Origin of the sequence: Leptospira wolbachii serovar Codice str. CDC (assembly GCF_000332515.2) — a bacterium.
GTDB lineage: Bacteria > Spirochaetota > Leptospiria > Leptospirales > Leptospiraceae > Leptospira_A > Leptospira_A wolbachii.
Map to the genome: position 1 here is coordinate 2,484,511 of NZ_AOGZ02000014.1, position 50,490 is coordinate 2,535,000.

The window sequence follows — 50,490 nt, forward strand, 5'->3', positions numbered from 1 at the left end:
GAGATTTTCTTACAGAGTGTAGAGGAAATCTCTGGATATGGATTAAAAGCTGAGGTGGATGGAAAGCAGTTATTAGTCGGGAATTTTAAGCTGATGGATAAATTTGCCATCGTTTACGACATTGATCCGAAGACTATTGTTTATACGGTCATTGCGGTTGCTTACGATAAAGAGTTTATCGGTTATATTACTATTGCTGATCGCATTAAAGAAGATGCTCAAATCGCAATTGATAAGTTGAATTTGCTTGGTGTAAAATCAACAATGCTAAGTGGCGATAAAAGTACGATAGTAAAATTTGTTGCAGAAAAACTAGGCATACAGAGTGCTTTTGGGGATTTGCTTCCCGAAGATAAAGTAAACAAGATAAAGGAAATCAAATCGAAAGGAGAAACCGTGGCTTTTGTCGGAGACGGGGTTAATGATGCACCTGTTGTAGCGTTAAGTGACGTGGGTATTGCGATGGGTGGTTTAGGAAGTGATGCCACAATTGAAACTGCTGATGTAGTAATACAGGACGACAAACCAAGTAAAATACCTATGGCAATCAATATCGGGAAGCAGACAAGACTGATTGTTTGGCAAAATATCATTCTAGCTTTTGTGGTAAAAGGTATTGTACTGATCTTAGGTGCAGGTGGACTGGCAACAATGTGGGAAGCTGTTTTCGCAGATGTCGGGGTTGCACTTCTCGCGATTTTAAATTCAGTCAGATTGCAGATGAAAAAATTCGCAATTAAATAGTGAATTTTATTAAGTCATTTGAAGTTTTCGTGTAATTAATAGGAGATATTTATGTTATTAGAAATCGGTTTTGTTGGAATTTTATTTATAATTTATTTAGTTTTATGGAAAACTAAAAGAATGATTCAGAAAAAAAGAACTGGAAAAGATCCAGAAGTCATCGGGAAATCGAAATCGAATTTGCAAGCCTTAATGAATATTCTTTTTAAAGCGATAACCTATTATGTAATACTGATAATCGTAATTCATGCTTTAAAACTTGATTTATATGGGTTAAATGCTCAATTCGATTTCTTGGTTGGAATCGAATGGGATATTACCGGTTTTGTTATTGGGTTGATTGGTCTTTCTTTTTGTTTGTATGCACAAATAAAAATGAAAAATTCTTGGCGAGTCGGTATAGATGAGAATTCGAAAGAGGAATTGATTACTGATGGCATCTTTAGTTTAGTAAGAAATCCTACGTATCTTGGATTGTTTCTTCTGAATTTTGGTGTTTGGATTATTTGGCCGACTCACTTAGTTTTTTATTTAAACATTGTTTTTGTTTTGTTATTTGAAATACAAGTTCGTTGTGAGGAAGATTTTCTAGAAAACTTGTATGGAGAGGACTATAAGTTATACAAAGAAAAATCATATAGATACCTTCCTTTCTTATATTAGAATCACTTTTTCGCCTTTGAAAGAGTCCGGATATTTGGGAGAATCAGAATTGTGACTGATATCCTTACAATTGTGATTCGGGCTATCTTACTGGCAGTTTAATAGTTGTTTGCTGATAGACTCACACTACCAACCGATCTCCTTCTTATCCCGAAAGAACTTTCCAGTCGGGCCACTATCAGGTAAAGTGGCCGCCCATACAATGGTTTCTGCCCCTTTCTCCACAGGCCTTGTGGCACTCGCTCCCCCCATATCGGTTTTTACCCAACCAGGACAAACAGAATTGATTTTGATGTTTTTACCTGCGGCCTCAACACTCGATAGACTTGTGAGTGCATTGATTGCTGTTTTGGAAATGCGGTAAGCGGGATACCCTCCGCCCATTTCAGACAACTGTCCCATCCCAGAACTGACATTCACAATCCGACCATAATTGTTTTGGATCATCATTGGTAGAAATGTCTGAATCAAACGAAAAGGGCCGTAGAGATTGACGAGGAGAGTTCTATGTAAGTCTTCGCTTGTGGTGTCATAAAAAGAGCCGGGATCAGCAAAGATCCCAGCATTGTTTACGAGAATGTCTAATTTACCAAAACTTCCTGTGATGGTATCGAATGCTCCACCTATACTTTGTTCTTTGGAAACATCGAGGGAAATGATTTCTCCTTTACCCACAGCCTGGACGGCTGTTAGTGTTTCCGTTGCCTCTCCAGGGTTTCTAGCACCGATGAGGACATAGATTCCTTGTTTTGCCAGATCAATGGAGACTTGTTTTCCAATCCCTCGGTTGGCCCCTGTGACAAGTGCAATGCGTTCCTTGGTTTCTTTCATGGAATCAAATCTCCTTCGGTAGAAAACTCTACCTTGCCTTCTATAGACCGTTTTTACTTCGTTTTAGAAAGTTCCGTAAGCCATTTTTCGGTTTGGGCTTCAATAAAAACTTTGTCGGTGATGACCCATTTGGACATCAGAACATGCATTCCATTTTCAACGACTACCTTTTTGTTGAGAGGGCTTGGTGTTTTGTCCAAACCAAAATTTGTATATCCTTCTAACATTTTAGGAACACTGGCCGTTGGGTCTTGTTCTTTTTCAGATTTATAGTAGTACAGAAGTAAGGTGGGAGAAGTGACTTTACGAAAGACTTCAGGAACTGCCGCATAATTTCGTAAATCATTCACGCCAACGAGGGCTGAAAAATACTGCTCAGGATACCAGTAGTTATTTCTTTCTGGTAACACTTTGGGATTGTTATTGTGTGCGGAAGCTCTCACTTTTCCTTTCAATAAATGAATGAAGGTAAGTCCACCAGGATAGTTTAAAATATTCAAACTTCCATCAACAGGAGCATAGAAGGGGTTAGCAAGAACAAGGCCATCCACTTCTTCCGGGTATTCGGATGCAAGCCAAGTGGCAAGGAGTCCTCCCATAGAACTTCCAAACACAACCACCCGGTCCCCTTGGGATTGCATCATATACAATGCTTCTCTGGATGCATCCAAATAGTTGTTAAAATTTTGATCTCTTTGGTCTTCTTTGTTGGTTCCATGACCTGGTAGGCGAAGTAAGTAAGTATTGGCTTTAAACTTCTTTGCCAACTTTTCCATAACTTCTTCACCCTCTGCACGAGAAGCACCATATCCATGGATGTATAAAAATGCGAGGGGAGTTTTTTTACCAAAACTGATATAACGTTCTTCGTTACCCGGTCTGTGGTTCTTCCGTTTACTTTCTGTTAACTTCTCTTGAAAGTAAACTTCAAAATTCGCATAACTCAAGTTTGCTTTTGGTTCGTACTTCGGTCGTCCTGAGCACGAAACAAGGACAAAGGAAACGGTGATGAGGAGGACAGCCGACAGCTGTCGAAGGTTGTGGAATAAAGAACACGATTTAGCCATACAAATGGAAAATATAACATTGTATTTGCTTTCTTGTAAAGAGAGAAAAACCCTTGGCACAGGAAGGGTCGTACGAAAAAAGGTAGTAAATACCCATTCTCAGAAGGAACATCCCGGAATGTATAGCCAATTCACAGAGCAACAACTTGAAATCAGAGATTTAGTTCGTAACTTCGTAAGAAAAGAAATCCCACATGAAGTAGCATTGCACTGGGATGAGAAGAACCAACACCCAACGGAACTCATCAATAAAATGCGTTCGGAACTAGGAATTAATGGTCTTGTCATTCCGGAAGAATACGGTGGATGGGGTCTTGGTGCGATTGAACAGTGTTTAGCCATCGAGGAACTTTCTCGTGGATGTCTGGGAATTGCTCTCGGATTTGCTTACACTGGTCTTGGAATTCTTCCAATTCTTAAAGGTGCCACTCACGAACAAAAATTAAAATGGCTTCCTGAAATTGCGGACGGAAAGTTCGGAGTTTCTTTTTGTTTGTCTGAACCAGGTGCAGGTTCCGACGTTCCTGGTATGACCACTCGTGCTGAGAAAAAAGGCGACAAATGGATCATCAACGGAGCAAAACAATGGATCACTGGTGCTTCCGATGCACAGGCCTTTACTGTATTTGCTTATACTGATAAAAACCGCGGAACACGTGGTGTGTCTTGTTTCTACGTTCCGCGTAGTGCCAAAGGTCTTACTGTTGGTAAAAAAGAAGACAAACTCGGAATCCGTGCCTCTTCCACTCACCAAGTCATTTTTGAAGATTGTGAAGTTGGTGAAGACGCACTTGTCGGAAAAGAAAACCTAGGTTTCGTTTACGCTCTTCAAACATTGAACGCTTCTCGTCCCTTCGTAGCCGTTATGGGTGTGGGTGTGGCGCAAGCAGCACTAGATCACGCAGCACGTTACGCACGTGAAAGAGAACAGTTCGGAGTTAAAATCGGAACTTTCCAAGCAGTGCAACACATGTTAGCTGATATGTCTATTAAAGTAGAAACTGCAAGAGAAATCACTTACAAAGCAGCTCGTCTTTGTGATGCAAACGATCCTAACCTTCCAAAATACTCTGCAATTGCAAAAGCTTATGCATCTGAATGTGCGGTTCAGTGTGCTACTGACGCAGTTCAAATTTTTGGTGGATACGGATATACAAAAGAGTATCCTGTTGAGAAACTAATGAGAGATTCTAAAATTCTCACTATCTTCGAAGGAACAACTCAAATCCAAAAGAACGAAATTGCAGCTTACGTAATCAAAGAAGCAGCTTCTAAAAAAGACTAATTCGAATCTTCTAATACAAGAAGATCGAAAAGTTTTTAAGGAACCCTCTGGCAGTTTGTCAGGGGGTTTTTTATTTTATGTTTTGATCTATAAGAGAAATACGATTCGGAGAAATCCTTGGGATATCTACTTGGATGCATTCAAATCATTTTTTTAAATCTTAGAATCGTTTTAAAAATAATCTTTACATGCGAATAAAATTTCGTATTTTTTAAGAATGTTCAAACAGACATTGTCTCTCGCATTCGTTCTCTTTTTTACAATGAATTGTAAAGATACTAAAAAAGAAACGGACGTCACTTCGTTAGCTCTTCTTGCGTTACTTAACAGTTCGTCTTGTACTACTACATTTGGTGCGGGAGTGCCAGAGTGGATTCAAACTAGTTTCACTTGTGTTACCGTGTCAGTCAGCGGATCCAATTATGTATTTAAGTTTAATTCGGTTCCGACTTATAAGAGTATTTATTGGGGTTCTTCCAATGCGAATTACGAATCGACTATGTATGTGAACTCAGGGCAATCGAATTCGGCAAATCCCAATTTAATCAAATCTCAAAACTATACCTTAACGGTTCCAATAAATAATCAAAATACAGTAGCAACGACTTCCGGCTTCGGAATGATCGGTGTATCAACTAATGGAATTGCCATTTATAATGACCAAGCAGCTCCAGGTGATTCCCTCTCTACAGAATATTATACTTTCGATTCTGCGCAAGGTCACCCAACCAATACCGGCGCTTACCATTATCATGTGGAACCACCTAAAATTTCAAATAACGATAGTAAGTTGGTAGGTATTGCCAAAGACGGATATTTAATTTTTGGAAAAAAACATGATGCCATAACGGCAGGATTGACCACTGGGTTTACCTTAGGTGGTGCCAATAGTAGTACAAAGTGTACGGATGCTGGATCTAGTACATCTGTCCCAACCACTTGGGTAGGAGCCGCCAATTACAATACACTAAAAACTGGTGGATCGGCTCGCCATTATCATGTGAACAATGGGACTGAGGTAAATGGGATCCTCCTTTCAGGTCGACTCATTGGAGCTGGTGGGTCTGCGAATTAAAAAAACTTTATTAGTTTCATTAAACCTGTGAATCTCAACTCAGTTTGGTTAACAATGTTTTTAGTAACCGCTTTCCTTCAATGTGGGGCGGTGGTTATGGATCAGGACCCGGACCTCAGTCTTGGTTTAGAAAGTACCTACTACTATAAGGGAAAAAAGTTCACAGGCAAAATGAAATCAGTACATCCGAATGGAACCATTCGGATGACCTCTTTTTTGAATGGTCTCGAAGACGGTCCCATGGTAGACACCTATTCCAATGGCCAAATTGGCGCTGAGTATTTTTACAAACAAGGCAAACGAACAGGCACACATAGAGGTTGGTATGAAAACGGTAAACCCAGGTTTCATTATACCTACAATGAAGATGCAGCAGTGGATGATCATTGGGAATGGCATGAAGACGGTAAAGTGTATCGTTATGCTAAGTTTGAAAATGGAATCAATGTAGGGACTAAAGTTTGGCGCAAAGATGGTAAAATCTATTCAAACTATACTTATTCTCCTGAACGATTGTACGGTGTTGTAGGCTCTAAATTATGTTTCAAACTTAAAGGTGATGAAACAAATAAAAAAACAGTTATCAACCCATGAAAAATATTCGTTCTTCAATAATATTGATAAAATATGTTATTTTAATATTTTGTTTTTTCTCTTGTGGATGGTTTGGTCGTGAAGATGGTGAAAAAGATTCAAATTTAACTTTTTTTGCTACTCCCCAAAAAGATAGGTTACCGTATTTTCGCGGTCGTGATTTGGAGGCATTCTGGGCGGAAGGTAATCAGCTACCTGCAAACGTCCGTAAGGTGGATCCGTTTACGTTCCAAAACCAACTGAACCAAAATGTTGATGAATCACATTTCATGGGAAAGATTACGATTGTATCATTTTTCTTTGCAAAGTGTCATGGCCTATGTCCCAATATCATTCGTAATTTAAAATTTGTACAATCAGAAATTACTAAAAGACAAAACATTCAGATTGTTTCGTATTCTGTGACTCCCGATTTGGATAACCCCTTAGAATTAAAAAAGTTCGCAGAAGAAAAGGGAATATATTCTCAATATTGGAATTTATTAACAGGAGATAGAGAGAAAGTTTTTGACCTGGCACGTAACACGTTTCAGGCGGATACCAATACAGTAAACAAAAATCCGCAGAAAGACTTCGTTCATTCAGAACAAATTTTTCTAATCGGTCCAGACTTACGTTTTCGAGGAATCTATAATGGAAATAGATCTGAGTCTATAAAAACAATGCTTGAAGATATCAAACTGTTAACACAGGAATTAGCTACAAACAAAGAACAATCTCCAAGTAAAATTTAAGATTTTTGGGGGACATAGTGTAAGTCCTGTTATTTTAATTAGAAAACTTGAATGTAATATTTGTTCGGGCCACCCGGGCGGGCTACTCCGGAGTCCGCGTTCGCTTCCCCCTGGTTGGCTGAATCGCCAAACCAGGGTGCCTTCGGCATCCTTCGTATCCCTGGTGGTAAAACATCCAACTTTCAAATGTTAGATTTTCTTTTTTAATTAAAAAAAAGGCTGACTCTTTTTTCTTAGTCTGACAGAATCATACTTCTGATTTTTGAGGGGTAATGATTCGTTGTGAAAAAGAAAAAAAATGACAAAATAGAATCTGCTGCATCCTCCGTTAAGGGCCAGGGAAATAAACATGAGCTAATACTCCGTCAGATGGAATCTTTGGCAAAAATTGGTCACTGGGACGTAGACTTCGTAAACCAAACTCTCCATTGGTCGGAAGGAGTGTTTCATATTCTAGAAATGGACCCTTCTTCCATGCCAGTTGACTTAGAAACTGGATTTTTGTCTGTCCATCCGGACGACCGCGAACGTGCCATGTTACACATGAAAGAAGTGTTAGAGACGGGAATCGATTACGATTTAGAATGTAGACTCATCACAACTACAGGAAAAATCAAAACGATACGTTCCCTAGCGGATGTGATTCGGAATGAAAAAAATGAACCGGTGCAAATTGTAGGAATTTTCCAAGACATCACCGAACAAAGAGAAGCTTACCATACCTTAAAACAACAAGAGTTGCGACTCAGTTCCATCCTCCAATCAGAACCAGAATGCGTGAAGGTAGTTTCACCCGAGGGAATTCTTGTGGAGATGAATCCTGCTGGTTTGCAAATGATAGAGGCAAATAATCCGGAAGAAGCCTTGGGTCAAAAGGTGGAAGATTTAGTAAATCCGCTTGATTTAAAATTTTATCAATCCATCCACAATCGTGCTCTGCAAGGAATTAAGTCGAGTACAAGGTTTCGTATCATCGGTCTGAAAGGTACAGAACGATGGATGGAAAGTACCGCCGTTCCACTCGCAAACCAAACCGGAGAAATTACATCGGTTCTTAGTGTTACTCGCGATATTTCAGACAAAGTCATCAGTGAAGAAAAACTCATTCGCATCAAACGAAACCAAGAAGCCCTTATCAATGGAACTTCCGATTTGATTTGGTCTTTAGATTCTAAGTTCTGTTTGATTGCAGCCAATAAACCATTTTTGGATGTGATGGGATTTCTCCGCGGAGCGGCTGCTAAAGAAGGTGATTCTGTTCTTATCATGAGCCAAGGAGAAGCCTTCTATGAAAAATGGAAGGGCTATTATGAAAGGGGACTTTCTGGTGAGTGTTTCAAAACGTACGAAAGGTTCATTAGTCCCATCACCCAACTGGAAGAACATCGGGAGGTATTCTTCAATCCTATTAGAAATGCTGACGGGCAAATCACGGGCCTCGCCTGTTTTTCAAAAGACATCACAGATTTAATGGCAAAAAGAATGGAGCTTGTCGCAAGTGAAAAACGTTACCGAGCTCTTGTAGAAAATGGTGTCGATGTCATTGCTATTCTCAGCACCGAAGGGAAGGCCAAATACGTATCTCCATCAATCACCAAGGTATTAGGATATACGGAATCGGATGCAATGCACATGAACTTATTCGATTTTTTGCATCCAGATGACGTTCCTAAAATTATCAAACGATTGGAAGAGGTTCGTTCCATCCCTCAAGGGAATTCATTGCCGAGCCATAATTTTAGAATCAAACACCAAGATGGTTCTTGGAGGTGGGTGGAGTCTACCATCACCAATCTAATTGAGGACGAGAATATTGGTGGGATCGTTGATAACTTTCATGATGTGACAGAACGTGTTTTTCAAATTACAGCCATCCAGACACAAAACGAAAAACTAAAGGCCATTGCTTGGACCCAGTCCCATGTGGTCCGTAACCCATTGGCAAAAATTATGGGAATTGTCGATTTGATCAAAACGGGAGCGTTGTCGCTCGAAGAAGAACGGCAAAGTTTGGATCACCTCATCGAATCGGCTAAGGAATTGGACAGTATCATTCAGGACATTGTACTAAAATCCCAACGAGTCATAGTTCCTTGAATTAATTATTTATGACCGTCTAATTTATCTTGCTTCTTCTACTAAATAAGTTCTAATTCGTAGCCATGGTTTTCTCAACTTTTCTTTCAGACTTAATTCTTTCCTTAGTTTCCCTGGCAATGGCATATCGATTTGTCGGGAAGTCTTCCATTCCTTCTCGTTCCGCATTGTATGGCTTGGCTATCATTGGGATTTCTGCTGGGCTTGGTTCGATCCATTTTTTAGGGATCAACACCCTTGATTCCATCTATCGTTTTTTTGTGGGATTGTCTGGCTGTGTGGGAGTTCCCCTTCTCGGGTTGGCCTTCTTTCATTTTACTTTCCGTTCTCTTTCGGAAAAAACTTTTTTCCTATTCATTGCAGTAGCTTTTCTTCTCTACTTAGCGTTTTCTTATCTCTATCCACTAACTATTTATCCAACAGTCGTCGGTGGATTGTCTATGTTCATCATTCTCATTAGTTCCCTAGTTCGGTTTCCTAGGAAATCAAATGCAGCAGTGATGGGAATCATAGGATCCGTTTTGTTTATTGTGGCAGGTCTTGTGATCGGAACAAAAGGATCTACGGGACCCGTTCTGAACGTTGATATCTTTCATATCTTACTTGCCATTGCTAACTATTGTTTAGCCGAGGGAATCCGAAAATTAAGTTAGATCCAATGAAACAAACAGTCTCGTAAAAAAGGATAAAAACTTCCATCCAGAATCACTTTCTCTGGATGGATCCTTTGTCTAATAAAGACAAATGAATTCTACTTCGCCTTTATTTTCTCAGTTTACCTTACCTAACGGAACCACTCTACCCAATCGTCTCGTGAAAGCAGCGATGGAAGAAAATCTTTCCAATGCTCATTTAGAACCAGACCAAGCTCTTTGGAATTTATATGAATCCTGGGCACATGGTGGTGTAGGAACAATGATTACAGGAAACGTAATGGTGGATCACAGGGCCATGACTGGACCTGGCGGTGTGGTTTTGGAGGAAGGTTCTTCGCTTGATGGATTTCGTCAATGGTCATCCAAATCAAAAGTCTCGGGAGGAAAGATTATTATGCAGATCAATCACCCCGGTAGACAAATTTTAGCAAAGTTAGGTGGCGAAGTTTGGGCCCCTTCTGCGGTACCGGTCGACATCGGAAATTTATCCAAACTTCTGGGAAAACCAAAAGCAATGACAGAACAAGAAATCTTAGAAACAATACAGAGATTTGCAAAGACTTCGCAGTTGGCTGAGGAGTCTGGTTTTGATGGAGTAGAAATTCATGCGGCCCATGGTTATCTAATCAGTCAGTTTTTATCTCCCATTGCCAATAGGAGAAATGATTTGTGGGGAGGGAGTTTAGAAAATAGATCTAGATTTTTGGTAGAAGTGATTCTCTCTGTTCGGAAAGCTGTAAAACCCGGTTTCATTGTCGCAGTGAAATTGAACTCAGCAGATTTTCAGAAAGGTGGTTTTCAATTTCAAGATGCAAAAGAAGTAATTTCCAAAATACAAACGTTAGGTGTCGATTTTATAGAATTGTCTGGTGGTAATTATGAAGCGCCCGCTATGCAAGGTGAATCTCGTGATGGTTCTACAATAGCAAGAGAAGCATACTTTTTAGAATTTGCAAGTGAAGTAGCAAAGACAGCAACAGTACCTATTCTTGTGACAGGAGGGATTCGAAGAAAACAAATTGCGGAATCTGTTTTGGAATCTGGAGTTCCCCTAGTAGGAATTGCAACAGCTTTGGCACTCAATCCCAATCTTCCCAATGATTGGAAAGAGAATAAACAAATTGATAGAGTGTTACCGGATCCTGGGTGGAAATCAAAAACTTTAAAAGGTTTGGCTAATATGGCCATGGTTCGTTACCAATTGAATCGTTTGTCGCAAGGCAAACTTCCAACAGTGAATGTTTCCCCCATCATGCGACTTCTTTTGGATCAATTTCGTTTATCAAAATTGACCAAAAGATACCAGGGTTGGATCCAAAACCTTCCTCATTGAGAAAGGTTTTTATTTCCTTTATAGAACTTGTTTCGAAATCCTATGGCAAACTTAACAAGTAGAATGAGGGCCGGCACTTCAATGAGTGGACCAATCACACCAACAAAAGCAACTCCACTTTGAATTCCAAAGACACCGATGGCTACGGCAATCGCCAATTCAAAGTTATTACCTGTGGCCGTAAAACTGACGGCTGCATTTTTTGAATAATCCACTCCCAATTTGTATCCAATCCAAAGGCTTATAAAAAACATAATTCCGAAATATAAAAGGAGAGGGATGGCTACACGAGCCACATCATCCGTTAATTCCAAAATCATTCCACCCTTCAAACTAAACATAACGATGATGGTAAATAAAAGGGCAGAGAGGGTTAAGGGTGAAATTTTGGGAAGAAATTTTGTTTCATAAAACTCTTTGGCACCAAACTTTTCAAACCCATACCGAGAAAGAAAACCTAAGAAAAAAGGAATTCCCAAATAAATCCCTACAGTTTCTGCAATATCTGAAATCTGAATCGAAACTTCTGTTCCAGCCAAACCAAAATAAGGTGGAAAAATTGTTATGAATAAATAGGCATAAAAACTATAAAAGAAAACTTGAAAGATGCTATTCAGGGCCACAAGTGCTGCCCCGTATTCTCTATCTCCCTCTGCCAAATCATTCCAAACAATCACCATAGCAATACAACGTGCCAGGCCAATCAGTATCAGTCCTGTTCTGTACTCTGGTTCGTTGGCAAGAAAGGTAATCGCAAAAAAAAACATAAGGATAGGACCAACAATCCAATTGAGAACCAGGGAAAGTGTAAGTAACTTTCCATCTTTAAATACCTTTCCCATTTCTTTATATTTCACTTTGGCAAGTGGTGGATACATCATGAGTATCAGTCCGATGGCCAAAGGAATATTGGTGGTTCCGATCGAAAGAGAAGAAAATTCAGAAACAACTGATGGTAAAAATTTTCCAATGAGTAACCCAATGGCCATAGCCCCAAAGATCCAGAGGGTTAAAAATTTATCTAAAAAAGAAAGTTGTTTCATTTAACAACATCCCGCGGGTTCATCTGCGTTTTTTGTTTTGCATTCTGTTTTTCCATCTTTTAATTGAATGAGAAGAGAGTTTTCTGTTGGTTTCATTTCCGATACAAAGTATTGTCTCATGGCCGTATCTTCGTTTCCAAATTCAATTCGTAAGGTGGCATCTTTTGGTATATCTATGGAAGATGTCACTTTTTTTAGAATGGAGTTTACTTTTGAGAGTGTCATAGACTCGGTATCTTTTTCTACTTTCGGTTCTAACACTTGTAAAATGATTTCCGACCAAGAATCGGTTTTTCCACCGCAATCCACGGATTGGATGTTCGCGAGTTTAAATTCTGTAATATGGTAATTGGGAAATATGGTTTGGTTTTTACCATATTCAAATTTCAAATGAAGTTCTGGAAATAAATCCAAGTTGGTTTTAAAGTCGTTCCATGTTAGTGTTTTCATTTTATCCTCTTTTATAGTTCATTCATTACAAAGTTTTCGCAGTAATTTCGAATCTCTTCTCTTGTTTCTGCGAATGCTTTTTTTATTTCTTCTTCTGATCCAACCTTTTTGGATGGGTCAGTAAAGTTATGGTGGAATCGTTTCGCATTTGTTGGGAAATAGGGACAGTTTTCTTTTGCGTGATCGCAAACTGTAATCAGAAAATCAAACTGGATATCTTTGTATTCATTAATATGATTGGAGGTGTGATGAGAAATATCAATGCCTGCTTCTTTCATTGTCGCTATGGCTTTCGGATTCACACCATGAGTTTCGATTCCCGCACTATAAACACTGGCTTTGTCTTTTGCAAAAAATCGCATCCAACCTTCGGCGATTTGGCTTCTACAACTATTCCCGGTGCACAGGATTAAAATATTTTTTGGATTACTCACAACAGCTCCCCGTTTTCTTAGTTTTAAATTTTTGAATGAATTCAATATGTTCCGCAAATTCGTTATAGGCCTTGGAAAAATTTTCCCAATGAATACAATAACAAGAGGATGTTCCTTCCACCTCGCCCTTTACAAGCCCTCCCTCTTTTAATTCCTTTAAGTGTTGTGAAACGGTGGACTGGGCCAGCGGTAGGATCTCTACGATCTCTCCACAAACACACGTTTGTCGACTCGCCAATACTTCTAAAATGGCAAGCCTTGCGGGGTGGGAGAGTAGTTTGGTAAAAGAAGCAATCCTTTGGACATTCTCCGGAAATTCTGTTTTTTTATTCTGGGCCATAGTTTATCGTAAATATACGATAAACGGATTCGACCAACTTCCGTCAAGGGGAAATTGGGATTTTTTGAATTTGGGTTTTAAACTTTTTTTGGTTCTTAAAAAGGAAGTGTCTGGTTAGAGTCCAGAGCTATCAGGAATGACCACAGGTTCATCGGAAGTAGGGGTATCCGGTTTGACATCGGCTGGAGTGTATCCGTTGTCATTTGCTTGCGGTTTGGTGCGGTTGTCCCAGTCGCCTGGATTTGGCTTTTTGTTTCCCTCGACAGAAAACAACCATCCATCGTCTTGTTTGTTTCTTGCTCCTTGTTCATGAGGGTAGGAGTCAATGGGTCTGATCGTAATCGATACGTATTGGATGATTCGTTCATCTTTTACTGGGTCAAGATACGCCAAACTGTCGTTACGCCATCTGTTTTTGGTTCGAGTATCCCGGCGAAAACTTTTCATTACTAAATCTAGATCTTTGGAATACTTTGCAAAGTAAGCCCGCGGTGTTTTTGCCTGAATTACATAATACAATCCACCTTTTCGATGAAACAAAAATCGGTTGGAAACCAACTGTTTGTGTTCAGTATAGTGTAACACAACAAAGACGGACTCATCAAAACCAGCGACTTCATTCTCTAATAACTTTTCACGAACCAGTTTTAAGTCAGGGTATTTCGTTAAAAAAGTATCCACAGTTTCTTCAATGAACCGGTCGATATCGTAATCTTTGGTCCTTCGAGCGACATCAATTTGCAGGACGGCTTCTCTGTTGGTTTTGGAAAATTGGATACGGACTGTATCCGGATGGCGTAAAACAGACTTTGCCCAACCTCTTGGATATTCAAATGCAAAACTTAAAGAATCTTCGATCCAGGTTGCTGCATCCAAATGAGAAAGAGTAAGACATAATAAAACAAGTAGGCAAAGTCGCTTTTTCATACTTAGAATATCGGCCCCCAGTACCTTCATTATTGATAGTCAGTGAGTCCTTTTCGTAAATCTCGTTCTGGAAAAATTCCCAAATTTTCAAAAGACTGGGAATCATAAATGGCCACTGATTCTAATAAAGGTTGGAGAGGGGAGCCATGGAAAGGTTTTCTTTTTAAGTAAGACAGAAGGCGGAAGACCAATTCCACAATTTTTGACCAAAATCCACCCACAGGAATGGGGAAAAGGAATCTTCCTGCGATCCCAAGCTCCTGAAAGGTCTGCACTACTTGGTTTACAGTCACGAATTCGGGGTGCGAAAATACATACACAGGTTTTGGTGGTTTCCCATTTAATGTTTGTTTGGTCCAAGTCACTAAGGTTTTGGTGGCATCCTCAATATGAAGGAGGGATTTTTTGCGATGGGAAGAAATGTACGGATAGACCCCTCGTTTTGTGAGGGAACGTAGTTTTGATATAAAACTTTTTGTTCCTTTGCCGTAGATACTCGCCATTCGAAATAAAGAGTAAGCCTTCCCTGAATTTAATACATAATCTTCTGCCAATGCTTTTGTTTTGGCATAAATGGTGGTTCCAAATCTTTCACTATCGATGTTTAAATTGATTTCTTTGGATCCATATACAGAAACAGAACTTACAAATCCGAAATGGGGAACATTCTTTGTTTTTGCAAATTCTACTAATAGTTTTGTAGAATTAACATTGATTTGGTGGTAAACTTCTTCTGTGACTTTGACTCCTGAAACTACCGCAGCTAAATGTAGGATCAAATCGATGGATTCCGGAATTAAAAATTCTTCAACTGTGTGTATGGAGGCGAGATCTCTTTCGTAAAATTTAAAATTTTTATGGAAGCGAATGGAATCGGGAAAACTCGCATAGTTTTTACCGATGGCAATGATCTTATAATCTTCAATCAAACCAAACAATAATTTTTTCCCAAGAACCCCGCTTCCTCCTGTGATGAGTATTGTCTTTGTCATACAATAAATACCATTTGAAACCAGCCCACCATAGCACCAAGCGCGGCACCTACTAAAATTAATAACAATTCATCTTCTTGAAACGCAGATCGTAAAATTGATTCAAATTCTTTGGGAGGAAGGGCGGACATTCTGTCCCCCATCATCTTTTCTATCTCCAAGGCCTCACCTAAATACTCTTCTAAATGAAACGATTTTTCCACAGCATTGTCAGCCATAGCTACGGCGATCCTTTCTTTGGCAGCATCAAACTCTTCGATTTTTCCAGAAGCATAAAGCGCCGGTTTGGCGAGAAAAGTGATGGTGTCCACATGTTGGATCACTTCTTTTCGAATGATCGAGATGATGTCATTAGATGCCTTGCCAAAAATAAGTTCGGATAAAATGTTTTTTGGCGTTAAGATTTTTTCGCTTACCAGTTTTGCATAGAGTCTCGAAACTTCCGATTGTCTTTTTAAAAACAAACCTTGGTAGGTAAAAATTCCAAAAAACTTTTTGGGAAGTAGGGGCCGAAAGATCATTTCTAATGCGAGGTAGTTCGTGAGGTATCCGACAATCACACCTTGGATGGGAAGAGTCCAAACCAAAGGAAAATAAATCATAAAAACCATTTGGACAAGACCAAGTAAAAATCCAAAATAAAAACCAGACCTTTCAATGAATCGAAACTCGGGAGCCCCCACCTCTTTAAAAAGTTCTACCACAAGGCCTACATTATTGCCGGAAAGTTTTTTTAATACTAAGGCCTTTACATCAAATAAAGAATCGATATCTCTCTGGAGTTTTCGAATCACCTTTCGGATAGTAACACCACTTTCTCTTTTGACCTTATGGTAGATTTCTTCCCGCACCACTTCGGGAATCATATCCCAAAGTTTGGGATCGAGAGTGTCAGAAAACTCTCTCATCGTATAGCGAATGCTAGACTCTAGGGCCGGTAAAAAAACCAATTCTGCTTTTTTAGGATCTACTTTTAAAAAAACTTCTCTGATATTGAGAAGGCGCTCCGTAATGACATCTACGGACTTACTGGCCATTTTATGTGCCTTTCTAGGAATGATTCCTTGCCAGCCCAAATACGGTGGGATTCCTACAAACTGGATCGGATAAAAGGTCATCTTGAGGGCAAGCCAGTTTGTTACCCAACCCACAAATCCGTAGGTAAAGGGAATCATCAGGAGTTTCCACTGTTCTTGTGTGATCCAATTCTCCCACATATTCCGCTTTGAGTAAGCTTAAAAAGTAGGAGCCAGGGCAATACAAATTCGCCTCCAGGTGCTATTTTTCCCTAATATCGGTAAGATTTGTTTATTTTTTGCCGATAGCCCTAAAAAAGATTTGATTTGTGTACGGAAACGAACTACAAATGGTACACTTCGGAGGCACTTAGGTATTTCCTGAAGGGTATTTGAAAAACTGTGGTTCGGCCACAAAGCGAATTTTGATTAGAGGGTAAGGCTATGCGCGTTCGAGGAATCTTCACCATTCTCGTTCTCATTTCTTTGGTTTTTGTAGGCTGTTCTAAGAAGAAGAAATCGATGCCATTCTGGTTCCTTTTGGGTTCTGGTGGTGCGGTAGCTGATTCCAGCGGTGGTCTCGACACTCCTCCCGACTCTAATGGTGTTCCCCTTCCTACTCCTGGTGATTCTGTTGCTGTCACAGATCCCGATGAGGTTCCAGGTAACAACTCCGAACAAGAAGTATCTAACCATGGACCTGCTCGTGTGGTTGGAACCATCGTTCCTGTGATTTCAGGTGTTCCGGCAAATGTTGTTTGCGGAAGTCCTGGTGCTCCTCAGTCTCCCGCTTGTATTGATCTTACTTTAATCTCTGTTAGGATTGAGGTGGCGAACGGAGAAACAAACACTCTTGTTGCCACAACCAATGCAGAATCCAACGGAAAATTCCAATTTGATTTAACTGACCTTCCCAATAATAATTATCGTGTATTGATTAATACAGGATATGGACTCAATTATACATACCAAGATTTTTCTTTCGTTTTTGACCCTACACAAAATCCGTATACCCTAGTCAATGTGGGAAATCTTCTCGCGGAACGTTTGTACTACGGTCAAGGTCCGGCCCAGTTTACAGGCATTGTCACAAGTCCTGGGTTTTCTGGGGGCGGCGTAACTGTGTCTCCTGGGCCCCCATTGCTGGAATTACTGTTTCTATCCTGGATGCCAACGGAAACACAGTAGGAACCGGAGTGACAAATGCCAACGGATCCTATATCATTTCTATCAATCCCTTACCTAACGGAAATTATACTGTGGTGTATTCCGGAGATTCTGTCGAAGTATCTGGCCAACCTTTTGCCAATACAACGGAATTCATTCATTTTACCTTTCCTGGAACTAATCCCAATACTGTGACACAAGTGGATTTGGGAGAAACGAGTCTTCCTTGGATGGCGGCAACGGAAAGTGATCTCCACCTAACTGGAAACATCCTTAATGGTGCCATTCCTTCCGATTCCACCACTGTCTTTACAATCAAACTAAAGAACGAACAAGGTGCTGTTTTACAAACTACTCAAATTACGGGGAACGGAATTTTTGCCATTGAAGGAAGTTATCTTAGCAATGGCGTGTACTACCTAGAAGTATCAAACCCAGTATTTTATACGGTTTCTAGATCCTTTTTGTTTACAGCTTCTCCTACTGGGGGAACCAAAAATGTAGCTCTGACTGATCCGATCTACATCGTGGCAAAACCTTCTTTTGTCACCGGCTTTGTAAAAGATTCTAGTGGAAACCATGTGGCAGGAACTGTAATCAACGTAAGGCCTTCGGCAAACCAAGCCCCATCTCGCCTTCTGTATTTAAAAGAGGATCCTGCTCTTGGAAATGCCATCAAACTTTGGATTGTCGAAGCACTGAGTGCAGTCGCCGGAACCAATTGTTCTTTAAACCAAGTAGGTTCTATTTGTTCTTGTGCAGTAAATCCAACTGCTTCTTGTTTGGCGGTTGTGCAAGGCTCCGGCCCTTGGGCCTACCAAACGTATGGAAATAAACTTTATGAAGTAAATCCAACAACTAAGGAAGTTTCGTTTCTCGGAGCAAGTGGTCTCTGGGCTTATTATATTTCGGCTCCTGGATTTGAAAATTATTGTGGATCCAATCCCTCTCCTTGTTCTTCCAATCCATTACAGGTGAGTTTGAATGGAGGTAACTTCAATGCAGGAACCATTTCTCTGACCTCGATTGCCACTCGTTCTCAAATCCTTGGAACCATTTCCATTCGGGATACAGCGCCCACAGCAAGTGCCGTCCATACAAACCAATCTGGGCTGTTTGTTGTATTGCTTGGAAACACATCTCAGGACGGATCAGGTCTTGCTCACATCACTACTACTTCTGCTGGCCAGTTTAGTTTCGGTGGCAGCTCCTATGTGGTGAGTTTGCCTGCGATTCTTCCTGTTCCTTTTAGCAATGATGAAGCAGGCCGTGTGGGTTATGCTTTGTACCAATTAGGTTCTGGCCTTGCGACAACTCTTTCGCAAACACCGAGTGTGGCACGTGCGAATGATAACACAGCTTCCATTGATATCACCAATGGAGACGAATACAATTTCCGCCAAAGTTCCTACCAACTCATTGTTGTGGATCGAGTCGCTCCGGTTTACCAATCCAGTTATTTATCTTCGGCTAGTTTGCGTGTAGACACTTCCTCTGTTGCTACGAACCAATATGCATCTAGTCCTGCAGTGTTTACTGTGAATGGAGTGGTAATGCACAGTCCAAGAGCTACTGTGACTGGCGTTGTCACCGATGCAGTCTCCACTCAAAATGTAAGTGGTGCCACCGTGACTCTCGGCCGATTGGTGGGAGGAAATTTTACAGCAGATGTACATAGGGACTGTTCGGGAGGATTTGATTCTCCGAATTGTGCTGTTTCGCCTGCAAGGACTTCTGGTTCCGATCAAGTAGTGGGCTCTGTGACTTCACAATCAAACGGAAGTTATAGTTTCCCATTCCTTTCCCCTGGTTCTTACCAACTGCGTGTGGAAAAAAATGGAATCACTACCTACTTCCCAGTAGAAGTAGGAACTGGTGGCGGAACGGTTGTGGTAAACACTCCTATCATTACAAACGATGGTCGTGGCCATCTATCAGGATCAGTGCGAACACCTGGCGGTTTTTCTTTCCTCGGAACTTATTCTTTAGAGATTGTAGATCCGAACGGTGGGACGTTACGTCCATCAGCAGGCGTACAACCAGCATCCATTGCGACCGGAGCCACAATCTTTTCCAATGCAAGCCAATACACGATCTTTAATATCAATGCGGGTCGTTGGAAGGTTCGTTTTGTTTCTGCCGGATACCAATCGGTGGAAGGAATTGTGGATATCCAAGCCGATGTCACCACTAACTTTGATATCATTACCTTTGTGCCTGGAAGCCAAACCAGTGGATCCATTTCGGGAAGGGCATTGTCCGCTTTATACAACACTGGAGTTTGTAACCTAACGGCTCGCATTCGACCAGGTGTGAATGTGAAGTCTGGCCCTTATGCGATCGATGCCAATGGTGTGACGATAACTTCTGTTAAAACTTCTACTGACGGTTCTTATGTGATTCCATCAGTTCCGCCAGGTAACTATACTTTAGAAGTATCAGGTGCAGGAAAAAGAGGGGATTGTACTTCGGTGTCTGAGAACTACTCCACAACGTATAGAACGGTTGTCTCTGCAGGTTCCGAAACTCCGGCAAACCAAAACATTCTTGTGACTCCAATCCTCCCTGACAATGAAATGCGAGTGGTGCTTTCTTGGGGCGCCAAACCTCGTGATTTGGATTCCCATCTACAGTATGGAAATTCTGCAAATGATCGCATTGTTTGGAATAATAAAACTCCACTTGGTGCGGGAAATGGAAGTTTGGATTATGACATCACAACGGGATATGGTCCAGAAACCATCTCTCTCCAAGGATCTGTTTGGAACCAACCCAATCGTTATTACAGTATTTACAATTGGTCTGGGGAAGCGCTTATGGGGATCTCAGGGGCCAATGTTCGGATCTTTAAAGGAAGTGTGGGAGAAGTGAGAAACTATTCCATTGCGCCAAACCATTCCAATCGTTGGTGGAAAATCTTCTGTATCGCACAAGATAAGTCCATTTCAGATGTGGGAACGGCTGGTTGCACGGCTTCCAACTTTATTGAAAGATCGATGTATTCTCGTTGAGAATAGAAAAGAAGATTGGTTTAGGAAAGGACAGTAACGGAATACTGTCCTTTTTTTTCGTTTACTTGAAGGTCTAAATCATAGAGATCTGATAGATTTTTGTCAGTTAATACTTTGTCTTTGTCTCCGAAACTTAAAACCTTTCCCTCTTTCATTAACAATACTTTGGAAAAGTCTTCTGGAATTTCTTCAATCCGATGAGTGATAAGTATCCTTGTTAGATGAGGATTCTTTGTCTTTAATTGCGATAATGATTTTCCGAAATCAGTCCTTGCTGTGATGTCTAAGGTGGCTGTCGGTTCATCTAGAACGAGGATTTCTTTTCCTACACCAAAAGCACGTAAAAGTAAAACCTTCATTTTTTCCCCAGAAGAAAGTGTGCTATAGGTTTGGTTTATTTTATGTCCCAGACCTATGGAGTTTAACAAGGATTTGGCGGTTTGTTCTTGTTTTTCTGTTGGGTCTTTGTAAAGGCCTAAGGTTCCAATCACTCCGGTGAGAACCATTTCAAAAGTAGTGAGTCTTTGTAATAAGGATTCTTGGTGGCCTGGTTGCACCATTCCGATTCGATTTTGCAAAGGTGCCATGGGTGTTTCGCCATAAGTTTCCCCAAAGGCAGAAATGGAACCTGTCGTGGGCCAAGAATAACCAAAGAGAAGGTTGATGAGAGTCGTTTTCCCGGCACCATTACGACCAATGATAGCAAGAGAATCTCCTTGGTTTAAGGAAAAATTAACGTTATCTAATATCTTTTTATCGTTTCTAACAAAAGAAACAGAATCAAAAAGAATCACCTTACTCATTGGACTTTTTGAATAGGAGTTCGATTTTATTCACTGCGGCGGAGAACACATCGATATTATCTAAATTAAACTTTGCGAGTAGGTTTTTATCAATGGCATAAAAACCTTTTTTCTGTTCATGGTAATCGGCCATCATATTGGCCATGTAAATTACTTCTACTAAGTCACGTAATTCTGCTGGTGCCAAAAATGGTTTATGATGGTATTCGATAGCAACTCGAAGGTCGAGAGGGAATTCCCACTTTTCAGCAAGAAGAGCTCCAAGCTGAGGATGACTGAGTCCAATGGCCATCTCTTCTAATAGAGTTGAGTTTCCAGAATCGGCCCCTCTTTGGTAGGTTTCGATTTTTTTGAAAAATCCACGATCCACAGAAAGTAAAAGAAACTTTCCTATATCGTGTAACAAAGCACTGACGGCAATGATATCTGCAATTTTATTGGTGTGATTGTTTTCTGTTGCTAGATACCGTGCGTAATAACTGCAGCGACTGGAATGGTCCCATACATCCATCATTTTACCGTATTGGCCATCCATAATTTTGCGAACCCCAGATACATAAAGGAGGTTCCGTAAGTTTTTCAGACCTACAACTTTAACAGCTTGTAAGATGGAACTGACTTGGCTTCTGTTCGCAAAAAAAGCAGAGTTAGAAAGTTTGAGTAAGTCCGCTGAAAGAGCAGGGTTTCTTTCAATTTCCTGAGAGATCATGTGTAAGTCAGAATCTGGATTGTTACAAAGTAAAATAATCTTTGTAAGAGAATGCGGTAGCGGAGGCAGACCATCAATTTCATTTAAGAGTTTTGTTTTTAGGTCTGTTTGAATTTCTACCGGTGTAGTCACTTCCGGGACAGACAATGTAGCGCGTGTTATTTTATCGTTTGTAAAGATCTTGAATTTTTCAGAACCAATGCCTGAATTTTTTAAAAGAAGTTGGATGAGTACTAATCCTAAACCAGCAGACTCTGTACTGTCCGAAACATCAGTGAATGCATCCGAAAGGTCATTGTAGTTCTTGGCAACTTCGATCCTTCGATTAACTCGTGCTAATTCCTCTTTGGTGATGGGAGCGTTGTTTTCCACAGCAAAGTGAATGGATTTACCTTCTACTTTCATAAGAAGGCTTATGTAGTAATTTCCACCGTCTAACCTACCCAATTGTTCATTCCATTTCATGATGATATTTTCTTGGAATCGGGACATTCCTTTTGCGTAATCACCTGAGTTTTGGATATCCAAATTTTCGCGGTTAAAGTAATCGCGTTTTGCATTGGCCTTATTGGCATTCATGAGGAGTTCTTTTAGGACGGTGAAGATCACTTCCACTAAATAGAGTTTGTCCATATACCCCCCATTACATGGACAAGTAATGCGTATATCTCCTGATTTTGTTCTTCTGTAACAAAGTAAAAGTTAATTCTGGATTCTTTTGCGGTTTCTAACTGAGAGATAATATCTTGAAAATTCACAAACGCTTTTTCCCGTAACACTCTTATATTTTAATTTCTTTTGGACGCAATAGATATTTTTTTCGCATCCAATTTCTATTTTGTCCCAGGGGACTTGTATAGTGATTACAACAGTGGAGGAAATCACTATGGATATGTTAGACCAAATGAATTTGCATTTACTTATGCAAGAGAGATTGGAGAAAATTTTAGAGGATATGGAAAGAAGACCTAAGGGGAAATCCAAAAAAACAAAAGGTTTTGATCGAATTCCCGCAAACAAAGAACAAGCAGAGTGGAATCTACAAGAAATACCGGTTCTATTTGGTGCTTAACTTAGTGAAAACCGCAACCAAATATTGAGAGTTTTCCTATGGATGATACCGGATTGGTCTTGGTTGGCCCACTTTGCCAGATCCGTTAATGATGGGGGAAAACCCTGAAAAGATTGTAGAAAATCTGTATAATCCCTCTTTGTTTGGAGACTTTTTTCTTTGGATTCAGAAAGAAACTGAACCCCCGATAAAGATTCCTTTTTGCGAAAGTCTTCCCATGCAATTTGGTTTTTACCTTTTCGCTCGCCAGAATACAGACGTTTGGTGGTAAGTTCTAAACTTTTTTTCCGATTGGTTTCCGGTAGATAAAACCTTTCATATCCTGTTCCATTACAATGCGATTTCCCTCGCTCCGCAAGGTAACTCACTCCACTTACAAAAAATTCTCTATCTTCTATTCCGTCTGTAATCGACAAAACCATTCCGAGTAAATTCAAACTGGCATTTGGATAATGGGGCCATTTTTGTCCTTTTTTTTCCCGAAATTGGTGCTCCAAAATTTGGTCTAGAGGGTGTCCTGTATTCACTAAAATTTTAGGATTTGGTAGATCAAAAATATATGCTGATCCACCTAACCAAGTAAAGATGGGGATATGGGGAGGAATCTCTAATAAAAAATGATAGGCAGTACCTCGGCCAGAGTCAAAAGAAACAATATAATCGGGAATTACCCCATGGAACAGTAAGTATCCGAGGGCAGTGTCACTTGCAAAGATAAGAAAGGATTGGCGTTCCGTTTGGATGGTTTTCAAATCCAATTCTAAACCGGGACTTGCTCCCACAAATAAAACTCGCATTTTCTTTGAAGTGAAGGATTGGAACCATTCAAAATTTTTTCCCTCAGAGAGTAGGGAGATTCTGTTTTTCAAATAGTTATGTGTCCACAATCTCCGGAAATGTTGGATTGTGTTTTGATTGACCCCACCGGAAACAAACTGCGATTGAAAATTGGTTCGGCATTCTACTACTAATTCGGAAAAGAAACGTTCGTAACTAGGTGTAATGTACAAATTCCACTTGGAAAGAAGTGATGGAGATGTATTCGGGAGGTTTTGGACTTTGGTTTTTAACTCAAACCAATTGGGGGAATTACCTGTAATCAAAAATACAGATAATCCTTTGGTTTTTGCCAGATTTTCGAGATTTTGAACTTCCCCCCGGAATTCGTTCAACTCATAAATCTCTTTGTGCGGCTCCCAAAAAACAACGATTTGGTGATGATTTGGATCTACTATGTAAGAACGGAAATTGTGTAAGGCACCGACACCAAGAATAACAGGAATGGAATCAGAGCGAAGGCCGGATAGAAATCGGGAAGCCTCCTTTTCAGGGGAGACTTTCGAATGTAGATAAAAATTGTCGGAAGTTTGAAAGTTATAGAGAAGTTTGTTTTGGAAGTGCGGGATTAGAGGAATGGGAGTAACCTCTTAGTCCTCTTCTTCCTCATCAGCTTCCGCATCGTCATCAGAGTCGTCGTCGAAATCATCATCATCGTCGTCGTCCTCTTCTTCTTCCTCTGCTTCATCACCAAATTCATTCTCGAAACCGTCTTCGAGTTCTGGTTTACGAGCTTCTTCTTCAGGGATAAAATCTTCTTCGATATCTTCTTCTGCATGAGGAGCAAAGGATGCTCCGGCAGTGGAAGTAACTCCAGCCAATTTGTCTTTTTCTGCTTGGAGAATGGCTTTTTCTTCAGAGGAAAGGTATTTCCACTGAACCATATTATTTGTAAGTGCGTATAATGCTTGTACCGTCAATTTACGGTTTTTTAATTTTTTAGGGAGAGTGATTTTATCAATTTTGTCGATCGTACTGAAACCAGCCACGCAAGTTTCGTATTTTTTTTCCCGGCAAAGTTCTATTAAGGATACGATATCGAAGTCTTCTTTATGCGATTGGCTCATTTTCTTAGATTCCCTGATGGAAGAGAGTGGAATGTTAGACCAGGTTGAGGGGCAGGGGTCAGATGTCAAGGTAAAGTTCGAAAACGGGCTTTACAGACGTTCTCGTAGTCCAAACCATGGGGAAGGACCGTCCAATAAATGGGATTTATGAAAGCCTCCCTCATCTTAACTGTTAGTTTATGTCTCATTAGCTGCGCCCCGGCGAAAACCTCCCACTTTGGAGAGGAGTCTTGGGTAGGACTTACCGCAAGCGGTGCCGAAATTTCTTTCTCCCGATTGGAAAAAGAGGAAATTGCACTCAATGTTTACTCTCCCGATTGTGTTCCTTGTTGGAAAGAGATACCGGCACTCAATCTCCTGTACGCTGAAATCGAAACTCGGTTTCCTTCGAAAGCCTTATACATGGTTGTAGATCCCTACCAAATTGTTCCAGACATTACCGATGAGCGCCCGTTTGGTGAAGTATACAAGTTGGCAAAAGAGCGGATGGAAAACGAAGTCAAAAACAGAAAGATCCAAGTTCCCATCGTGTTTATGAAACCACCTTTTCGAGTGAAAGAGGGGGGGCTCATTACAGGAACACCGGAGACTATGCTTTTTGTCACAAAACCTATGCGTTTGTATTATAATTTTTTGGGATCGATTTCGGAACAAACATCGGTAGATGCCATTCGCAAAGAAGCTAAGTTCAATTTCTTTAGATACCAATTTGGAATGGAATCATTATGAGAGCAGTATTCATAAGATTTATCGATTGTGAAGGCCCGGGGATATTAGAACCTTTACTACGCGAAGCGGGATACCGGATCAGTTATCAAAATGCATACGATCGACGTATCCATTTGATGCCAGAAATTCATTTGAATTTTGATTTGATTGTTATGTTAGGTGGTCCTCAGTCCGTAGCAGATCCAGCAGAACAAGAATTTTTTAAGCCATATTATGATATCGTAAACAATGTGGTTGCTTTACCAAACAAAAAACTGATTGGAATTTGTTTAGGTTCGCAAATTATTGCGAAGGCGTTAGGTGCGAATGTTCGTCCTGGAACAAAAGGTCCAGAGACAGGATTTTCTGAACTTCATGTTCTAAAACCAGAACATCCTATCTTCAAAGGAATAGAGAAAGAATCCGTTTTGGCATTCCACCTTCATGAAGATATCTTTGATATTCCAGTAGGTGCAGAGCATTTACTCGCAAGCGATTTTTATGCTAACCAAATGTTCTCTTACAAAAACAAAGTTTTTGCTTTTCAAACTCATTTGGAACCAACTTTAGATATGCTCCATGTTTGGCAGTCGGTTCACAAAGAGTTTATTACAAAAGGGACTGGTGATTTTTCTGAGATTGCCACCAAACAAAAAGTAATGGCCGAAAGCGCCAATACGATATTTCGAAATATTATAAAATTATAACGGACTCGGTATGTTTCAAAAAATATTAACAATTTTATTCGGCAGTAAGTATGAAAGGGATTTGAAAAGACTAAATCCCATTGTGGAAGCTATTAATTCTTTTGAGTCGTCAATCAAAGCGATGGATGATGAGACCTTGTCTCTACAAACTACAAAGTTTAAAGATAGGTTAGCCGCCGGAGAAACGTTAGATGATGTTTTACCAGAGGCATTTGCCACAGTCCGTGAAGTTGCCTACAGAACTTTGGGGATGAGGCATTTTGATGTGCAGATGATGGGTGGTATTTCGTTACATTGGGGAAATATTTCTGAGATGAAAACGGGTGAAGGAAAAACATTAACATCTACCTTGCCAATTTATCTAAATTCCCTTTCTGGTGAAGGTGTTCATGTTGTAACAGTAAACGACTATTTGGCGAAGCGGGATGCGAATTGGATGCGTCCTGTATATGAATTTTTAAAAGTTTCGGTAGGCGTGATCCAACATGACATGGACTACGAAGAGAGAAAAGTAGCCTACAATTCAGACATCACTTATGGAACCAATAACGAATTTGGTTTCGATTATTTGCGTGATAACATGGTGAGTTATAAAGAACACCGTGTGCAAAGGCAACATAACTATGCTATCGTAGATGAGGTGGATTCCATTTTGGTGGATGAAGCAAGGACACCTCTTATCATTTCCGGCCCTGCGGAAGAGTCTACGGACAAATACCTCAAAGTAAATAAAATTATCCCAAAACTCATTGAAGGCGAAGATTTTGAAATTGATGAAAAAGCAAAAAATGTAATTTTATCGGAAGCTGGTGTTCATCACGTAGAAGAATTGTTAGGTGTTGAAAATCTATATCAGGCTGAAAACATTGAGCTCGTTCATCACGTGCAACAAGCATTAAAAGCTCACAAGATATTTTATAGAGATAAAGATTATGTAGTTCAAGATGGTGAAGTGATCATCGTGGATGAGTTTACCGGCCGTTTAATGAAGGGTCGAAGGTATTCTGATGGATTACACCAGTCCTTAGAAGCAAAAGAGGGTGTGGCTATTGCTCGTGAATCCCAGACATTAGCATCAATCACTTTCCAAAACTACTTCCGGATCTATAAAAAATTGGCCGGTATGACGGGAACTGCGGATACGGAAGCAGAAGAATTTAAAAAAATCTATAGTTTGGATGTGATTGTCATCCCTTCTAATTTAAAGATTCAACGCCAAGATATGCCTGACCGTGTTTATAAAACGGAACGTGAAAAATTTGATGCAGTTGTAAAAGACATCCAAGAAAAAGTTTCTAGAAAGCAACCTGTGTTAGTGGGAACAATTTCCATTGAAAAATCAGAAGTCCTTTCTAAACTTCTAGTTTCTCATGGCATCACCCATAACGTGTTAAACGCAAAACAACATGAACGTGAATCCGAAATTGTAGCCAATGCTGGTCGCCCCGGTGCCATTACCATTGCTACGAACATGGCAGGTCGAGGAACGGACATTGTACTTGGTGGGGCACCGAAATACAAAGAAGACTTGGAAAAGTTGGATGAACTTTGCGATTCTTTGGGAATTAAAGCTAAAGCAGAATTAGAAGTTGTTTATAGTTTTCGGGAACATTTGATCAAACAAAAATTCGAAGAAGCCGAATCCAAAATATCGGAAATCCGTAACGAAAACATCAAAAAAGAATGTAATAAAATTCTATCGGAAGCGAAGAAATGGAAAGTAGATCATGACTTTGTGATCGGTGCTGGTGGTTTACATATCATTGGTTCGGAGAGGCATGAATCCCGCCGTATCGATAACCAACTTCGTGGACGTTCCGGTAGACAAGGGGATCCTGGATCTTCTAGATTTTATTTGTCTCTACAAGATGATTTAATGCGAATTTTTGGTTCGGATCGAATTGCTCGTATTATGGATACTCTGAAGATGCCAGAAGGTCAAGAGTTGGAACATAGTATGGTGTCCAATGCGATTGCTCGTGCACAAAAACGAGTTGAGGGCCATAACTTTGACATCAGAAAGCACTTGTTAGAGTATGATGATGTTATGAACCGCCAAAGGATATATATATATGGTATCCGCAATGAACTTTTAGACAAAGGGAATATGTCGAGAACCATTGTTGATTTCTTTGATGAAGTAGTTGAGAACCAAGTTATTTTATATTGCGAAGGCAATAACGTAGATGCTTGGGAAGCCGACTCTCTTAATGAGTGGATTCAAAGTTTGGGAATTACTGAAACGATTGATCCAAAACAATTCAAAAAAGAATCGAATCCACAACTCAAAATATTCGAAGTTGTATCCAAATTAGTAAAAGAATTGTATGAGTTTAAAGTTTCTTCCATAGGTGAAGATGTTTGGCGATCGATCGAAAGAAATGTGTTTTTAGATATTTTAGATCATAGATGGAAAGAACATCTTTATGCAATGGACCATTTAAAAGAAGGAATTTGGACTGTTGGTTACGGTGAAAAAAATCCTTTGATTGAATACAAACTCCAAGGTTTTAAGATGTTTGACCAATTGGTTGAAAACCTTAAGAACGAAGTAGTTTCCTTCCTATTAAAAATTGAGGTAACCGAATCGGATCGCAACCAAGATGAATCCTCACCGAAAGAATACAAAAAGATTGGTGAGGAACAAAGGGCAGAAGTGGATATGTTTGGAAATGAAATCAAATCCAATAAGTCAAAACCTCAAGTATCTTCCACAACAAGTTCCGGTGGTGGATCCGAGAGAAAATCTAGCCGTCGAAAGAAATAGAAAGTAATCACTTTCATTAAAAGAAACAAGATAACCAACTCTAACAATGAGTGTTCTACTCGTCTGTGAGAGTTGGGTTTCGCACTTTGAATAATAGCTACTAATATGTCGGTTTTGGGTGTTCCCAATTCTATTGGGATATAAATCATTCACTCTACGGATTTAGCAACCACTCCATCAATGTCGGATCCGTTATTGTAGGAATGAGGATATACATATCCTGATCCAGTGTTTGGATTTGTAATTGCAGATGCAGAAGTCATTTTGATGAATTTAAATCCTGAAGTTTTGATATTAGTAAGTGCTGTGTTATCGCAAGATGCATTTGTGATTAAATCATCAATGTTGAAACCGTCACCACCACCTAACAAAAAACCATTTCCTTTTGATGTAAAGAGTTGCTCTAGTGACAACGGATTAGAACTCATGTTGTAGAGAACCGGCCTAAGTCCCGCAAATCCTGGCCAAGAGGAAATTTTGTTACTATCCGCTGCCGAGGGGTTGAACCCACTGAGATCGAATCCACAGTAAATGGTTCCATCGTATGATACTTGCACTACCATTGGATCAAAGGCATAACGGTCGCTACTTTCTGTGACTCGGAAAGGATTTTCATAAACGATAAAGTCAAGTCCCGTTACATTTTTTACAGTTTTTCCTCCCCAGGATAAAATTAGAGTAGCACCTGCCCCTGTTAGGTTCAAAGCATAAACATCCAAAGATCCAGAAAGTTCTCCGCCACCGCAAATACCATTAACGGCTTTGGAGGAATCATTGAATCCACTCACATTCGAATTCGCAGAAACTATTGTAACGGCAATGGGTATTCCTGACGGTAAGTTTCCAGAGGGACAATTTGTCTTTGTGTTATTTGCAATTTCCGATGCGACTAAGAGTGCTAATAATTCATTTTGGGAAGTTTTTGGCTCGGGGGAACATGTAAATAAGAAGGTAACTAGAAATAAAATTACCAGGGTTCTGTATGTATTGTAAAAAAGGATTTTCATGTAGTACTCCGTTTGGCTCCAAAATGAATCAGAGCCAAAGTTGATAACTGTTACCAGTTTGTTGGGTTTGACGAAACAAAGAGAGCTTTACTCCAGCCGAAGCCACCACAGCCCGTTCTTGTTGGATCAGCAGAACTATAGGTGGATAGGTTTACATTTTCTGCTTCTGCAAGTGTTGCAAAGTTTGGAAAAACTGTGCAGTAATAAAAACATTTACTCGCCGAGTTTTCGCAACCGACTGTCTTCGGCTCAGTCCATATAACTTTAGTATATTTGTTTGGGCTCCATGCATCAGTTGGAAGGTATTGATAGATAAAAGTTCTATTAACTGTATCAACAGCAATGATTCTTAAATAACTATTTCCAGATGCCCAAATACCAAATCCAGATGGATCTTGTACTATGGAAACATTTGAGGTGAAGCTGGTACAAGAACCCCCGCTACAAAATCCACCTTTCCAATATCCCCTAATCTCTGCTAAAGAATCTATCACACTAGATTTACCTTGTTGTTGGCCAATAATTAAACCAGTGAATAAATTGTTGTTTGCTTCAGACTCATTTACTTTACCTGCTTCAGCGCATGCAGTAAAAAATGTAATTGCTAGAATAGCAATTGTTAGTTGGAATGTTGGTTTCATTTAGATTCTCCTAAATTTTTGTTTGAATTTAGGGGAACACGAACGGGAAATAGGTTTATCTTCATCAGAAGACGAAGAATCTTAAAATCTATAGATAGAAATGTAAGTAGTGTTTTTTCCATACGGGCGCCCCGAGTTTACCTTCGGGGCCCCTTTACATCGTCTGTTGAAACAGTGTAGATGTAAGTGTGCAAAGTTCCCAATCCACGAGAAAACATTGCGGGGAAGATCTGGCTTATCACCTAACGTAGTTTAATTTACATTTGGTGCATCACAGTTGCGGGTCAGCACAGGACTTTCACCTGTTTCCTCCCTGAAGGTAATGTCAGAGTTCCTACCTCGATATTTTTTGTCAATGAATTTAGTTTGCCTTTGTTTTATCTGATAAAGATTTAAGGAAACTTGTAACCAAATCAATTTCTGAATCAATCATTGTGCGGTTCAGTTTGTAGTAGTTCATTCGTCGCACTGCCTCTTTAAGTGTGGGAACGCTACCATCATGAAAGTAGGGTGGAGTCAGTGCTACATTTCGAAGAGGTGGAACTTTAAAAAAGAAGTTGTCTTCTGCGTTTCCAGTAAACTCCGATCTTCCTAAATCGTTTGGATTATACTGATAAACAGTATCTAATTGTGAAAATTGAGATCCACCTAGTAAATTTTGATTGTGACAGCGGTTACATCCAACATCTAAAAAAATTTTTAATCCATCTAGCTCAGCTTTATTGAGTGCTTGTACATTGAATTCAATAAAATCATCGAATTTAGATTTTGATATTAAAGATCTTTCAAATGCTGCTAATGTTAGGCGAATTGAATGGATGCTAGGACTCGGAGATTCTGGAAAGGCATTCGCAAAGAAGGATGTATAACTGGAATCATTTTGAATTCGAGATAATAGTTCGGCCTCTGATGGTAACGACATTTCAAGTGGATTGATAAATGGATCAATTGCTTGGTTATACAATGTGTCCCTTCTACCATCCCAAAAAATAATTGGCAAAAAACCAACGTTAAGGATGGTCGGAGTGTTTCTTTTTCCAATTTGTCCAAATGTCCCACGTGAAGTCGATTGCCGATCCATACCTGCTGCAGTTCCATCGATCGGATGGCAGGTGATGCAAGATTGAACATGGTTTGAAGAAAGTTTATTATCCCTAAATAGTTTATTACCTAATGCAAGTTTTGCGGCTGTGTCTCTTTCTGAGCCGGGAACCGAATCAGGTAATATACCAATTTTTTCTCTAGCTAATGTCTGTAATTCTGCAGCATAAATATAGTCTGAGGCAAAATTTAATACAATTAAGTTGCGAATAAATTTATCCGGTTTTTGTTCTATTTGATAGAAGTTACAGTTAATAAATATTAGGTGAAGAATTGAAAATATGAGTAAATTGAATTTTAATTGATTCGAAAAAAGCAGAGCCGTAAAGGACATAGGGACCAAACAAGGAATTGATCTCTAATCCATCAATCCATTTTTTAGGTTCGGTTTTTAGTATATCGGATTTTTTGTAAAAGGTTTTATTACCTTTCACCTCCGATTTATATTTTCTAATGCGTGCGAAAGGAATTTGTCACTGTAGCAATGGTTCCTGCAATTTCTCCGATCTTTTGACTGACTTGGTTTAAGTCTTCCGAATTGTTTGCAAGTTCTTGAGCACTGCCAGAAAGAGTATTGATTGTATTCACCATATCTTCTGAAGCTTTTTTCTGTTCTCTACTTGAAAACTCGATGGTTTCGGCCATTTCTTGTAATCCATTTAGTTCGGTGGTGACATTGAGTAAACTATTCGTTTGTGTTGTCATCTCTTCTTTTAAATGGTTTACACCAACCTGCATTCTGTTAGATTGTTCTACTATTTCACTGAGTGCACCTACTGTTTCATGGACATGATTTGTGCCAATGCTAACTACAGAATTACTTTTATCAATGAGTCGTTTGATGTTTTTTACAGATGATTGAGTTTTATCGGCTAGTTTTGAAATTTCTTCTGCTACCACAGCAAACCCCATTCCCGCATCACCAGCCCGTGCTGCTTCAATACTTGCATTTAATGCTAGTAAGTTGGTTCTTTCTGAGATTTCAGTAATGAGGTCTACGATCCCTGTGATTTCCTTGGTAACCGATCGAATCTCAGACATTGCATTATCTGTGTTTTGAATGGAGACATTCCCTAAATTTGCCAAATTTGTAGAAGTAATGGATTGGTCAGTTAACTGCAGGAGAGCCATTTCAATATTGTAAATAGAACCTTCAATTGTTTTCATTTCTTCGGTAATTTTAACTATGTTTTTTGTTTCATTTGTTATGAATTGAAACATGATTTCAAAGGAAGTGGTTAGTTCTTCCAAGGATGCAGCAGATTCTTCGGAAATGGAAGCTAATGAAGATGCATTATCGGAAACAGAAATTGCATCTTGTTTTAATTTATAAGATACTTTTTCTGCATCACTTACCGATATCTTCAATTGATTCATGATAGCATTTAGATTTGACAAAAAGAGATTAATCGAATTTGTGATTCTGCCAATTTCATTGGTTCCAAAATTAGGAAGAGTTTTTGTTAGATCGGCTTCACCACTAGAAAGTTCATTTACTTTACTAAGGACAGAAATTAAAGGATTGTTAATGCTTCTTAATATAAAAACAACAAATAAGGTGGATAATAATAAAGAAACCAAAACCAAGATAATGTTCCAGTTCCTTTGGAAAGATAATAACTGAATTCGATCGTTCACAAGTTTCTCGAGAATCATAATCGAACGATCTTGAATATCGCCAGCAAAAGAGTTACCTGTGTTCAGAATAACAAATAGTTTATCGGCAGAAGCCGGTTTGTTTGTAGTTAGAATGAATGTTTCTTTTAATTCTTTGATATAAACTTCACAAGCGGATTTAGCGAGTTGGTTTGCTTTTTTAAGTTCTTCCACATAAGGCGAAGTATCTTCGACGGACTTCGTATACGATTTTTGAATTTCTTTGCAAGTAGATTCTATAAAGTTAATTGATATCAATGCTTTAGTATAACTAATGCTAGAGTATTGTTTGCTTTTTATATTTGTATTCAAATATTCATCACGAACTACCTCATTTAAGAAACCAATATTCTTAAGTATTTCAGGAACTCTGAAAAATATAATTTCCATTTGGTAATAGGAGTTAACTTCTGGATCAAGAATCAGATTAGAGAAGTCACCTACTTTTAGAGCAAGTTCTTGTGTGTCGTTTAGAAAGTTTCTAGATGTCGTTTGATCAAAGTTTTCGATTTTTGAATATTTGTTCCAAGTTATAATCTCTTTTGTGTCTTTTGGGAGTAGGTCCGTTTCTGAAATTTTCATTTTAGCCGTTTCCATTAGAGGAATCAAATCTTCGGTGTTCTCTTGACCAATTTTTAAACGTTTTAATCCTTCGCGGTATGAAAGATAGATTGGCTTCAATGCCTGGATTCCTAATTGCTCTTTTTTAGAAAATTCAATCGTTCCATTTAAAGATCGTACTAAAATAAGCAAAATGATGAATAGTGATGCAATGAGTGGAATCGGTAAAAGTAGAAGTCTACTTTGGATGGAAAACTTTGATAGAAACTTTGACATAGAACCCTTTATCTTCCTGCAGTAGACGAAAAAAATCTACTTCACTTCTAACGATAATTGATTTTCAATAAAGCAATCATTTAATTTTATAGAGGAATGAACGGGAGGGTTTATGAACAAACCCCTGATACTAATTCTGTTGTTTGCCACAGCTTCCTGTGCTCGCACTTTGGAAGTAAAAAATCAAGATAGTCTCTTTGAAAATTGTATGAAGACTTTCCAAGACGAAATCAAATGTCGGGAATTTATGTCGTCATCGGCGAAAGAAATTCAATCCGAAGACGAAAAACGAGAAGCAGTTTTGGCCCAGCTAACAGCAGAGCAATTGGCTGGTATGAAACTTCGAAAGGAGATAAAAGACACTTTGCCGGGAAAAAATGGTAATTTTGTAAGAGAGTATATTGGTTCTCCCGATGAAATCAAACGTGGTGGTGATAGGGAATACTGGGTGTATAAACGACCTATCAGTAAGTTTTCAAGTGACTCTCCACCTGATAAAGAAATTACAGTGATTTTTCGACGTTCCTTTGTTGAGAAAGTAGATTATAAAAAGCCATAACCTTCATACACTTTAAAACATACTAAAAAGCCGGTGTTTGTGATTTAATTACAGATTAGATTCGGATGTTTGGAAGGTAAGAAAATAGTCAGGAGAGAGTATCTCCTGACTTAAGTTTTGTTAGTATATTAAGTAGTCTTTTAAGTCTACCTCGACACCAGCAGTCGTCGTATACTTTTTGTTACAAGCGGAAAAAGCACCAGCAAGGGCTTGTTGCGCAAGGCCATAAGTGAATTGTGGTAAATTACATGGTTGAATAGGGTCATTTACTTTAGAAAGAACGCACTCTTTTAATGCTTTCAATTCGTCAGTTGTTCTTCCATCTAACTTTTTAGAGGAGCAACCTATGCCAGCATTAAAGTATTCTTTTCCACCTACACATGAGTTAGCTGCAGTATAAGCAGCAACACAATTTGCTGTAACCTCTGAGTCGACCACTGAGTTGTTTACTAAGTAAAGTAGAGCCGTTGGGTTATCTTCTTTTTTGGAACCAGAATCAGAGCAGCTAACAAAGTTTGCTGTCATCAGGAGAGCCAAAGAGATTCCTACTAAACCAGATTTAAAGGATTTGTTGTTCATTTTCATCATATTCTCCTTAGAATTTAGCTACCATACCGACAATGATACCGTTTTGGTAAGAAGCCGGTCTTCCGGAAGTGTCTACGAATTGTTGACCAGGACCCCAATCTCTTCTTAAATCTACTTTCACTTGGAGGTTTTCCGTTAGGTCAAAAGTAGGTGTGAAGGTAAGAGTTTTGATTTGTCCGTAGTTACTAACTGCTCTTGTTCCAATGGAATCTTGGAATTTAAGATCATATCTGTCTGCTGGTGTTACAGCAAATAGAGGAGGGTTAACTACGAGTGATCCACCGTAACGTTTGTCATCAAGATACTCAAAACGGAAACCAAGGGCAAAGAAGTTCGTGAATTGATACTTCGCTTGTAATTGGTATGTTTGGTAAATTCTTTTCAGTTTGTTTTCACGGCTTAAGTTAGTATCTTTTGTCAGACCAGCAGCGACTAAACCTGGATCCAAATCAGGAACAAGTCCTGGCATCGCTGTATCTAACTTAGTTTTAGTAACTCCACCTGCTTCGTATCCAAACGCAGCGGTGTTTGTTTGGCCTGATCTTTCACCATAAGTATAGTCAAAGATGGTAGTCAATTTATCAGTTGGTTTGAAGATCAAAATTAAGTTTTGGATCATCCAGTGGTCAGTGTGGAACGATGATTGTTTCGGAAAGGATGATCCTGTAGATTGTTCTAAATAGTATAGAGCATTGTTTTGTCTGCCTTTGATGTTATCGTTAGCTTGCAATGTGTTCCATACAACTTGAAATTTATCAGGTACTACATCATACTTAACTTGAGTTCCAATCGCTCTTGTAGGGTTTGGTCCGTCAGCATAAGCATGTTGTGAAGTGCTAGTTAAACTAGATCCACCCGCAGCATCACCGTAAGGTGATAATCCGTTGTAACCAAATTGTTGGCCGTTTCCTGTGTATCCAGTTCCTTGGGCACTGTTGTAGAGATAAAGACCAGTGGATAGTCTATCATTGATTTGAAGGTTTGCTCTTGCACCTGTATGGATAAATGGAATTGTGTTAAAGAACACATAACCTATCGTGTAAGCGATGTTATCCTTTGAGTCAAGTAGCTCTAAACCAATATGTGTTGCCATTTTACCTACGTCAACTGTCAACCCTTTGAATACAGGGAAGTATGCTGAAACATAAGCTTGTTGTAACAACTGCATGTTATGTAAAGAGTTTGTTGTTTGATACGGACGTTCTTGGTACATGTTGTTCTGTCCGTTTTGCATATCCAAGCGGAAACCCCACGGACTTTCTTTATCCGCCAACTTCTCCATAGAAAGTTTCACTGCGTTTACAGCGAACTGCTTGTTGTAAGTGTGGAAAGTTCCCGCTGTATCTTGGGTAGCCCCTTGCCGGTTATTTGTAGTATAGTTATAGTATACGTCCACATATCCGGAAAAATTTACCAACTCATACCAAGACTTATCCTTTTCCTTTTTATCCTGAGCAAAAAGGGAAGCCTGGGAAAATAAGGTAGCAACGATCGTCGCCAACAGAGTGTATTTATTTCTCATTTGCCATTTCTCCTATGTGAACTTGTTGTGCAAGTTGTGTACCAGGTTGGCGGAGTTTCTTCCTGACCCAGGAAGAAAAAAAGAGAAACACTGTATTTGAATGGGTTCTTGGAGAAAAAAAAATAGTTTTTGATTAATTAAGGAACATTACTGGAGCGGATATTGGCAGATTTTTGAAATTATTTGGTCAAATTGCTTATAAATTCAGCAGAGTGATGCAATAGTCTTGAATATTCATTTTCTTTAGGCGAGTGTAGGACAAGATCTAAAAGATAATTTAGAACCATTCCATAATTGGTTTTTGCCAGTTCAGGGTAGGTTTCGGACAAATGATTTCCGTTGAATTTTATGTCTGTGAGGAGAAGAGGTGGCTCCTCTTCCCAAATTCTAATCATCTGCGATATGCTTTCGCCAAATATTGGTTTAAGTTTAAGAATAAATTCAGCATCAATCTGGATTCGTAACTGGAAGTGCCGTTTAACGGGCGCTAAATACTCTTTTTTTAAGACAAATTCGTTTGGTTCATCGGAATTTTTAATTGTTTCCCATTTGGATAAAAATTCATAAAATAATAAACAGTCCTTTGTATTCTGGCCAGAAAATTTTAGAGTTTTTAGTATTGTTTCTAATTCTTTTAAAGAGATCCCATCAAATAGAGAAAAAAAAGCTAATGCCAATTGCAGCCCAATTAACTCTTTGGAAGTTTGGTCTAATCTTTCTAAAATATCATCTTTCGTAACTAATTGAGCCGGTAGGTCCGGAAGAAAAATTTGGAAGATACTTTCCTCAGCCAACAATTGAATCATACGGGATGGTTTGGGACCTAAAAAAGATTTTAGAACCTCATCTTGGAAACGCTCTAAAGATATTTTTTTTGTAATTTGTTTGGTTTCGTGAATAGCTTTTTTGGTTTCTGGTTCGATCGAAAAATTTAAAGTACTGGCAAACCTTAATGCTCTGATTGGCCTTAAACCATCTTCTGTAAAACGTTTCATTGGATTTCCGATGGTACGAATTATTTTTTGTTCGATATCCCTGATTCCAAGGTGCTCATCTACGAGAAGTCCCGATTTTATATCAAACGCAAGGGCATTCATTGTAAAATCTCTTCGTTTTAAATCTTCAGATAATGTGGTTCCAAATTCTACATGGTCCGGTCGTCTACCGTCTGTATAATCTTTGTCGATCCGATACGTTGTTATTTCATAATTGATTTTGTCCAAAACAACGGTTACAGTACCATGTTCGATTCCTGTGTCTATGACTGTTCGAAACAATCGTTTTACTTGTTTGGGTTCCGCATTTGTAGTTAGATCGTATTCTTTGGGAATTTTCCCCATGACTAAATCACGTACTGACCCACCAACAAGATAACATTCAAACCCTGCTCCTTTCAACGCAGAATCAATTTGTAGTAGATGGTTTAGGTAATTTTGGGGGACTAGGGAATGAATGTCTATTGGCAATTTCTACATTTGCCTCTAAAAACAATTTCGACTGATTCTGTGGAAAAACCTTTCAAGTGTTTGGCGGATGGAATTCCATTCCAAGGGTCATCGATACATTCTATTTTACCACAGACATTACAAATCAAATGTCCATGTGCAGCCGAGACAATGTGGTTTCCATCAGACTTTAACTCAAAGTAGGTGACTCGATCTGTGGAATGGAGAGAGTTTAAAAGATTTTTTTCTTCTAAGTCGGATAAAGCTCTGTAAATGGTAACACGATCCCAAGACTCTTCTTTGGGCAGTTTTTCCATGATTTCCTGGTGGTTTAACGGCCTAGGCGATCCTTGCAGAATGGACAAAACCTGTTCACGATTTTTTGTTACTTTGAGTCCGATTTTTTTTAATATTTGAGAAGGATCTCCAGCCATGATTTGTTTATCCTGTGATGGGGGAAGATTGTCTATTCTAAAATCACGTTTGCTTTCCAGATTTCCCAATACCGAATTCCCATCCGAGTATGGACTTGTAAAAACTCTTCAATTTCCTTTCCCTTCTTTTTTTCTACAATTACGGGAGCAATGCCCAAATCCAATCTTCGGTTGAGAATGGAGTCAATTTCTTCTCTTGCCAATTGGGTGATTCGTTCGCAGTCTTCTTTTCTTTCGGTAAGCTGGGTTTTATATTTTTCGCAGAAGGTGGCAGATTGGAAAGCTGAACTGGATTCTAATAGATCATCCAACTGACGAGAGACTGATTTTTTACAATGGGATAAGAAGATTACTATGACTAAAATGGAGACCGCATTGGTAAAAATTCGAAAAATCAAACCTTGGCGTCCTGTGCTATGTTTGCCAATTGATCAGCTCGAGTATTTTGTTCGCGAGGGATGTATTGGATTTCAAAATTAGGAATGGAAGATTTTAAAGATTCGCATTTGTTTTTGAAAACGAGTAAGTCTTTGTTTTTTACTTTGTATTCACCTTTCATCTGTTTGACGACAAGTTCGGAGTCCAAACGAAATCTAATCTTTTGTAGATTTTGTTTGATTGCTTCTTCCATACCTCTATGTAAGGCCTGCCATTCAGCCACATTGTTCGTGGCATTTCCAATCTTTTCAGATAAAAAGAAAAATTCGATTCCATCATTGTTTTGGAAGGAAACACCAATGGCAGCAGGGCCAGGATTTCCGCGGGAACTACCGTCACAGTAAATGAAGGTGGTATCTTTTGTCGACATAGCCGACAGTCTTTTCTGTGATCTCTCTCTCACCAATCAAAAACACGAACTGAATTTAAAAAAATCTTTTGGATTTTGATTTTTGAAGGACTTTTTTGCGGTGTCGTGGTAAACGGAGCGTATTGGGTGGCGGGTGGATAACCCCACCCAGTCTAGATAGGGCGGGGATATCTTCCTAAAAATCCCAACCTCCCCTAAAAAAAGGAAATTCCATGACCGAACGGGGATTTGGTGCCCTTACCATGTTTGAGAACCGCCTTCGTAAGCTGAAGAAAGAGCGCGAAAAATGGGCGAAACGAGAATCCATCGAGTGTTATCGAATTTACTCGGAAGACATTCCACAAGTATCTTGCATTTTGGATCGGTATCCCAATGGTTTGGTTTTATACGATAAAAGTTCCTTACGTTTCCAAGCGGAAGAAGGACATGACGAACGCTTTGATCGCATTGCCTCTATTGTTCGAGACGTATTTCAGATTTCAGAAGAACAATTGTTTCTAAAGAGACGTAAAAAACAAAAAGGTACTGACCAATATGATAAATTATCCATCGAAGGAAACTTTGAATGGGTAAAAGAATCTAACTTGGAATTTCAAATCAATCTCTCTGATTATTTAGACACAGGTCTTTTTTTAGACCACAGAATCACAAGGGATTGGTTGAGAAAAAAATCTAAGGGGAAGTCGGTATTAAATCTTTTTTCTTATACAGGAGCATTTTCCGTTTATGCAGCGTCAGGTGGAGCCACAAAAACAAAGAGTATAGATCTTTCCAAAACCTATTGTGATTGGGCGTTGAAAAATTTAGAACACAATGGTTTCAAATCAGCAAACCATCAAATGATCAATGCAGATATTTTGCAATGGATGGAAGAGGAAACAAAAAATCCCAACAGGGAACGTTATGATTTAATTTTTCTCGATCCACCTACATTTTCCAATAGTAAAAAAATGAGAGAAGAGTGGGACGTTCAAACCAAACATAGAAATCTTCTTTTATTACTTTTAACAAAATTTCTTTCCGATGATGGGGAAATTTGGTTCTCTACTAATTTTAGAAAGTTCAAAATGGAGGTCGATGAGGAAGAGTGGAAACAACGCGGATTCCAGTGTATTAATCGAACAAAGGAGTCGATTCCGGTAGACTTTCGAGATGAAAAGATCCACCAGTTGTTTTGTATCCGACCGGAGTCTACTTCCTAAACTTCAATACTTAACAAAAGGATCAATTCGTTCGGCGAGGATCCTTCTATTTTCACCTGACTGTAAAGATAAAATTCCTCTCATGATGGCTTGTCGTTCGTTGCTTTCTTGTTTGGCGATCACTTTGAGTTGGTTGGAAATAGGAAGTAAGATTAGGTTGGCAAAAGAAATTCCATAGAAGGTTGCAATAAATGCAGTTGCAATACCTTGCCCAAGAACTTTTGTCCCGCCATCTAAATTTTCCAAAACAGTCACAAGGCCAAGTACAGTTCCAATAATCCCCACAGTGGGAGAAAACCCAGCTGCGGTTTCGAATACTTTTGCTGATTTTAAATCGTTTTTTTCTTCTTCTTCATGCGCTTCCCAAAGAATTTCTTCAATGGTTCGGGGATCAGATCCATCCACAATCAACTGGATTCCTTTTTGTAAAAAAGGATTGTCTAGTTTTTTGGCTTCATCTTCTAAAGATAAAAGTCCGTCTTTTCTTGCCTTTTCCCAAAAACGAAAGAAAATAAGTTTTAGATCGTTTTCTTTTTTTCTAGAAAGGACAAATCTTGTATCTCTTACAGCTTTCGTTACTTGGGAGATGGAGTAAGATGCAAAAGTGGCACCTAACGTACCGCCTACGATCAGTAACATAGCAGGTAAGTGGAAGAAGGACCGTAAGGAAGCACCTTCAATCAAAATAGCAACAAAAACCGATAAAACGGCTGCGAGTATTCCGAGTAGTGTGGAATGGATCATTGGATTCTTGCCTCTCTCACATCAGGTCGAGTGCTCAACCGTCTCAGTGAATCTTTTTTTTCTATAACTTCGTTTTTGAGCCGTTCCCAAATCACAGAATCTGGATTTTCTCTCATCCTTGCTCCTATGATTGGTTCAACTTCTTTCCAATTTTCTTGGTTGATTAATAATCGAATACGAGCTAACTCTAGTTCGCTTGCTTGGTCAATTTGGTTGTTAGATCTATAGAATTTTTCCAAAGAACTCATTGTAAGAAGTGCATGATTCCAATCTCCCAAGGATTCGAACATAGGAATCAAAGAGTTCCAAGCAAACTCTTGAAATTCTGCATCCGAACTAAGATCTTCCAGGATGGGAATGTATTCTGCCTCAGGAGTTGTGAATTTCAAACTATTAAAGGCAATCCGCAACAAATCCGGTTTTGGTGGTTCGAATTTCCTAGCAACGGCAATGGCATCTAATGCTAGTTTGTTTTGCCCGATGTTATGGTAAAACCTTGCGTATTCCGCAAACGACTCATAATACAAATGTTTGATTTCTAAAGCGTCTTTTCGTAAATCACCAGATGAATATTTTAAAATGGAATCGAGTGCAGTAACAACTTCCAGGGTTGTAGCATTGTCTAATTTCTCTGCAAAATACTTTAGTTTCCAATCTGCCGGAAGTGTTGGCGCAAATCCAATTTTTGATTCCATATAACTAGGATAGTAAATGTCGAAGTTCCAATAGGACTTTCTGTTTAAAAGTGACAGTGCATTGATGTGATGAAACTGATTGGATTTATTTCTAGTGGTTAAGATGAGGAATGGATGTTGTTCTTGGCTCAGTCTTTCTATATAAGAAATAATTTGTGATTGGTTGGAACTCAGTCCTAATACAATAGTTTTGCCTTTGATTTCCGAACGTTTTGGTAGAAAGGGATTGGATTCAAAAGGTAAAACGGATTTATAAAATATAAATTCCTCTTCGTTGAATGATATGTTTGTAATCGCAAAAGGAATGGGGTCGAAGATTTCTTTTTTTGAAAATGGAGAGTTGGTTCGTATTGTCGGTGGTGAAAAGAAAAGTAATACGATCAATGATGCGGCGGCCAACATCATTATCCTCGGCAGGCGTACAATGTGTTTTTGCATTAAGTAAGGGTACATCAAAACCGGAACAAATAACAATGCAGAGACGGTCCGAATTCCCATCGGTAAATTCCAAAAATATAACAAAAAAGAAAGACCAAGATAAATACTGGTCTCTAATCCAATAAACATATACTCTTTGTAGGCAGTTTTATTGGGTTTAAAAAATCCAACGATGGAACCTGTGATGATACAAAGGGCAATAAAGAAAGAACTCCAATAGGTTTGGTAAATAAAAAAGAAAAAAGCAAATAATAGAGCCACTCTTCCAATTAAGAATACTGCTTTGGTTTCTTTTTTTAATCCCCCAAGTAAGGACAAAACTCTACCAAAGATCACAGAAAATGATACAGAGAGGATCAGTGGTATTTTGGGTCCGGGTTGAAAGTATAAATGTAAAATACAATATGAGATGAGTAACGATAACGCAGATCTGTAAAATGGCGCAAATAACGGATGTTTACCGATTTTTGATCTTATTTTGTAGAACTTGCTGGAATAAGGACTTCGTTGTACAAAAGTACTAACGAGATATAAAGATAAAAATATATAAAGAACAGCTAACAAAACTTTCATGGAATAGTTTTGGTTGGGTTCAAATAAAGAATAAAACGTAAAAGCCGTAACACCGAGGGCAAAACTTAAAAAACGGAAGTCACGTAAAGACCCACCATAAATACCCACAGAAAATGCAGACAAAACCCCACTAAGTAAAACCAATTCAAAGGAAAAAATATAATCGATCAGAAACTCAGCAGAATTTGCCCGAAAAAACCAAAAGATCTGAATGACAGCAGCAGCTAAAAGGGCGATCGCTAAACCGACAGGTAACGTTTGTTTGTATTTCCTGTAAATGAACCCAACTGCAAACGATACAACTAGAAGTATCTGTAATACAGGATAAGCCGTATCTGTACGATCGATCAGAGCAAGTTCAGATCCGGCTACATAAAAAAATAGAGAGAGTACATAACCAATCGAAAGGCTAAGACTAAACTCGAGTGAGGGGAAGAGGCCGGTTTCCCAGAAACGTTTCCATTGAGAATCCATAGAATTAGCTACCAAAGATGTTTGATAGGCCTCATTCGCAAACTAAAGAAAATCTTATTTTATTTGGCAGTGCACAAAATGTTTGACCAAAACGACCTATGTGCCGATTTTGACTATAACTATGCTGACGTTTTTATCTATATCCTTTTTGGTTCTTTACGGCTTTGACATTTTGGTTCTATTCTACTTCGGTTTGCACACTTACCTCATGGTTTTTTTGTATAGCAGATACAAACAAAACTGTGCGGAGGACGAAACAAAACTCCTTTCCTTGAAGGATAAAAACCTCCCGACTGTTACCGTTCAGCTGCCAATCTTCAATGAATTCTATGTTGTCGATCGTTTGATCGAGTCTGCATGTAACCTGGAATATCCGGCAAAAAAACTCCAAATCCAAGTTCTTGACGACTCCACTGATGAAACTGTGGAAAAGGTTGCGACTCTTGTTGCTCAGTACAAGAAAAAAGGAATCTGGATCGAACATGTTCACAGAACCAACCGTAAAGGTCACAAAGCCGGCGCTCTAGATGAAGGGATGGCAAAAGCAAAAGGTGACTACATTGCTATTTTTGATGCGGATTTTACTCCTGACTCCGATTTTCTCCTTCGCACTATGGGATACTTCGAAGACGAATCCATAGGAATGGTCCAAACACGTTGGGGCCATATCAACGAAACCTATAATATTTTGACCAAAGCTCAAAGTTTTGGAATCGATGGTCACTTTATGATCGAGCAGGTTGCAAGAAATGGAGCAAGCCTTTGGATGAACTTCAATGGTACTGCGGGAATTTGGAAACGCGCTTGTATTGAAGACGCTGGCGGTTGGGAACATGATACCCTCACTGAAGACTTTGATCTTTCTTACCGTGCCGAGCTCAAAGGTTGGAAGTTTCGTTACATTAAAGACGTAGTTTGTAAGGCAGAAATTCCTGCGACTATGAATGCCTATAAAGCACAACAGTTTCGTTGGTGCAAAGGTTCAATCCAAACGGCAGTCAAACTCATTCCTCGGATTTGGAAATCAAACGAATCTTGGAAAATTAAAGGGGAAGCAATTACCCACCTCATCAATTATTCTGTGCATCCACTTATGATCATCAATATCTTACTCACGGCTCCACTTCTCCTTATGGAATTTTGGGCAGGGTTTAAGATGGATGACCTCCCTATGGAGATCCTTTTTGGGTCGGCCGCTGTGCTTTCCATCGGATCTATGGGACCTGTGATTTTCTATGCCTACTCCCAAAGGGAAATCCATAAAAACTGGAAATCCAAATTGGTTTACCTTCCTATCCTTGTGATGATTGGAACAGGCATTGCTGTGATGAACACTTACGCTTGGATGGAAGCTGTTTTTGGTATCCAGTCTGGTTTCAAACGCACCCCAAAACTCAGAATTGAGAAAGAAGGGGATAGTTTGCAGGACAAAATCAAATACGTAGTCCCAGTAGATTACCGAGCTTTCCTCGAGTTTTTTATGGGTGCTTATTGTGTATTTTGTATCTACCTTTCCTTCATGGTTGGAAAACCATACATGATCGGTTTTATGGTTCTTTATTCTATCGGATTTTTCTATGTCTCTTATCTTTCTGTGGCGGAGTCGTTCTGGAAATTCAAACCAGCGACCAAGGCAGAAAAGGAACTTCGTGCCGTCGCTTAGGAAGAGCGATGGTACTTACTTGACGAAACCTTTCCTTCCAAAAAGCTGTAAATTCAACCTAGGTCCAGGGGTCATCCATGAGTGAAAAAGTCTACTGCGCGAACTGTTTGCATTGTGTTGTGGTTCGCCAATACGAATCGGAGCAAGATAAATACATTCTTCGAGTAAAATGTAATAAGAAGAAATGGTCTAAACGTTCCGGTGAAGAAAAACTTTATAAATACTTTACAGTGGCTCGCCGTATGCAAACCAACTGCGAGTATTATGAAGAAATGGGAGAGATTCTACCTTATATCAAGAACTTGAAAAAAGAACTCCCAATCAAAGACGAAATCTACATGGTGAAAGCCGTCTAAATTATTACCGGCGTGTTGTTTCCCAGGTTACCTCGCGCCTTCGCTCGCAAATTTCATAAAACTGAAAACAAAAAAGAACGGACGATTCAGGGTCAATTCCTGATCCCCGTTCCTGCGGGCAGCGTTCTCTCTGATTCCTATCCCACACGAGTTACCCATGGTCAAGTTATGCTTGCGCATAACGGGAAAAAGGTGCTTGCTCCTGTTAATGGAGTAGCAAGTCTTACCGCAGACCAAAAATACTTTCAAATCAAACAAGATGGGTCTTGGTCTACAACTTCTCCTTACCATTTTCGTCAGTATGATTTCCCTACACTTTTAGAATCTTTTGACGAAGGTGCTTTGTATTCTTTGGATTTGATGGAAACTCCTCTTAAGGATTACTTTCAAAAATTTAAAAAAGATTCTTCTTTTAAAATTGTTTTATCTCCCTTTTGCAGATACCAACATCTCAATTTTGAAGAAATGATCCTTCGTGATATGAAGGATGCTTATCTATCATTCATTGATCTTCTGAAATCGATATTTCCGAAGGCAGAAGTATCAAACTTTTTTGAAGTTTCGTCTTTGGATTTTAAACATCCCAATGGAATTCCTGAATTTTTTCTGCATAAACAATTCCATGAGCCTGTTGATAAGACTAGAAAATCATTAATCCAACATGAAGTTCTATTTTTGGGTGCAGAAACCATATTCCATATTTTACGGAAGTTATACTATAACGAACCTTTTACGAAAAGACATTTAGCAGTGTTTTTAGTCGATCGTAAGGGAAGGATGGACTTAGAGCCTCGTCAGTTCTTTTTAACGAACGGGCAAGCTTTGGCTTTCATTCCTGCAAACTTAGACAAACGATACAAAATTGCTTCCTTTGAAACTGTGTTTGAAGAAGTAGAACCATTGGATGTCGGCTCTCTTGGTTACTTCAATATTTACGAACATTACTCCATCACTTTATACGAAAAACTTCCTGCAGCGAGAAAAGAATTTAGCTGTATTGATTGTATGGAGTGTAATAACTACTGTCCAACCCATGCAAATCCTGTTCAACTCATCAAAGGGAAAGTAGAAGAGTTTGAAAAGAATCAATGTATTTCTTGTGGAATTTGTACGGTGTATTGCCCGTCTGGCATTGATATTCGGAAACGAATCGAAGGAGTTATTGTTTAACAATCATTAAATCATGTTAAAGAACCTTTATATTCTATCTGAAAATAGTTGGGGAGTAAAATCATCGGAGATCTTTGCCGATTTCTTTTATTTTCTAACCCTTATGGGTTTTCTTGGATACTCTTTGGCTCATGTTTTGCCAATCCCCATTTTGCCAATTGTTATTGGATCAATACTCACACTTATATATTTAGGTTTTTGTATTCGTGCGAATCAGTCGCCGTATTGGTTGGGACTGCTTTCACAATTACTGATCATCTTTTTGATTTTACCAACAACTTGGTTGCATCCGATTTTGTTACCGATAGCATTATTTTTTGCCATGGTAGTTCATTATCTCCTCGGCCAACAGTATTCTTTACGGGTTCCTATTTTTAGTTTGGTTCTCCTCTTTGTTTTGATTTGGGACAGCGTTTTCTCCTTACTTGGATATTCTTTTCGAATTCCTGTGGAGCTAGTTTCTTGGACAGGGATTTCTTTTGAGTCCTCTCTTTTGCCTTTGACATTGCCTTGGTTTTCCAATCTTCCTTTGAATGGCCTTACGTTTTTATCTTTCGCTGATAGTTTAGGCATTTATGTTTTAGTGGGAATTGCCTGGGTTTCTTTTCGACGAACAATTCTACTTGGGTTTTTCTTAGGATGGCTTCTTTTATTTTCTTTTTGGGGGATTGGTTCGGGTCAGTTAAGTTTTAACTGGATTCTTTCCTATTCAGCCCTTGCTTTCTTTTTGCACCTGAGTCCGGGACGTAATTTTTACGGATCGTATTATGTTTCTCTACTTAGTTTTGTCATTTTACTTCCCATCGCCTTTTTTGTGGGTAAAATGGGGATAAGCGCCGGTTTGGTAATGGCTGTTTTTTTTCTTTTAGAAGGCCTCTTCGTCAGGGTTTTTCTTGGAAAATAAGTCGATCTTGAAAAGGTGGGAGTAAGTTATACCATATGAATCAACTTCTGGAGATTCTAGACCCTAAAAATATCATTTTCGATTTTAAAGCATCTACGAAAGAAGATGCCATTCGAAAAATGATCTCTCATATGGTCGCCACACAATCGTTAGATCCAAGTCATGAAGAGGAGACAGTTTCTTCTTTGATGAATAGAGAAAAATCCATGTCGACAGGCATTGGAAGTGGAGTTGCCATTCCGCATTGTTCTGTTCATTATGTGAATGAGTTGAAATGTGCTATGGCTATTGCACCGCAAGGAATCGACTTTGATGCACTTGATCATGGTTTAGTTCAAATTTTTATCATGCTTATTGTTCCTAAAAATAAATTTCAGGATCATATCAAAACACTAGCATTGATTGCCAAAACTCTCAACATCCCTGAAGAAAGAGAAAAACTCATCAAAGCCAAAAATTTCGAAGAAATCCAAAAGGCATTCCTTTCGAAAAGTTAATCCAGTGAAGTCGGAAATCTTCCGTTTTCTGTATTTCCTTCTACTGTTATCTTGTATCAGTAGTTTTGTTTCAGAGTTCCACACAAAAGATAAATCCTATTTGTATGCTGATGCGGGAATGATGGAAATGCAAAGCCAGGAAAAAAGTTTTTTATCTTCCTATGTCCAGTTTTGGAAATCTTTGATTTTGGAATCAGGAGGAAAAACGGAGAATGGGGAGACTGTATACGCCCATATTGGAACTCGTTTTTTTTCAACTTTGCACTTAGCAATCTTTAGTATCTTATTTGGTTCTTTCCTTGCTTTTGGACTTTCTCTTGCAGCAACATACTTCCGATCTAGATTATTATATGATATTGTTTCTTTTGGTTCTAATCTGATTCTATCCACTCCCGTATTCATCGTCGCCATACTATTGTTACTTGTGTTTTTTTATCGATTGGAATGGTTTCCTCCCGGTGGGTATGAATCAGGAAATACATACTATGTAGTTTTACCGGGAATTGCGTTGGGTTCTCGTATCTATGCACGTATGTCTTTATATCTGTTACCAGAAATTCGTAAAGAGGCTGATTCTAAATATGTGCAGTTATTACAAACAAGGTCTTATCCTTGGAGTCATATTGTCGGAAAAGAAATTTTTTTAAAAGTCCTGCCGATTGCACTCATCCTTTTAATTTTAGATTTTGGGTCTTTGCTGTCAGGAGCAATGGTTGTAGAAGAGATTTTCTTTTTTCCAGGAATTGGGAAGTCTTTATATTTTTCCATTAAATCAATGGATACAAAGTTACTAGCAACACTCCTCATGTATTCAGGAATTTTGTTTTATGTTTTGAATCGTCTTGGATTTTATCTACAACGATTTTTTTCCGGTGGGGTATGAAAGTGATTTCGGTCCATACCTTAGTGCAGTTTTTCTTTTTTGGATTGGTCCTTTCGGGTGCGATTGTTTTATCGGCACCTACAAATGTAGATCTAACCAATAACAATTTGCCCATTTTGTCCCCTGGCTTTTTTGCAGGAACGGACCGTTTGGGTCGAGACAACTTAGCCTTGTTTTGTTATGGATCTTTATCTACCATTCTCCTTGTAGTGCCTGCTCGTATTTTGACTATCTTTGTATCTTTTATTCTGTCTGCTTTTTCTCTCTTCTTTCCTAAAAGATCAGATTTTATTCTTTCAGGAATCGTATCTGTATCCCTCGCCATCCCTTCTTTATTGTCTGCTCTTGTTGTGATGAGTTTATTACCGAGTAGCCCCTTTGCCATTTTTATTGCTATCCTAGTCTCCGATTGGGCATTGTCGTATGAAACACTCACAGCAAAGATTCGTGAAATCAAACAAAGTTCTTATTTGTCAGCTTCCCTATGTATGGGTGCCAAACCGTACCAACTCATCCTTTTGCATTATCTACCAGCCCTCCGCAATATTTTCGGTTTTTTATTTTTTTCCGGATTACCTGGTGTAGTTATGACTACTGCCTTGTTTTCTTACTTAGGAATCCAAACATCACTTGGAGATACAGGTCCTGGACTTGGAGAACAGATCTCATTTTCTAAAGATTATTTTGATAAGACACCTGTTTCCGTTTTGCTTCCGATAGTTGCCATTTTAACTTTGGTGTATTCTTTGGGATCTAACCAGAAAAAGAATGAAACATAAAATTTCAGCATTATTCATCATCTTCGGACTTCTATGTAATGTATTGCCGTTGTACTCGATTGATGATTATTATAATTTCCCAAACCAAAGTTACAAAGGGAGCGTTACTTATGAATCCTCGCGTAATTTATGTTTGTTCTCGTTCGTTGCAGTCTCTCCAGACCCCACAAAAGAATATTTAGTCAAGGGAATTCCTTCCGTTTTACTTTCTGAACTTCGTAATTTAGAATACACCTATGTAGAATATCCTAAGGCAAATGTAGTTTATCATTCCTTTGGGGAAACACCTGTTATGACTCTGCAAGAGAAGATAGATGCAGAATCTCCCAATGTAAAAAGGAAAAAGAAAGAGATTAATGATGAGAAAGATTTACAAGACTTGCGA

At 39.1% G+C, this 50,490-nt stretch carries 49 protein-coding genes, 1 pseudogene and 1 riboswitch (2 of these 51 cut by a window edge); of the genes and pseudogenes, 25 read left to right on the forward strand and 25 right to left on the reverse strand.

Annotated features, from left to right (window positions below):
* Together LEP1GSC195_RS17110 and LEP1GSC195_RS17115 are read left to right on the forward strand one after the other, a co-directional pair.
* Positions 1–744: the 3' portion of a heavy metal translocating P-type ATPase gene (locus LEP1GSC195_RS17110; protein WP_015682176.1), read on the forward strand. The gene continues 1,272 nt to the left of window position 1, outside the view; 744 of the gene's 2,016 nt are visible here — the last part of the coding sequence; its start codon lies beyond the left edge, outside the window; its stop codon occupies positions 742–744.
* A gap of 51 nt (positions 745–795) precedes the next feature.
* Positions 796–1,407 carry a methyltransferase family protein gene (locus tag LEP1GSC195_RS17115; RefSeq protein WP_015681740.1) on the forward strand — a complete coding sequence of 204 codons (612 nt, stop codon included), beginning with the start codon at positions 796–798 and terminating at the stop codon, positions 1,405–1,407.
* A gap of 126 nt (positions 1,408–1,533) precedes the next feature.
* On the opposite strand, the gene LEP1GSC195_RS17120 is transcribed toward LEP1GSC195_RS17115, so the two are convergent.
* On the reverse strand, positions 1,534–2,238 hold the full coding sequence (locus tag LEP1GSC195_RS17120) for an SDR family NAD(P)-dependent oxidoreductase (protein ID WP_015682248.1): 705 nt from the start codon (positions 2,236–2,238) through the stop codon (positions 1,534–1,536).
* A gap of 53 nt (positions 2,239–2,291) precedes the next feature.
* Positions 2,292–3,365 (reverse strand): alpha/beta hydrolase, encoded by a 1,074-nt coding sequence (locus tag LEP1GSC195_RS17125; RefSeq protein ID WP_040506924.1) that lies wholly within the window; start codon positions 3,363–3,365, stop codon positions 2,292–2,294.
* A 58-nt stretch (positions 3,366–3,423) separates the two neighbouring features.
* Here LEP1GSC195_RS17125 and LEP1GSC195_RS17130 point away from each other — a divergent pair, with 58 nt between their 5' ends.
* From LEP1GSC195_RS17130 to LEP1GSC195_RS17160, 7 genes are all read left to right on the forward strand, one after another.
* Entirely contained in the window at positions 3,424–4,590 is a 1,167-nt protein-coding gene (locus LEP1GSC195_RS17130; RefSeq protein WP_015681564.1) for an acyl-CoA dehydrogenase family protein, read from the forward strand.
* A gap of 217 nt (positions 4,591–4,807) precedes the next feature.
* Positions 4,808–5,665 (forward strand): YHYH protein, encoded by an 858-nt coding sequence (locus LEP1GSC195_RS17135; protein ID WP_040506926.1) that lies wholly within the window; start codon positions 4,808–4,810, stop codon positions 5,663–5,665.
* A 96-nt stretch (positions 5,666–5,761) separates the two neighbouring features.
* Entirely contained in the window at positions 5,762–6,259 is a 498-nt protein-coding gene (locus LEP1GSC195_RS17140) for a toxin-antitoxin system YwqK family antitoxin (protein ID WP_040507212.1), read from the forward strand.
* Complete coding sequence (locus tag LEP1GSC195_RS17145) at positions 6,256–6,993, forward strand: SCO family protein (protein WP_015682759.1); 738 nt, start codon at positions 6,256–6,258, stop codon at positions 6,991–6,993. Before LEP1GSC195_RS17140 ends, LEP1GSC195_RS17145 begins: the two co-directional genes overlap by 4 nt.
* Positions 6,994–7,275: 282 nt before the next feature.
* Positions 7,276–9,090 carry a PAS domain S-box protein gene (locus LEP1GSC195_RS17150; RefSeq protein WP_015680573.1) on the forward strand — a complete coding sequence of 605 codons (1,815 nt, stop codon included), beginning with the start codon at positions 7,276–7,278 and terminating at the stop codon, positions 9,088–9,090.
* Positions 9,091–9,155: 65 nt separating this feature from the next.
* Positions 9,156–9,743, forward strand: a complete 588-nt coding sequence (locus LEP1GSC195_RS17155) for a DUF6962 family protein (RefSeq protein ID WP_040506928.1) — start codon at positions 9,156–9,158, stop codon at positions 9,741–9,743.
* Positions 9,744–9,834: 91 nt separating this feature from the next.
* Positions 9,835–11,079 (forward strand): NADH:flavin oxidoreductase/NADH oxidase family protein, encoded by a 1,245-nt coding sequence (locus LEP1GSC195_RS17160; RefSeq protein ID WP_015682577.1) that lies wholly within the window; start codon positions 9,835–9,837, stop codon positions 11,077–11,079.
* On the opposite strand, the gene arsB is transcribed toward LEP1GSC195_RS17160, so the two are convergent.
* The 7 genes from arsB to LEP1GSC195_RS17195 form a co-directional block, all read right to left on the reverse strand.
* Positions 11,073–12,122, reverse strand: a complete 1,050-nt coding sequence (gene arsB / locus LEP1GSC195_RS17165; protein ID WP_015681175.1) for an ACR3 family arsenite efflux transporter — start codon at positions 12,120–12,122, stop codon at positions 11,073–11,075. The genes LEP1GSC195_RS17160 and arsB overlap by 7 nt on opposite strands.
* The gene (locus LEP1GSC195_RS17170; RefSeq protein ID WP_015681220.1) at positions 12,123–12,572 is read right to left on the reverse strand and encodes a DUF6428 family protein; all 450 of its coding nucleotides are present in this window, start codon (positions 12,570–12,572) and stop codon (positions 12,123–12,125) included.
* An 11-nt stretch (positions 12,573–12,583) separates the two neighbouring features.
* Positions 12,584–13,006, reverse strand: a complete 423-nt coding sequence (locus tag LEP1GSC195_RS17175) for an arsenate reductase ArsC (RefSeq protein ID WP_040506930.1) — start codon at positions 13,004–13,006, stop codon at positions 12,584–12,586.
* The gene (locus LEP1GSC195_RS17180) at positions 12,999–13,346 is read right to left on the reverse strand and encodes an ArsR/SmtB family transcription factor (protein ID WP_040506933.1); all 348 of its coding nucleotides are present in this window, start codon (positions 13,344–13,346) and stop codon (positions 12,999–13,001) included. Before LEP1GSC195_RS17180 ends, LEP1GSC195_RS17175 begins: the two co-directional genes overlap by 8 nt.
* A 114-nt stretch (positions 13,347–13,460) precedes the next feature.
* Positions 13,461–14,273, reverse strand: a complete 813-nt coding sequence (locus LEP1GSC195_RS17185) for a hypothetical protein (RefSeq protein WP_015681251.1) — start codon at positions 14,271–14,273, stop codon at positions 13,461–13,463.
* Positions 14,274–14,302: 29 nt separating this feature from the next.
* The gene (locus LEP1GSC195_RS17190; RefSeq protein ID WP_015682335.1) at positions 14,303–15,265 is read right to left on the reverse strand and encodes an NAD-dependent epimerase/dehydratase family protein; all 963 of its coding nucleotides are present in this window, start codon (positions 15,263–15,265) and stop codon (positions 14,303–14,305) included.
* Complete coding sequence (locus LEP1GSC195_RS17195) at positions 15,262–16,440, reverse strand: DUF445 domain-containing protein (protein WP_015681751.1); 1,179 nt, start codon at positions 16,438–16,440, stop codon at positions 15,262–15,264. Before LEP1GSC195_RS17195 ends, LEP1GSC195_RS17190 begins: the two co-directional genes overlap by 4 nt.
* 285 nt (positions 16,441–16,725) lie before the next feature.
* Between LEP1GSC195_RS17195 and LEP1GSC195_RS20065 the strand changes: the two genes are divergently transcribed.
* Together LEP1GSC195_RS20065 and LEP1GSC195_RS17200 are read left to right on the forward strand one after the other, a co-directional pair.
* Positions 16,726–17,469 carry a hypothetical protein gene (locus tag LEP1GSC195_RS20065; RefSeq protein WP_015681617.1) on the forward strand — a complete coding sequence of 248 codons (744 nt, stop codon included), beginning with the start codon at positions 16,726–16,728 and terminating at the stop codon, positions 17,467–17,469.
* A gap of 8 nt (positions 17,470–17,477) precedes the next feature.
* The gene (locus LEP1GSC195_RS17200; RefSeq protein ID WP_015681022.1) at positions 17,478–20,459 is read left to right on the forward strand and encodes a hypothetical protein; all 2,982 of its coding nucleotides are present in this window, start codon (positions 17,478–17,480) and stop codon (positions 20,457–20,459) included.
* 20 nt (positions 20,460–20,479) lie between these two features.
* On the opposite strand, the gene LEP1GSC195_RS17205 is transcribed toward LEP1GSC195_RS17200, so the two are convergent.
* Together LEP1GSC195_RS17205 and LEP1GSC195_RS17210 are read right to left on the reverse strand one after the other, a co-directional pair.
* Positions 20,480–21,262, reverse strand: coding sequence for an ABC transporter ATP-binding protein (locus LEP1GSC195_RS17205; protein ID WP_015681736.1), 783 nt, complete (start codon positions 21,260–21,262; stop codon positions 20,480–20,482).
* A pseudogene (locus LEP1GSC195_RS17210) lies at positions 21,255–22,729 on the reverse strand (HDOD domain-containing protein). The gene LEP1GSC195_RS17205 and the pseudogene LEP1GSC195_RS17210 overlap by 8 nt, the downstream one beginning before the upstream one ends.
* A 101-nt stretch (positions 22,730–22,830) precedes the next feature.
* Between LEP1GSC195_RS17210 and LEP1GSC195_RS17215 the strand changes: the two are divergent.
* The gene (locus LEP1GSC195_RS17215) at positions 22,831–23,043 is read left to right on the forward strand and encodes a hypothetical protein (protein WP_232227830.1); all 213 of its coding nucleotides are present in this window, start codon (positions 22,831–22,833) and stop codon (positions 23,041–23,043) included.
* Here LEP1GSC195_RS17215 and LEP1GSC195_RS17220 read toward each other — a convergent pair.
* Both LEP1GSC195_RS17220 and LEP1GSC195_RS17225 read right to left on the reverse strand, forming a co-directional pair.
* Positions 23,040–24,215, reverse strand: coding sequence for a 6-hydroxymethylpterin diphosphokinase MptE-like protein (locus LEP1GSC195_RS17220; RefSeq protein WP_015682000.1), 1,176 nt, complete (start codon positions 24,213–24,215; stop codon positions 23,040–23,042). The two genes, LEP1GSC195_RS17215 and LEP1GSC195_RS17220, sit on opposite strands and share 4 nt — an antisense overlap.
* 255 nt (positions 24,216–24,470) lie before the next feature.
* Complete coding sequence (locus LEP1GSC195_RS17225; RefSeq protein WP_015681424.1) at positions 24,471–24,947, reverse strand: hypothetical protein; 477 nt, start codon at positions 24,945–24,947, stop codon at positions 24,471–24,473.
* Positions 24,948–25,094: 147 nt separating this feature from the next.
* Here LEP1GSC195_RS17225 and LEP1GSC195_RS17230 point away from each other — a divergent pair, with 147 nt between their 5' ends.
* Genes LEP1GSC195_RS17230 through secA form a run of 3 tightly spaced genes read left to right on the forward strand, consistent with a single transcriptional unit; the run spans position 25,095 to position 29,129 of the window.
* Positions 25,095–25,676, forward strand: a complete 582-nt coding sequence (locus tag LEP1GSC195_RS17230) for a hypothetical protein (protein WP_232227831.1) — start codon at positions 25,095–25,097, stop codon at positions 25,674–25,676.
* Positions 25,673–26,362, forward strand: a complete 690-nt coding sequence (locus LEP1GSC195_RS17235) for a type 1 glutamine amidotransferase (protein ID WP_015682764.1) — start codon at positions 25,673–25,675, stop codon at positions 26,360–26,362. The genes LEP1GSC195_RS17230 and LEP1GSC195_RS17235 overlap by 4 nt, the downstream gene beginning before the upstream one ends.
* Before the next feature lie 10 nt (positions 26,363–26,372).
* Entirely contained in the window at positions 26,373–29,129 is a 2,757-nt protein-coding gene (secA, locus tag LEP1GSC195_RS17240) for a preprotein translocase subunit SecA (RefSeq protein WP_015682574.1), read from the forward strand.
* A 149-nt stretch (positions 29,130–29,278) separates the two neighbouring features.
* Here secA and LEP1GSC195_RS17245 read toward each other — a convergent pair whose 3' ends face one another.
* The 4 genes from LEP1GSC195_RS17245 to LEP1GSC195_RS17260 form a co-directional block, all read right to left on the reverse strand.
* The gene (locus tag LEP1GSC195_RS17245) at positions 29,279–30,136 is read right to left on the reverse strand and encodes an LIC_13355 family lipoprotein (protein ID WP_015682120.1); all 858 of its coding nucleotides are present in this window, start codon (positions 30,134–30,136) and stop codon (positions 29,279–29,281) included.
* Between the two features lie 50 nt (positions 30,137–30,186).
* Positions 30,187–30,777 (reverse strand): hypothetical protein, encoded by a 591-nt coding sequence (locus LEP1GSC195_RS17250; RefSeq protein ID WP_015680987.1) that lies wholly within the window; start codon positions 30,775–30,777, stop codon positions 30,187–30,189.
* A gap of 204 nt (positions 30,778–30,981) precedes the next feature.
* A riboswitch (cobalamin riboswitch) is annotated at positions 30,982–31,134 on the reverse strand.
* A 4-nt stretch (positions 31,135–31,138) separates the two neighbouring features.
* The gene (locus tag LEP1GSC195_RS17255) at positions 31,139–32,212 is read right to left on the reverse strand and encodes a cytochrome-c peroxidase (protein ID WP_051122370.1); all 1,074 of its coding nucleotides are present in this window, start codon (positions 32,210–32,212) and stop codon (positions 31,139–31,141) included.
* A gap of 116 nt (positions 32,213–32,328) precedes the next feature.
* Positions 32,329–34,371, reverse strand: a complete 2,043-nt coding sequence (locus LEP1GSC195_RS17260; RefSeq protein WP_015680736.1) for a methyl-accepting chemotaxis protein — start codon at positions 34,369–34,371, stop codon at positions 32,329–32,331.
* Between the two features lie 112 nt (positions 34,372–34,483).
* Between LEP1GSC195_RS17260 and LEP1GSC195_RS17265 the strand changes: the two genes are divergently transcribed.
* On the forward strand, positions 34,484–34,930 hold the full coding sequence (locus LEP1GSC195_RS17265) for a hypothetical protein (protein ID WP_015682649.1): 447 nt from the start codon (positions 34,484–34,486) through the stop codon (positions 34,928–34,930).
* Positions 34,931–35,050: 120 nt separating this feature from the next.
* Here LEP1GSC195_RS17265 and LEP1GSC195_RS17270 read toward each other — a convergent pair whose 3' ends face one another.
* The 6 genes from LEP1GSC195_RS17270 to LEP1GSC195_RS17295 all read right to left on the reverse strand — a co-directional run bounded on the left by LEP1GSC195_RS17270 (position 35,051) and on the right by LEP1GSC195_RS17295 (position 39,727).
* A complete protein-coding gene (locus LEP1GSC195_RS17270; RefSeq protein WP_232227832.1) occupies positions 35,051–35,509 on the reverse strand; it encodes a hypothetical protein in 459 nt (152 codons plus the stop codon).
* 16 nt (positions 35,510–35,525) lie between these two features.
* Positions 35,526–37,040, reverse strand: a complete 1,515-nt coding sequence (locus LEP1GSC195_RS17275) for an outer membrane beta-barrel protein (protein WP_015681619.1) — start codon at positions 37,038–37,040, stop codon at positions 35,526–35,528.
* 179 nt (positions 37,041–37,219) lie between these two features.
* Positions 37,220–38,506: a CCA tRNA nucleotidyltransferase gene (locus LEP1GSC195_RS17280; protein WP_040506938.1), complete on the reverse strand. Its 1,287-nt coding sequence runs from the start codon at positions 38,504–38,506 to the stop codon at positions 37,220–37,222.
* A complete protein-coding gene (locus tag LEP1GSC195_RS17285) occupies positions 38,497–38,919 on the reverse strand; it encodes a Fur family transcriptional regulator (protein WP_002973507.1) in 423 nt (140 codons plus the stop codon). The genes LEP1GSC195_RS17280 and LEP1GSC195_RS17285 overlap by 10 nt, the downstream gene beginning before the upstream one ends.
* 32 nt (positions 38,920–38,951) lie before the next feature.
* Positions 38,952–39,317: a hypothetical protein gene (locus LEP1GSC195_RS17290; RefSeq protein WP_015682427.1), complete on the reverse strand. Its 366-nt coding sequence runs from the start codon at positions 39,315–39,317 to the stop codon at positions 38,952–38,954.
* Positions 39,314–39,727, reverse strand: a complete 414-nt coding sequence (locus LEP1GSC195_RS17295) for a ribonuclease HI family protein (protein ID WP_015681904.1) — start codon at positions 39,725–39,727, stop codon at positions 39,314–39,316. The genes LEP1GSC195_RS17290 and LEP1GSC195_RS17295 overlap by 4 nt, the downstream gene beginning before the upstream one ends.
* A gap of 212 nt (positions 39,728–39,939) precedes the next feature.
* Between LEP1GSC195_RS17295 and LEP1GSC195_RS17300 the strand changes: the two genes are divergently transcribed.
* Positions 39,940–40,929 carry a class I SAM-dependent methyltransferase gene (locus LEP1GSC195_RS17300; protein ID WP_015681127.1) on the forward strand — a complete coding sequence of 330 codons (990 nt, stop codon included), beginning with the start codon at positions 39,940–39,942 and terminating at the stop codon, positions 40,927–40,929.
* A 3-nt stretch (positions 40,930–40,932) separates the two neighbouring features.
* Here LEP1GSC195_RS17300 and LEP1GSC195_RS17305 read toward each other — a convergent pair whose 3' ends face one another.
* A complete protein-coding gene (locus tag LEP1GSC195_RS17305; RefSeq protein WP_015680617.1) occupies positions 40,933–41,673 on the reverse strand; it encodes a motility protein A in 741 nt (246 codons plus the stop codon).
* On the reverse strand, positions 41,670–43,853 hold the full coding sequence (locus LEP1GSC195_RS17310; RefSeq protein WP_015681163.1) for a hypothetical protein: 2,184 nt from the start codon (positions 43,851–43,853) through the stop codon (positions 41,670–41,672). Before LEP1GSC195_RS17310 ends, LEP1GSC195_RS17305 begins: the two co-directional genes overlap by 4 nt.
* A gap of 121 nt (positions 43,854–43,974) precedes the next feature.
* Between LEP1GSC195_RS17310 and LEP1GSC195_RS17315 the strand changes: the two genes are divergently transcribed.
* The 8 genes from LEP1GSC195_RS17315 to LEP1GSC195_RS17350 all read left to right on the forward strand — a co-directional run.
* A complete protein-coding gene (locus tag LEP1GSC195_RS17315; protein ID WP_040506940.1) occupies positions 43,975–45,516 on the forward strand; it encodes a cellulose synthase family protein in 1,542 nt (513 codons plus the stop codon).
* Between the two features lie 77 nt (positions 45,517–45,593).
* Positions 45,594–45,872: a hypothetical protein gene (locus LEP1GSC195_RS17320; RefSeq protein WP_002973362.1), complete on the forward strand. Its 279-nt coding sequence runs from the start codon at positions 45,594–45,596 to the stop codon at positions 45,870–45,872.
* A gap of 168 nt (positions 45,873–46,040) precedes the next feature.
* The gene (locus LEP1GSC195_RS17325) at positions 46,041–47,042 is read left to right on the forward strand and encodes a 4Fe-4S dicluster domain-containing protein (RefSeq protein ID WP_040507217.1); all 1,002 of its coding nucleotides are present in this window, start codon (positions 46,041–46,043) and stop codon (positions 47,040–47,042) included.
* A 13-nt stretch (positions 47,043–47,055) separates the two neighbouring features.
* Positions 47,056–47,946 carry a hypothetical protein gene (locus LEP1GSC195_RS17330; protein ID WP_015682639.1) on the forward strand — a complete coding sequence of 297 codons (891 nt, stop codon included), beginning with the start codon at positions 47,056–47,058 and terminating at the stop codon, positions 47,944–47,946.
* A gap of 35 nt (positions 47,947–47,981) precedes the next feature.
* Positions 47,982–48,443, forward strand: a complete 462-nt coding sequence (locus tag LEP1GSC195_RS17335) for a PTS sugar transporter subunit IIA (RefSeq protein WP_015681600.1) — start codon at positions 47,982–47,984, stop codon at positions 48,441–48,443.
* 4 nt (positions 48,444–48,447) lie between these two features.
* Positions 48,448–49,326, forward strand: coding sequence for an ABC transporter permease subunit (locus LEP1GSC195_RS17340; protein ID WP_015680983.1), 879 nt, complete (start codon positions 48,448–48,450; stop codon positions 49,324–49,326).
* Entirely contained in the window at positions 49,323–50,105 is a 783-nt protein-coding gene (locus LEP1GSC195_RS17345; protein ID WP_015680609.1) for an ABC transporter permease subunit, read from the forward strand. Before LEP1GSC195_RS17340 ends, LEP1GSC195_RS17345 begins: the two co-directional genes overlap by 4 nt.
* Positions 50,095–50,490: the 5' portion of a PEGA domain-containing protein gene (locus LEP1GSC195_RS17350; RefSeq protein ID WP_015682267.1), read on the forward strand. The gene runs 1,248 nt beyond the window's last position; the window shows 396 of its 1,644 coding nt (coding positions 1–396); it begins with the start codon at positions 50,095–50,097; its stop codon lies beyond the right edge, outside the window. The genes LEP1GSC195_RS17345 and LEP1GSC195_RS17350 overlap by 11 nt, the downstream gene beginning before the upstream one ends.

What these genes read in the sequence shown, in the direction of transcription:
- LEP1GSC195_RS17135 (WP_040506926.1), top strand. Translation starts at nt 4,808, where the DNA reads ATGTTCAAACAGACATTGTCTCTCGCATTCGTTCTCTTTTTTACAATG.
- LEP1GSC195_RS17155 (WP_040506928.1), top strand. Translation starts at nt 9,156, where the DNA reads ATGGTTTTCTCAACTTTTCTTTCAGACTTAATTCTTTCCTTAGTTTCC.
- LEP1GSC195_RS17305 (WP_015680617.1), bottom strand. Translation starts at nt 41,673, where the DNA reads ATGATCCATTCCACACTACTCGGAATACTCGCAGCCGTTTTATCGGTT.
- LEP1GSC195_RS17140 (WP_040507212.1), top strand. Translation starts at nt 5,762, where the DNA reads ATGGATCAGGACCCGGACCTCAGTCTTGGTTTAGAAAGTACCTACTAC.
- LEP1GSC195_RS17180 (WP_040506933.1), bottom strand. Translation starts at nt 13,346, where the DNA reads ATGGCCCAGAATAAAAAAACAGAATTTCCGGAGAATGTCCAAAGGATT.
- LEP1GSC195_RS17255 (WP_051122370.1), bottom strand. Translation starts at nt 32,212, where the DNA reads ATGTCCTTTACGGCTCTGCTTTTTTCGAATCAATTAAAATTCAATTTA.
- LEP1GSC195_RS17285 (WP_002973507.1), bottom strand. Translation starts at nt 38,919, where the DNA reads ATGGCTGGAGATCCTTCTCAAATATTAAAAAAAATCGGACTCAAAGTA.
- LEP1GSC195_RS17315 (WP_040506940.1), top strand. Translation starts at nt 43,975, where the DNA reads ATGCTGACGTTTTTATCTATATCCTTTTTGGTTCTTTACGGCTTTGAC.
- LEP1GSC195_RS17335 (WP_015681600.1), top strand. Translation starts at nt 47,982, where the DNA reads ATGAATCAACTTCTGGAGATTCTAGACCCTAAAAATATCATTTTCGAT.
- LEP1GSC195_RS17195 (WP_015681751.1), bottom strand. Translation starts at nt 16,440, where the DNA reads ATGATTCCCTTTACCTACGGATTTGTGGGTTGGGTAACAAACTGGCTT.
- LEP1GSC195_RS17130 (WP_015681564.1), top strand. Translation starts at nt 3,424, where the DNA reads ATGTATAGCCAATTCACAGAGCAACAACTTGAAATCAGAGATTTAGTT.
- LEP1GSC195_RS17300 (WP_015681127.1), top strand. Translation starts at nt 39,940, where the DNA reads ATGACCGAACGGGGATTTGGTGCCCTTACCATGTTTGAGAACCGCCTT.
- LEP1GSC195_RS17160 (WP_015682577.1), top strand. Translation starts at nt 9,835, where the DNA reads ATGAATTCTACTTCGCCTTTATTTTCTCAGTTTACCTTACCTAACGGA.
- LEP1GSC195_RS17270 (WP_232227832.1), bottom strand. Translation starts at nt 35,509, where the DNA reads ATGAACAACAAATCCTTTAAATCTGGTTTAGTAGGAATCTCTTTGGCT.
- LEP1GSC195_RS17265 (WP_015682649.1), top strand. Translation starts at nt 34,484, where the DNA reads ATGAACAAACCCCTGATACTAATTCTGTTGTTTGCCACAGCTTCCTGT.
- LEP1GSC195_RS17275 (WP_015681619.1), bottom strand. Translation starts at nt 37,040, where the DNA reads ATGAGAAATAAATACACTCTGTTGGCGACGATCGTTGCTACCTTATTT.
- LEP1GSC195_RS17320 (WP_002973362.1), top strand. Translation starts at nt 45,594, where the DNA reads ATGAGTGAAAAAGTCTACTGCGCGAACTGTTTGCATTGTGTTGTGGTT.
- arsB (WP_015681175.1), bottom strand. Translation starts at nt 12,122, where the DNA reads ATGAAACAACTTTCTTTTTTAGATAAATTTTTAACCCTCTGGATCTTT.
- LEP1GSC195_RS17230 (WP_232227831.1), top strand. Translation starts at nt 25,095, where the DNA reads ATGAAAGCCTCCCTCATCTTAACTGTTAGTTTATGTCTCATTAGCTGC.
- LEP1GSC195_RS17310 (WP_015681163.1), bottom strand. Translation starts at nt 43,853, where the DNA reads ATGGATTCTCAATGGAAACGTTTCTGGGAAACCGGCCTCTTCCCCTCA.
- LEP1GSC195_RS17345 (WP_015680609.1), top strand. Translation starts at nt 49,323, where the DNA reads ATGAAAGTGATTTCGGTCCATACCTTAGTGCAGTTTTTCTTTTTTGGA.
- LEP1GSC195_RS17120 (WP_015682248.1), bottom strand. Translation starts at nt 2,238, where the DNA reads ATGAAAGAAACCAAGGAACGCATTGCACTTGTCACAGGGGCCAACCGA.
- LEP1GSC195_RS17235 (WP_015682764.1), top strand. Translation starts at nt 25,673, where the DNA reads ATGAGAGCAGTATTCATAAGATTTATCGATTGTGAAGGCCCGGGGATA.
- LEP1GSC195_RS17250 (WP_015680987.1), bottom strand. Translation starts at nt 30,777, where the DNA reads ATGAAACCAACATTCCAACTAACAATTGCTATTCTAGCAATTACATTT.
- secA (WP_015682574.1), top strand. Translation starts at nt 26,373, where the DNA reads ATGTTTCAAAAAATATTAACAATTTTATTCGGCAGTAAGTATGAAAGG.
- LEP1GSC195_RS17185 (WP_015681251.1), bottom strand. Translation starts at nt 14,273, where the DNA reads ATGAAAAAGCGACTTTGCCTACTTGTTTTATTATGTCTTACTCTTTCT.
- LEP1GSC195_RS17170 (WP_015681220.1), bottom strand. Translation starts at nt 12,572, where the DNA reads ATGAAAACACTAACATGGAACGACTTTAAAACCAACTTGGATTTATTT.
- LEP1GSC195_RS17330 (WP_015682639.1), top strand. Translation starts at nt 47,056, where the DNA reads ATGTTAAAGAACCTTTATATTCTATCTGAAAATAGTTGGGGAGTAAAA.
- LEP1GSC195_RS17260 (WP_015680736.1), bottom strand. Translation starts at nt 34,371, where the DNA reads ATGTCAAAGTTTCTATCAAAGTTTTCCATCCAAAGTAGACTTCTACTT.
- LEP1GSC195_RS17225 (WP_015681424.1), bottom strand. Translation starts at nt 24,947, where the DNA reads ATGAGCCAATCGCATAAAGAAGACTTCGATATCGTATCCTTAATAGAA.
- LEP1GSC195_RS17325 (WP_040507217.1), top strand. Translation starts at nt 46,041, where the DNA reads ATGCTTGCGCATAACGGGAAAAAGGTGCTTGCTCCTGTTAATGGAGTA.
- LEP1GSC195_RS17205 (WP_015681736.1), bottom strand. Translation starts at nt 21,262, where the DNA reads ATGAGTAAGGTGATTCTTTTTGATTCTGTTTCTTTTGTTAGAAACGAT.
- LEP1GSC195_RS17190 (WP_015682335.1), bottom strand. Translation starts at nt 15,265, where the DNA reads ATGACAAAGACAATACTCATCACAGGAGGAAGCGGGGTTCTTGGGAAA.
- LEP1GSC195_RS17145 (WP_015682759.1), top strand. Translation starts at nt 6,256, where the DNA reads ATGAAAAATATTCGTTCTTCAATAATATTGATAAAATATGTTATTTTA.
- LEP1GSC195_RS20065 (WP_015681617.1), top strand. Translation starts at nt 16,726, where the DNA reads ATGCGCGTTCGAGGAATCTTCACCATTCTCGTTCTCATTTCTTTGGTT.
- LEP1GSC195_RS17295 (WP_015681904.1), bottom strand. Translation starts at nt 39,727, where the DNA reads ATGTCGACAAAAGATACCACCTTCATTTACTGTGACGGTAGTTCCCGC.
- LEP1GSC195_RS17115 (WP_015681740.1), top strand. Translation starts at nt 796, where the DNA reads ATGTTATTAGAAATCGGTTTTGTTGGAATTTTATTTATAATTTATTTA.
- LEP1GSC195_RS17245 (WP_015682120.1), bottom strand. Translation starts at nt 30,136, where the DNA reads ATGAAAATCCTTTTTTACAATACATACAGAACCCTGGTAATTTTATTT.